49 protein-coding genes (2 of these 49 running past the window's edge) are annotated in these 57,069 nt (G+C 63.9%); 25 read left to right on the top strand and 24 right to left on the bottom strand.

Annotated features, from left to right (window positions below):
- The 4 genes from ACXAEK_RS00755 to ACXAEK_RS00740 form a co-directional block, all read right to left on the bottom strand.
- A protein-coding gene (locus ACXAEK_RS00755; RefSeq protein ID WP_475039171.1) for a branched-chain amino acid ABC transporter permease crosses the window boundary here: on the bottom strand, nt 1-590 show its 5' portion. 400 nt of this gene lie to the left of the window's left edge; 590 of the gene's 990 nt are visible here — the first part of the coding sequence; it begins with the start codon at nt 588-590; its stop codon lies beyond the left edge, outside the window.
- Nucleotides 587-1,507 carry a branched-chain amino acid ABC transporter permease gene (locus ACXAEK_RS00750; protein ID WP_475039170.1) on the bottom strand — a complete coding sequence of 307 codons (921 nt, stop codon included), beginning with the start codon at nt 1,505-1,507 and terminating at the stop codon, nt 587-589. The genes ACXAEK_RS00755 and ACXAEK_RS00750 overlap by 4 nt, the downstream gene beginning before the upstream one ends.
- Before the next feature lie 68 nt (nt 1,508-1,575).
- Entirely contained in the window at nt 1,576-2,712 is a 1,137-nt protein-coding gene (locus ACXAEK_RS00745; protein WP_475039168.1) for an ABC transporter substrate-binding protein, read from the bottom strand.
- 305 nt (nt 2,713-3,017) lie between these two features.
- The gene (locus tag ACXAEK_RS00740) at nt 3,018-3,914 is read right to left on the bottom strand and encodes a LysR family transcriptional regulator (RefSeq protein WP_475039166.1); all 897 of its coding nucleotides are present in this window, start codon (nt 3,912-3,914) and stop codon (nt 3,018-3,020) included.
- Between the two features lie 141 nt (nt 3,915-4,055).
- Here ACXAEK_RS00740 and ACXAEK_RS00735 point away from each other — a divergent pair, with 141 nt between their 5' ends.
- From ACXAEK_RS00735 to ACXAEK_RS00715, 5 genes are all read left to right on the top strand, one after another.
- Nucleotides 4,056-4,676: a glutathione S-transferase family protein gene (locus tag ACXAEK_RS00735; protein WP_475039164.1), complete on the top strand. Its 621-nt coding sequence runs from the start codon at nt 4,056-4,058 to the stop codon at nt 4,674-4,676.
- Nucleotides 4,677-4,735: 59 nt separating this feature from the next.
- The gene (locus ACXAEK_RS00730) at nt 4,736-5,722 is read left to right on the top strand and encodes a pyridoxamine 5'-phosphate oxidase family protein (RefSeq protein WP_475039163.1); all 987 of its coding nucleotides are present in this window, start codon (nt 4,736-4,738) and stop codon (nt 5,720-5,722) included.
- 137 nt (nt 5,723-5,859) lie between these two features.
- Nucleotides 5,860-8,265 carry a GcvT family protein gene (locus ACXAEK_RS00725; protein ID WP_475039161.1) on the top strand — a complete coding sequence of 802 codons (2,406 nt, stop codon included), beginning with the start codon at nt 5,860-5,862 and terminating at the stop codon, nt 8,263-8,265.
- Between the two features lie 4 nt (nt 8,266-8,269).
- Entirely contained in the window at nt 8,270-9,826 is a 1,557-nt protein-coding gene (locus ACXAEK_RS00720) for a trimethylamine methyltransferase family protein (protein WP_475039159.1), read from the top strand.
- 1 nt (nt 9,827) lies between these two features.
- Nucleotides 9,828-10,499 (top strand): TetR/AcrR family transcriptional regulator, encoded by a 672-nt coding sequence (locus tag ACXAEK_RS00715; protein WP_475039157.1) that lies wholly within the window; start codon nt 9,828-9,830, stop codon nt 10,497-10,499.
- Nucleotides 10,500-10,574: 75 nt separating this feature from the next.
- Here the strand turns inward: ACXAEK_RS00715 and ACXAEK_RS00710 are convergent, their stop codons facing one another.
- Complete coding sequence (locus tag ACXAEK_RS00710; protein WP_475039155.1) at nt 10,575-11,444, bottom strand: LysR family transcriptional regulator; 870 nt, start codon at nt 11,442-11,444, stop codon at nt 10,575-10,577.
- A 113-nt stretch (nt 11,445-11,557) separates the two neighbouring features.
- On the opposite strand from ACXAEK_RS00710, the gene ACXAEK_RS00705 reads away from it, so the two are divergent.
- The 6 genes from ACXAEK_RS00705 to ACXAEK_RS00680 all read left to right on the top strand — a co-directional run bounded on the left by ACXAEK_RS00705 (nt 11,558) and on the right by ACXAEK_RS00680 (nt 18,871).
- On the top strand, nt 11,558-12,394 hold the full coding sequence (locus ACXAEK_RS00705; RefSeq protein ID WP_475039153.1) for a 3-methyl-2-oxobutanoate hydroxymethyltransferase: 837 nt from the start codon (nt 11,558-11,560) through the stop codon (nt 12,392-12,394).
- Nucleotides 12,395-12,426: 32 nt separating this feature from the next.
- Nucleotides 12,427-13,467 (top strand): sterol desaturase family protein, encoded by a 1,041-nt coding sequence (locus ACXAEK_RS00700; RefSeq protein WP_475039151.1) that lies wholly within the window; start codon nt 12,427-12,429, stop codon nt 13,465-13,467.
- 147 nt (nt 13,468-13,614) lie between these two features.
- Nucleotides 13,615-14,154 carry a hypothetical protein gene (locus ACXAEK_RS00695; RefSeq protein ID WP_475039149.1) on the top strand — a complete coding sequence of 180 codons (540 nt, stop codon included), beginning with the start codon at nt 13,615-13,617 and terminating at the stop codon, nt 14,152-14,154.
- A gap of 108 nt (nt 14,155-14,262) precedes the next feature.
- On the top strand, nt 14,263-15,771 hold the full coding sequence (locus ACXAEK_RS00690; RefSeq protein WP_475039147.1) for an FMN-binding glutamate synthase family protein: 1,509 nt from the start codon (nt 14,263-14,265) through the stop codon (nt 15,769-15,771).
- Nucleotides 15,772-15,818: 47 nt separating this feature from the next.
- Entirely contained in the window at nt 15,819-17,489 is a 1,671-nt protein-coding gene (locus tag ACXAEK_RS00685; protein ID WP_475039145.1) for an acetolactate synthase large subunit, read from the top strand.
- Complete coding sequence (locus ACXAEK_RS00680) at nt 17,486-18,871, top strand: aldehyde dehydrogenase family protein (protein WP_475039143.1); 1,386 nt, start codon at nt 17,486-17,488, stop codon at nt 18,869-18,871. Before ACXAEK_RS00685 ends, ACXAEK_RS00680 begins: the two co-directional genes overlap by 4 nt.
- Before the next feature lie 20 nt (nt 18,872-18,891).
- Here ACXAEK_RS00680 and ACXAEK_RS00675 read toward each other — a convergent pair whose 3' ends face one another.
- Nucleotides 18,892-19,818: a LysR substrate-binding domain-containing protein gene (locus tag ACXAEK_RS00675; protein WP_475039142.1), complete on the bottom strand. Its 927-nt coding sequence runs from the start codon at nt 19,816-19,818 to the stop codon at nt 18,892-18,894.
- A 145-nt stretch (nt 19,819-19,963) separates the two neighbouring features.
- On the opposite strand from ACXAEK_RS00675, the gene ACXAEK_RS00670 reads away from it, so the two are divergent.
- The 7 genes from ACXAEK_RS00670 to ACXAEK_RS00640 all read left to right on the top strand — a co-directional run bounded on the left by ACXAEK_RS00670 (nt 19,964) and on the right by ACXAEK_RS00640 (nt 26,047).
- Nucleotides 19,964-20,446 carry a TRAP transporter small permease gene (locus ACXAEK_RS00670; protein ID WP_475039140.1) on the top strand — a complete coding sequence of 161 codons (483 nt, stop codon included), beginning with the start codon at nt 19,964-19,966 and terminating at the stop codon, nt 20,444-20,446.
- Nucleotide 20,447: 1 nt separating this feature from the next.
- Nucleotides 20,448-21,746, top strand: a complete 1,299-nt coding sequence (locus ACXAEK_RS00665; RefSeq protein WP_475039139.1) for a TRAP transporter large permease — start codon at nt 20,448-20,450, stop codon at nt 21,744-21,746.
- Between the two features lie 49 nt (nt 21,747-21,795).
- Nucleotides 21,796-22,788 (top strand): TRAP transporter substrate-binding protein DctP, encoded by a 993-nt coding sequence (gene dctP / locus ACXAEK_RS00660; RefSeq protein WP_475039137.1) that lies wholly within the window; start codon nt 21,796-21,798, stop codon nt 22,786-22,788.
- A gap of 77 nt (nt 22,789-22,865) precedes the next feature.
- Nucleotides 22,866-23,177 carry a (2Fe-2S)-binding protein gene (locus tag ACXAEK_RS00655; protein ID WP_475039136.1) on the top strand — a complete coding sequence of 104 codons (312 nt, stop codon included), beginning with the start codon at nt 22,866-22,868 and terminating at the stop codon, nt 23,175-23,177.
- Nucleotides 23,164-24,573, top strand: a complete 1,410-nt coding sequence (locus tag ACXAEK_RS00650) for an FAD/NAD(P)-dependent oxidoreductase (protein WP_475039134.1) — start codon at nt 23,164-23,166, stop codon at nt 24,571-24,573. The genes ACXAEK_RS00655 and ACXAEK_RS00650 overlap by 14 nt, the downstream gene beginning before the upstream one ends.
- On the top strand, nt 24,570-25,685 hold the full coding sequence (locus ACXAEK_RS00645; RefSeq protein ID WP_475039132.1) for an NAD(P)/FAD-dependent oxidoreductase: 1,116 nt from the start codon (nt 24,570-24,572) through the stop codon (nt 25,683-25,685). Before ACXAEK_RS00650 ends, ACXAEK_RS00645 begins: the two co-directional genes overlap by 4 nt.
- A gap of 17 nt (nt 25,686-25,702) precedes the next feature.
- Nucleotides 25,703-26,047 (top strand): RidA family protein, encoded by a 345-nt coding sequence (locus tag ACXAEK_RS00640; RefSeq protein ID WP_475039130.1) that lies wholly within the window; start codon nt 25,703-25,705, stop codon nt 26,045-26,047.
- Between the two features lie 192 nt (nt 26,048-26,239).
- On the opposite strand, the gene ACXAEK_RS00635 is transcribed toward ACXAEK_RS00640, so the two are convergent.
- Nucleotides 26,240-27,136: an AraC family transcriptional regulator gene (locus ACXAEK_RS00635; RefSeq protein ID WP_475039129.1), complete on the bottom strand. Its 897-nt coding sequence runs from the start codon at nt 27,134-27,136 to the stop codon at nt 26,240-26,242.
- 163 nt (nt 27,137-27,299) lie between these two features.
- Here ACXAEK_RS00635 and ACXAEK_RS00630 point away from each other — a divergent pair, with 163 nt between their 5' ends.
- The 4 genes from ACXAEK_RS00630 to ACXAEK_RS00615 are packed head-to-tail and all read left to right on the top strand — an operon-like array spanning nt 27,300 to nt 31,669.
- Nucleotides 27,300-28,115 carry an SDR family oxidoreductase gene (locus ACXAEK_RS00630; RefSeq protein ID WP_475039127.1) on the top strand — a complete coding sequence of 272 codons (816 nt, stop codon included), beginning with the start codon at nt 27,300-27,302 and terminating at the stop codon, nt 28,113-28,115.
- Nucleotides 28,116-28,153: 38 nt separating this feature from the next.
- Nucleotides 28,154-28,993, top strand: a complete 840-nt coding sequence (locus tag ACXAEK_RS00625; protein ID WP_475039126.1) for an SDR family NAD(P)-dependent oxidoreductase — start codon at nt 28,154-28,156, stop codon at nt 28,991-28,993.
- 35 nt (nt 28,994-29,028) lie between these two features.
- Nucleotides 29,029-29,490: a (2Fe-2S)-binding protein gene (locus tag ACXAEK_RS00620; RefSeq protein ID WP_475039124.1), complete on the top strand. Its 462-nt coding sequence runs from the start codon at nt 29,029-29,031 to the stop codon at nt 29,488-29,490.
- A gap of 1 nt (nt 29,491) precedes the next feature.
- Nucleotides 29,492-31,669: a xanthine dehydrogenase family protein molybdopterin-binding subunit gene (locus ACXAEK_RS00615; protein ID WP_475039123.1), complete on the top strand. Its 2,178-nt coding sequence runs from the start codon at nt 29,492-29,494 to the stop codon at nt 31,667-31,669.
- A 45-nt stretch (nt 31,670-31,714) separates the two neighbouring features.
- Here ACXAEK_RS00615 and ACXAEK_RS00610 read toward each other — a convergent pair whose 3' ends face one another.
- The 3 genes from ACXAEK_RS00610 to ACXAEK_RS00600 all read right to left on the bottom strand — a co-directional run bounded on the left by ACXAEK_RS00610 (nt 31,715) and on the right by ACXAEK_RS00600 (nt 37,539).
- A complete protein-coding gene (locus ACXAEK_RS00610) occupies nt 31,715-32,614 on the bottom strand; it encodes a complex I NDUFA9 subunit family protein (RefSeq protein WP_475039121.1) in 900 nt (299 codons plus the stop codon).
- Between the two features lie 126 nt (nt 32,615-32,740).
- A complete protein-coding gene (locus ACXAEK_RS00605; protein ID WP_475039119.1) occupies nt 32,741-35,155 on the bottom strand; it encodes a GcvT family protein in 2,415 nt (804 codons plus the stop codon).
- Nucleotides 35,152-37,539 carry a GcvT family protein gene (locus ACXAEK_RS00600; protein WP_475039118.1) on the bottom strand — a complete coding sequence of 796 codons (2,388 nt, stop codon included), beginning with the start codon at nt 37,537-37,539 and terminating at the stop codon, nt 35,152-35,154. The genes ACXAEK_RS00605 and ACXAEK_RS00600 overlap by 4 nt, the downstream gene beginning before the upstream one ends.
- A 100-nt stretch (nt 37,540-37,639) precedes the next feature.
- On the opposite strand from ACXAEK_RS00600, the gene ACXAEK_RS00595 reads away from it, so the two are divergent.
- The 3 genes from ACXAEK_RS00595 to ACXAEK_RS00585 all read left to right on the top strand — a co-directional run bounded on the left by ACXAEK_RS00595 (nt 37,640) and on the right by ACXAEK_RS00585 (nt 41,549).
- Entirely contained in the window at nt 37,640-38,605 is a 966-nt protein-coding gene (locus ACXAEK_RS00595) for a LysR family transcriptional regulator (RefSeq protein WP_475039116.1), read from the top strand.
- Between the two features lie 101 nt (nt 38,606-38,706).
- Complete coding sequence (locus ACXAEK_RS00590) at nt 38,707-40,239, top strand: trimethylamine methyltransferase family protein (RefSeq protein WP_475039114.1); 1,533 nt, start codon at nt 38,707-38,709, stop codon at nt 40,237-40,239.
- On the top strand, nt 40,236-41,549 hold the full coding sequence (locus ACXAEK_RS00585) for an aspartate aminotransferase family protein (protein WP_475039113.1): 1,314 nt from the start codon (nt 40,236-40,238) through the stop codon (nt 41,547-41,549). Before ACXAEK_RS00590 ends, ACXAEK_RS00585 begins: the two co-directional genes overlap by 4 nt.
- Nucleotides 41,550-41,639: 90 nt before the next feature.
- On the opposite strand, the gene ACXAEK_RS00580 is transcribed toward ACXAEK_RS00585, so the two are convergent.
- From ACXAEK_RS00580 to ACXAEK_RS00515, 14 genes are all read right to left on the bottom strand, one after another.
- Nucleotides 41,640-42,677, bottom strand: coding sequence for an extracellular solute-binding protein (locus ACXAEK_RS00580; RefSeq protein WP_475039111.1), 1,038 nt, complete (start codon nt 42,675-42,677; stop codon nt 41,640-41,642).
- A 20-nt stretch (nt 42,678-42,697) separates the two neighbouring features.
- Nucleotides 42,698-43,507 (bottom strand): ABC transporter permease, encoded by an 810-nt coding sequence (locus ACXAEK_RS00575; RefSeq protein WP_475039110.1) that lies wholly within the window; start codon nt 43,505-43,507, stop codon nt 42,698-42,700.
- Between the two features lie 3 nt (nt 43,508-43,510).
- Entirely contained in the window at nt 43,511-44,440 is a 930-nt protein-coding gene (locus ACXAEK_RS00570) for an ABC transporter permease (RefSeq protein WP_475039108.1), read from the bottom strand.
- The gene (locus tag ACXAEK_RS00565) at nt 44,440-45,570 is read right to left on the bottom strand and encodes an ABC transporter ATP-binding protein (protein ID WP_475039107.1); all 1,131 of its coding nucleotides are present in this window, start codon (nt 45,568-45,570) and stop codon (nt 44,440-44,442) included. The genes ACXAEK_RS00570 and ACXAEK_RS00565 overlap by 1 nt, the downstream gene beginning before the upstream one ends.
- Nucleotides 45,571-45,834: 264 nt before the next feature.
- A complete protein-coding gene (argE, locus tag ACXAEK_RS00560; protein WP_475039105.1) occupies nt 45,835-46,974 on the bottom strand; it encodes an acetylornithine deacetylase in 1,140 nt (379 codons plus the stop codon).
- A 2-nt stretch (nt 46,975-46,976) separates the two neighbouring features.
- Entirely contained in the window at nt 46,977-49,046 is a 2,070-nt protein-coding gene (locus ACXAEK_RS00555; protein WP_475039104.1) for an oxidoreductase, read from the bottom strand.
- A gap of 92 nt (nt 49,047-49,138) precedes the next feature.
- Nucleotides 49,139-50,074 carry a LysR family transcriptional regulator gene (locus ACXAEK_RS00550; RefSeq protein ID WP_475039102.1) on the bottom strand — a complete coding sequence of 312 codons (936 nt, stop codon included), beginning with the start codon at nt 50,072-50,074 and terminating at the stop codon, nt 49,139-49,141.
- 33 nt (nt 50,075-50,107) lie between these two features.
- Nucleotides 50,108-51,604: an aldehyde dehydrogenase gene (locus tag ACXAEK_RS00545; RefSeq protein ID WP_475039101.1), complete on the bottom strand. Its 1,497-nt coding sequence runs from the start codon at nt 51,602-51,604 to the stop codon at nt 50,108-50,110.
- Nucleotides 51,605-51,618: 14 nt separating this feature from the next.
- A complete protein-coding gene (locus tag ACXAEK_RS00540) occupies nt 51,619-52,293 on the bottom strand; it encodes a DUF1028 domain-containing protein (protein WP_475039099.1) in 675 nt (224 codons plus the stop codon).
- 107 nt (nt 52,294-52,400) lie between these two features.
- The gene (locus ACXAEK_RS00535) at nt 52,401-52,817 is read right to left on the bottom strand and encodes a RidA family protein (protein WP_475039098.1); all 417 of its coding nucleotides are present in this window, start codon (nt 52,815-52,817) and stop codon (nt 52,401-52,403) included.
- 135 nt (nt 52,818-52,952) lie between these two features.
- The gene (locus ACXAEK_RS00530; RefSeq protein ID WP_475039097.1) at nt 52,953-54,227 is read right to left on the bottom strand and encodes a flavin-containing monooxygenase; all 1,275 of its coding nucleotides are present in this window, start codon (nt 54,225-54,227) and stop codon (nt 52,953-52,955) included.
- Nucleotides 54,228-54,475: 248 nt separating this feature from the next.
- Entirely contained in the window at nt 54,476-55,939 is a 1,464-nt protein-coding gene (locus ACXAEK_RS00525; protein ID WP_475039095.1) for an aldehyde dehydrogenase, read from the bottom strand.
- 12 nt (nt 55,940-55,951) lie between these two features.
- Nucleotides 55,952-56,989: an LLM class flavin-dependent oxidoreductase gene (locus ACXAEK_RS00520; RefSeq protein WP_475039094.1), complete on the bottom strand. Its 1,038-nt coding sequence runs from the start codon at nt 56,987-56,989 to the stop codon at nt 55,952-55,954.
- Nucleotides 56,986-57,069, bottom strand: partial view of a flavin reductase gene (locus ACXAEK_RS00515; RefSeq protein WP_475039093.1) — the final stretch only. Its footprint extends 843 nt past the window's final position; only the last 84 of its 927 coding nucleotides appear in the window; its start codon lies beyond the right edge, outside the window; it ends in the stop codon at nt 56,986-56,988. The genes ACXAEK_RS00520 and ACXAEK_RS00515 overlap by 4 nt, the downstream gene beginning before the upstream one ends.

Raw genomic sequence — 57,069 nt, 5'->3', positions numbered from 1 at the left:
GAGCGCGCCAGCCGCGCCGCGAAAACCAGCGCCAGGCAGAGGATGACATAGGCAATGGCAAAGAATTGGATCGGATCCAGCGTGTTGAGGCCGGGGAATTCATTCCGCACCCAGATCGACAGCCCGTCCTCGCCGCCATAAGCGCTCCAGCTGATCGCGAAGTAATACAGCATCTGCCCGAACGCCAAGGTGATCATGATGAAATAGACGCCGGAAGTGCGTAAGCTCAGCGCGCCGATTACCAGCGCCGCAAGCGCGCTGAAAACAACTGCCACCAGCCAGATCAGCGGCATCTGGTTGCTGCCCTCAAACAGGAACGGCCATTCGAACAGCGGCTCATAGTTCTGGGCATGGGCGGCCAGGATGCCCATGGCATAGCCGCCGATCCCGAAAAACGCCGCATGGCCAAGGCTGATCAGCCCGCCAAGGCCGAGGGCGATGTTCAGCCCCACCCCGGCCAGCGCCAGAATCGCCGCCTTGGTCGCCAGCGTGATGATAAAGGGCTCGTCCAGGCTCCAGGCCGCCAGCGGCACGATCAGCAGCGCCGCAATCATCGCCCAGTTGAGAAGGCTTTCACGGGTCAGCATCATGCGCTCCCTCCATACAGGCCAGAGGGGCGCACCAAGAGGATTGCCGCCATCAGAATGTAGATCAGCATCGAGGCCAGCGACGCCCCGGCAGAGGCCGCGCTGGCCGGGTCCATGAAGACTGCAAACAGCTGCGGCAGGAACACACCGCCCAGCGTGTCGGTTATCCCCACCAGAAGCGCCCCGGCCAAAGCACCCTTGATGGAGCCGATGCCGCCGATGACGATCACCACAAAGGCCAGGATCAGCACCGGCTCGCCCATGCCGACCTGCACCGACTGGATCGCGCCCACCAGCGCGCCTGCCAGCCCGGCCAGCGCCGCGCCCAGGGCAAATACCAGCGTGTAGAGCTTGGAAATATCAACGCCAAGCGCGGCAATCATCTCCCGGTCGGCCTCGCCCGCCCGGATCTGAATACCGATGCGCGTGCGTGCAATCAGTAGGAACAGCCCGGCAGCGATGGCCAAGCCAATCAGGATGATCGTCAGCCGGTACAGCGGGTACTGAATGCCCCCCGGCAGGCTGACCGGCCCCGACAGGTAGGACGGCACGTCCAGGAACAGCGGGAAGGAGCCGAACAGCCAGCGGGTGCCTTCGGAAAAGATCAGGATCAGCGCAAAGGTTGCCAGCACCTGGTCCAGATGGTCGCGCCGGTACAGCCGCCGGATCACGACCAGCTCCATCAGCGCGCCCGCGGCGGCAGCGGCGCCTAGGCTTGCGATCAGCGCCAGCAGGAAGGATCCGGTCCAGCCCGCCACCGCCGCGGCGGCAAAGGCGCCAACCATATAGAGCGAGCCGTGGGCCAAGTTAATCAGCCCCATCACCCCAAACACCAGCGTCAGGCCAGCCGCCATCAGGAACAGCATGATGCCAAGCTGCAGCCCGTTCAGGATCTGCTCCAGAACTAGAATATACGTCATTTGATTTTCCGAAGGGGAAGTCTTGCCGTGTGCGGGGGCACCTCAGGCGCCCCCGTCCGAGTCAGGTCTTACATCTTGCACTCGCCGGCATAGGCGTCGGCGTGGTCGCTCAGCCCAGTGGCGATGATCTTGTTGGTAAAGACATCGCCTTCCTTGATCACCTCACGCACATAAATGTCCTGCACCGGATGGTGATTGTCGCCGAACTTGAAATCGCCGCGGACCGAGTCGAATTCAGCCGCCTTCAGCGCCGCCCGGAAGGCATCCGCGTCCGAAGCCTCCGCCTTGTCCAGCGCGCTCAGGATCAGGTTGGCGGTGTCGAACCCCTGGCTTGCATACAGCGACGGCAGGCGGCCGTACTTCTGCTGAAAGGACGCGACAAATTCGGCGTTAGCCTCATTTTCAATGTCCTTGTTCCACTGCGAGGTGTTCTTCACCCCCAGCGCGGCGTCACCCACCGCCTGCAGGATGCCCTGATCGAATGAGAACGCCGGTCCGACCACCGGCAGGTCCACACCGCTGCCCGCATATTGCTTGAGGAAGGAAATCCCCATGCCACCGGGCAGGAAGAAATAGACCGAGTCGGCGCCGGACGCGCGGATCTGCGCGATTTCGGCGGCATAGTCAGTCTGGCCCAGCTTGGTGTAGATCTCACCGGCCAGTTCGCCGCCGTACATCCGTTTGTAGCCCGTCAGCGCGTCCTTGCCCGCCGGGTAGTTGGGCGCCAGGATAAAGCTGTTCTTCAGCCCCGCCTCATTGGCATAGGCGCCCGCGGCCTCGTGCAGGTTGTCGTTCTGCCAGGCGACGTTGAAGTAATTCGGATGGCAGCGCTTGCCCGCCAGCGCCGAGGGGCCGGCGTTCGGAGACAGATAGAATACGTTCTGCGCGGTTGCCGCAGGCACCACCGCCATCGCCAGGTTCGACCAGATAATTCCGGTCATGATGTCCACCTTCTCGGACTGGATCATCCGGTCGGCGATCTGCACCGCCACGTCGGGCTTGCGTTGATCGTCCTCGATCACCACTTCGACACCCTCGCGGCCGTCCTGTTCGATCGCCAGCATGAAGCCGTCGCGCACATCCACGCCCAGCCCCGCGCCGCCGCCGGACAAGGTGGTGATCATACCGATCTTGGTATCCGCCTGGGCTGCAACAGCCAGCGCCGGAATCGCAGCCGCCATTGCAAGCATCCGAATGGTCTTCATTACGTCTTTCCTCCCAGAATGTGACCGGCCCTTGGGGCCTGGGTTCTTGATCAAATGCTTGCGACTTTAACGCCGCCCCGGCAGAAGCCAAGACCTGCCGCAGCCGGCACCGTTTCGGCTGGTCTTGCGCCAGCCCTCGGGATCAGCCTACGCAGGCTAGTATATATATTTCAAGCATAAAATATATAGGGCAATATTGTTGCCCGAATTGCTGCAACTGCATGGCAATGGCCCTGCAACCGATGCGAGGGGCCAACCCCTCGCGCTCCCCGGGGTATTGGTCACCAGAAAGAAGCAGCAGGTTTTCAGGCTGGAAAGCCTAGTCCGAAACAGTCCGCCAAGTGATCAATCAAGGCGCGGATCCGGGCCGTCAGATGGCGGCTGGACGGGTAGACAGCATAAAGCGTCGCCGGGTCAGTTTCCTGTTGTTCGAAAAGCACTTGCAGCCTGCTGTCGCGCAGAAACGGCAGCGCGGTGTAATGCGGGCAGCGGGCAATGCCCAGACCGCTGGCAGCCATATGCGCCACCGCCCGGGGAGAGTTGGCGCGGAAGCTGCCGCCGACGGTGACGGTCCGTTGCGCCGCGCCCTTGCCAAAGACCCAGGCGTCGGGCTGCGGCGAGGTCATCTGCAGCAGGCAATTGTGAGTGGCCAGCGCCTCCGGCTCGGCCGGTTCGCCGTGCGTGGCCAGATAACCGGGCGCGGCCACCACCACCAGCCGCATGTCGCAGAGCTTGCGCGCCACCAGCGTCGAATCCTTCAGGGCGCCGAAGCGCACCGCCAGATCCACACCCTCCTCCAGCATCGGCAAGTGGCGGTCGGACAGCACCAGCTCGACCGACACCTTGGGATGCGCCTGCTGGAACGGCTGCAGTGCCTCCACCAGCTCACGGCTGCCGAAACCAGTAGGCGCGGTGATGCGGATGGGGCCTGCCAGCTCCTGCTGGCGCAACTGCACCACGTCCTCCAGCTCGTCGAACTGGTCCAAGAGCCGCAGGCAGCGCTCCAGATAGGCGCGGCCGGTATCGGTCAGCGTCACCTTGCGGGTGGTGCGGTTCAAGAGCTGCGCCCCCAGCTGCTCCTCCAGCCGAGCGACATATTTGCTGGCCAGCTTGGTGCTGATCCCCAGCTGCCGCGCACCGGAAGTAAAGGAGCTTTGCGCCGCCACGGCAGCAAAGGCGCGCATGCAGTCCAGCTTGTCCATCCCAGAGCCTCCAGCATCAATTGTGAACGAAACATACATAATATTTCCATAACTTGGAATATTATCGCCATCCGCAACGCGGCGTATCTTCCGGGTGTCTTCTCAAACCAGCGGCCGATGCCGCAGCAAAGGACCCCAGACATGGCACATCAGATCCGCATCCACAGCTTCCCCCTCTCCGGCCACGCCCACCGGGTGGAACTGTTTGCCAGCCTCACCGGCATCGCCCATGAGGTGGTGAACGTTGATCTCGCCGGTGGCGAGCACAAACGGCCGCCTTTCCTGGCGTTGAACCCGGCAGGCCAGGTGCCGGTGATCGAGGACGGCGGCACCGTCATCAGCGATTCCAACGCGATCCTGGTCTACCTCGCCCGCAAATACGCGCCGGCGTGGCTGCCCTCCGATCCGGTGCAAGAGGCCGAGGTGCAGAAGTTCCTGACCCTTGCGGCGGGCGAAATAGCCTTCGGCCCGGCGGCGGCGCGGCTGATCAACGTCTTCAATGCGCCGCTGGATGCAGAGTTCTGCGCCACCGTCGCGGCCCGCGTGCTGGGCAAGATCGACGCCCATATGGAGGGCCGCCGCTTCCTGGTCGGCGACGCGCCCACAATCGCGGACGTAGCGGTCTATTCCTATATCGCCCACGCGCCGGAGGGTGGCATTTCGCTGGATCCCTACCCCAATGTCCGTGCCTTGCTGGCCAACATTGAAGCTTTGAAAGGCTTCAAGCCTATGCCTGCCACCAAGGCCGGCCTCGCAGCCTGATCCCGCTGGCGGCGGTCCACCGGGCCGCCGCAGCATTTCTCCAGCCATAGGAGGTTCCCATGCCCCATGACGCAGACAGCCCCTCGCCTTTCCACGCGGGCGAACAGGAAATGCAGCGCCGCGCGGGCAAGCGCGACATGGCAGAAACCCTGGGCCGCCGGATGATCCGCCCCTTCATGCCCGACGAGCACCGGGAGTTCTTCGCCCAGCTGCCGTTCCTGGCCGCCGGTGCCGTGGACGCGGACGGCTGGCCCTGGGCCAGCTTGCTCAGCGGTGCGCCCGGATTTGCCGTCTCGCCCGACCCGGAACACCTGCAAGTAACGCTGAACGGAACTGCGGGGGATCCGGTCCACGCTGCCATCCGCGAGGACGCTCCACTGGGGCTGTTGGGGATTGAGCTGCACAGCCGCCGCCGCAACCGGCTGAACGGGCGGATCATTTCAGCAGGCCAGGAAGGTTTCACCCTGCGGGTGGACCAGTCCTTTGGCAATTGCCCGCAGTATATTCAGGAGCGCGATCTGATCCCCGCCGGTGACTTGCCTCCCGCGCCCCCGCAGGCCTTTACCGGACTGACGCAGGAGCACAGCGCGCGGATCGCACAGGCCGACACCTTCTTTGTCGCCAGCCACATCCCCGCCGCCGCAAACCCGGAACGCGAGGGCGTGGATGTCTCCCACCGCGGCGGGCGGCCCGGCTTTGTCCGGGTGGACCGCAACACCCTCACCATCCCGGATTTCCGCGGCAACAACCATTTCAACACGCTGGGGAATTTCCTGCTGAACCCGCGCGCAGGCTTGGTCTTTCCGGATTTTGCGACCGGCAGCCTGCTGCTGCTGACCGGCACGGTAGAGCTGCTGGCGGAAGACCACCCGGACGTGACCGCCTTTGAACGGGCACAGCGCGGCTGGCGCTTCACCTTGCACAAAGGTCAGTGGCTGGAAGCCGCCCTGCCCTGGCGTGCCAGACCGGGCAGTTTTGCGCCGCAAACCCTGCGCACAGGCACCTGGACAGAAGCCAAAGCCCGCACCGCTGTACCGGGTGACTAACACGGCTTATGCACTGCCCCTAAGTTTTTTCTGGACAAGACTGTCCAGGATCGCCGATGAATTGGACAGAAATGTCCAAAGGGTGGATTTGGGGAGACTTCCCCAAAGCCCCGAGGCAGCTGACAGGGAGCAAGGCCATGAAGTCGCACTATCGTGCTGTTGTCATCGGGGGCGGCGTTGTCGGCGCCTCCGTCCTCTATCACCTGGCGAAATTCGGCTGGTCCGATGTCTGCCTGATCGAACGCTCGGTACTGACAGCGGGTTCCAGCTGGCACGCGGCCGGGGGCTTTCACGCATTGAACGCAGACCCCAACATCGCCAGCTTGCAGGCCTATACCATCGACCTCCTGTCCGAGATCGAACAGGAATCCGGCCAATCCGTCGGCATGCATATGACCGGCGGCATGACGCTGGCAGGCACCCCGGACCGCTGGGAATGGCTGCAGTCGGCCTACCGCACCTTCCAGTCCATCGGAATCGACGATTGCCGCCTGATTTCCCCGCAAGAAGCTGGCGAGCTGTGTCCGATCATGTCCACCGAGGGCATCCTCGGCGGCATGTGGGCCGACCGCGAGGGTTATGTCGACACCACCGGCACCGTCCACGCCTATGCCGGCGCCGCCAAGAAACGCGGCGCCGAGGTGATCGAGCACAACCGGGTACTGGAACTGCACCAGGTGGAGGGCGGCTGGCAGGTGGTGACCGAAAAGGGTACCATCCACGCTGAACATGTGGTCAACGCCGCCGGCCTCTGGGCCAAGCAGGTGGGCCGCATGGCGGGGATCGAGCTGCCGGTCTCACCGCTCAACCACCACTATCTGATTTCCGACACCATCCCGGAGCTGGAACAGCTCGACTTCGAGGTTCCGATGACCGTCGACCTCGAAGGTTTCACCTACATGCGCCAGGATCAGAAGGGCATCCTGCTGGGCATCTACGAGATCGACCATGAGCACTGGATGATGGACGGAGCTCCTTGGGAATACGGGTTCGAGCTGCAGCAGGAAGACCCGGACCGGATCGAGCGTGAACTGACCCTCGGTTTCGAACGCTACCCGGCGCTGCAAACCACCGGCGTCAAGACTTGGGTCAACGGTGCTTTCACTTTTGCCCCCGATGGCAACCCGCTGGTCGGCCCGGTGCGCGGCAAGCCTGGATACTGGTGCGCCTGCGGTGTGATGGCCGGTTTCCTGCAGGGCGGCGGCGTCGGCAAGTCGCTGGCCGAATGGATGATCCACGGCGAGCCGGAGGCGGATGTCTTTGGAATGGATGTGGCGCGTTTCGGCGACTACGCCCAGAACAAGCGCTTCATCAAGGAAACCACCGGCCAGTTCTACACCCGCCGCTTCGTGATGACCTACCCGAACGAGCAGCTGCCTGCAGGCCGTCCGCTGAAGAAGGCGCCGGCCTATGACGGCATGAGTGCCGCAGGCTGCCGCTGGGGCGCCAGCTACGGGCTGGAGATCCCGCTCTATTTTGCCCCGTCGGACGACTTCACCGAAACCCCGACCCTGAAACGCTCCAACGCCTTTGATATCGTCGCGGACGAATGCAAGGCTGTGCGCGAGTCAGTGGGCCTGCTGGATATTTCCGCCTTCTCCCGGTTCGAGATCACGGGCGCCGGCGCCGAGGCCTGGCTTGACCGCATCATGGCCTCGAAACTGCCAAAACCGGGCCGTGCCAAACTGGCGCCGATGCTGTCACCCGAAGGCCGGCTCAAGGGCGACCTCACGGTCTTTAACTGGGGGGACGGCAGCTGGTGGCTCATGGGCAGCTACTACCTGCGCGAATGGCACATGCGCTGGTTCCAGGACCACATGGATGAGGACGTCGAAGTCCGTGACGTGACCGATGCCGTAACCGGCTTCAGCCTCTCCGGCCCGAACAGCCGCAAGGTGCTGGAAAAGCTGACGGACGGCCCCATCGCAGACCTGCCCTTCATGGGCTGCGGCACCTTCGACATCGGCATGCTACGCCTCAAGGTGGGCCGCCTCTCGGTTGCGGGTGAGCTGGGCTTTGAACTCCATTGCTCGGCCGCCGAGCACATCACGCTGCGCGAAACCCTGCTGGAGGCCGGTTCGGACCTCGGCATCCGCGAAACAGGCTTCAACACGCTGCTGAGCCTGCGGCTGGAGAAAAGCTTCGGCATCTGGAGCGCCGAATTCACCCAAGGGTATACAGCGGCGCAAACCGGCATGGACCGCTGGATCGACTGGGATAAGGACTTCATTGGCCGCGCCGCCGCATTGAAGGAACGCGATGCGGGCGGCCCGGCGCAGGTTGTTGTAACCTTGGAAGTGGACGCAACAGACGCCGACGCCAGCGGCTACGAACCCGTCTGGCAGGGCGAAACCCGCGTCGGCTTTGTCACCTCCGGCGGCTATGGCCACACCACGGGCAAATCGCTGGCGATGGCGATGGTGGACCGGGCGGCAGCTGTGGAAGGCACGGACCTGAGCCTGCATATCGTGGGTCAGAAACGCCCCGCCCGCGTCATTGCCCCCTCACCCTATGATCCCTCCGGCAAAGCGATGAGAGGCTAAGGCTATGACGATCGAGAACACCAGCGCCGCCCGCGGACGCAGGCGGCGGGGGCGCGGAGGCGACGCCGCCCCTGCCCCTCAGCGCAACGTGAACTACCGCCAGCTGAAAAACCCCTTCCCGCTGATGGAGGTCTTCCCGGCGCATCAGATCGCGGACATGCATGAAACCGCGCTGAAAATGCTGGAAGAGCTGGGCATGAAAGTACTGCTGCCCGAAGCACGCCGGATCTATGCCAAGGGCGGCGCCCGTGTCGATGAAGACAGCGAAATGGTCTACATCGGCCGTGACATGGTGGAGGCGGCGCTGGCCACCGCCCCCCGCTCGATCACCTGCCGGGCAGGTGCCCGGCACCGCGATATCACCTTGGAGCTGGGCAGCCTTGTCTTTCAGGCCGGCGCCGGCGCACCCAATGCCACCGATCTGGAACGGGGCCGCCGCCCCGGCTCGGCCCAGGATTACCTGGAATACCTCAAGCTCACCCACCACTTCGACGTCTTCCACATGATCTCCCCCCAGGTGGAGCCGCAGGACGTCCCCACCCATCTGCGCCATTACTTCACGACTGAGGCCCAGATGACCCAAACGGACAAGTTCCCCTTCATCTTCTCGCGCGGGACGCCGCAGGTGATGGACTGCTTTGAGATGATCCGCGATTTCCGCGGGGTCTCCGACGCAGAGTTCCAGGCCGCACCGCATTGCTACACCATCATCAACACCAACAGCCCGCGCACCCTGGACATCCCGATGGCGCAAGGGCTGATCGATTTTGCCCGCCACGGCCAGGCCTCGATCATCACTCCCTTCACCCTGATGGGCGCAATGGCACCGATTACCGTTGCGGGCGCCATCACCCTCAGCCATGCCGAAGTGCTGGCGGCGCTGACCCTCACCCAGCTCACCAGGCCCGGCGCGCCGGTTTGCTACGGCACCTTCACCTCCAACGTCGACATGAAATCCGGCGCCCCTGCCTTTGGCACACCTGCGCATTTCCAGGCTTCGCTGGCAGCTGGCCAACTGGCCCGTTTCCTTGGCCTGCCCTGGCGCTCGGCGGCCGGCTCCGCGTCCAACAGCAACGACGTGCAGGCGGCCAATGAAAACCAGATGGGTCTTTGGGGCTGCCTGATGGCCGGGGCAACGGTGGTCATTCACTCCGCCGGCTGGCTGGAAGGCGGATTGTCAGTGTCCTATGAGAAACTGATCACCGACGCCGAAGTGCTGAACATGATTGCCGAGCTTTGCGCGGGCCCCCAGGCCGGACCTGACGAGATCGGCTATGAAACCGCCCTGAAGGAAGTCGAGCCCAGCGGCCATTTCTTTGCCTCCAGCCAAACCATGGCGCGCTATAACACCGAGTTCTACGAGCCGGTGGTGCATGACTATGCCAATTTCGGCACCTGGACCGAACGCGGGGGCCTGGATGCAAACCAGCGCGCCACACAGGTCTGGAAGGACATCCTCGCCCATGATAACCGCCCCGCAACCGACGAAACCCGCGTTGAAGCGCTGCAAAGCTTCATCGCCAAACGCACCGCAGAGGGCGGCGCCCCGCCGGAGAGCTGACATGGCCAAACGCGCCGCCCCCTTGCTGCACCGGGACAATCCCGACAAGGAACCTCTCAGCGGCCATGTAAAGGTCACGCCGGAAGACTGGCTGAACGTGGCCCGCGACCTTCTGGTCAGCGAAGGGGTGGCCGGGGTCAAGGTGCTGGCGATCGGCGAACGGCTCGGGGTCTCGCGCTCCAGCTTCTACTGGTACTTCAAAAGCCGCAAACACCTGCTGGAGGCGCTGCTGGACGACTGGGAGGCGCGCAACACCGCGCCCATCCTCGACCACTGCGACCTGCCCGCCGCCAACATAAGCTGGGCAGTCTGCAATTTCTTCCGCTGTTTTGTCGACCCGGACCTGTTCGACGCCAGCCTCGACTTCGCGGTCCGCGAATGGTCGCGCCGCGACGGCAAAGTGCGCAACCGGATCGACGCGGCGGATGCGCAGCGCCTCGCCGCGGTGACGGCGATGTTCGAACGCCACGGCTATTCCGCCTATGAGGCAGAGGCCCGCGCCCGGATCCTCTATTTCATGCAATGCGGCTATCACGCGCTGGAAGTGCGCGAGCCGATGCAAGCCCGCACCGCCCGGCTGGAGGGTTACCTGCTGGGCTTCACCGGGGTTGAGCCCGACCCGGAGACCGTGGCCGCCGCCCGGATCTTTGCCGAAGGCAAAATGCCCGCCTGAACCCTTCCCGATTGCGGGGGCGGCAGGCTGCGGCACGAGAATGGCCCGGCACAGAGGCAAACACGCCGGGGCGGTCTATTGAAAGATCTCTTCCAGCCACGCCTCAAACAGCTGTTTGGCGGCCTCATGCTCAGCCGGAGCGGCCACCCCCAGCAGGTAATGGGCTTGATCGACCGGTACCGGGCCGCCGGCAATTTCAACCCGCTTGCCGGTTTCGATTGCCGTCTGCGCAAAGCGTTCCAGAACCACCGCATAACCGCCCCCGGCGGCCACGATTTCCAGTGCAGCCACGGTGGTATCCACCGCATACCGTGCCGTTTCGCGGGGCGGGGTCAGGCCATGCGCGTTCAAGTAGCGCAGCAGCATGTCCTCAAACCCCAGAATCTGCACCAGCGGCCCCTGCCGCAACTGCTCCGGGCTCAGCCAGCCGCCGCCCGCCGCCCGGACCGGCACCAGGCGCTCGCTGGAGATCTTGCGGGTCGCCACACCGTCCCAGCCGCCGGTGCCGAACCGCAGTTCCACATCGACATTCTCAGGCACCTCCGACTTGGCCCAGATATTGGACACGAGCCGCACCGAAATGCCCGGGTGCCGCGACGCGAACTCCGGCAGCCGCTGCGCCAGCCACAACCCGGCGGTGGACATCTGCACCCGCACCGTCAGCATCTGCTCTGCCCCGGCCCCAAACAGGCTGGCAGTGGAAAACGCCATATCCCCCAAAGCCTGGCGCAGCGAATAAGCATAGGCTTTGCCCATTTCCGTCAGCGTTAGCCTGCGTGCCGCCCGATTGAACAGCTTACAGCCCAGCTCTGCCTCCAGTGAGCGCACATGCAGGCTGACCGCGGTCTGGGTCAGACCCAGTTCCTGCGCTGCCTCGGTGAAACTCAGATGCTGAGCCGCACTTTCAAAGGAGCGCAGCCAGGCCAGATTGGGGAGTTTCCGCATTTATCACCAAATTTTCTTTGTGATTTTGCTTCGTATTACTCGTTTTACTTTGCGCATACCACACTCTTATCTCTTTGCATGAACGATCGCTGCGGCAGGGAGGCCGCTGAGCCATGAAACGCATCTACACATTTGGCGGCTTTCCGGCGTTGCGCAATCTGACTGTCGCCGAAATTGCGGCCGGCAAAGGCAAGCGCAAATTCGTCCAGACCACCGCCACCAACCGGATCGAGGCCGCCGCGGCAGAGGCCGCTGGCATCGACCATCTGTCCATCGTCGACCACGACATTGCCGAAGTCCGCGCAGGCGCCCCCAATACCTTTACCACCGCCGCGCTGATGGCCAGCGACTATGCCTGCCACGACGAAATCCTGCGCGCAGGCATAAATGCGGCCGCCGCAGGGGCGGACGCCGTTTATACCCTGCGCAGTTTCAAAGCGGTGGAGAAACTTGCGGATGAGGGTCTGGCCGTGCAGGGCCACCTTGGCCTGGTGCCGCGGCTGTCAACCCGGATCGGCGGCCTGCGCGCCTATGGCCGCACCGCCGAAGAGGCGATGAAACTGGCCGAGGACCTGCGCCGCCTGGAAGACGCCGGCGCCTACGCGGTGGAACTGGAATGCGTTGCGGACGAGGCCATCGCCGAGATCAGCCCCCGCACCGGGCTGATCACCCATTCGATCGGCTCCGGCGGGGCCGCAGATGTGATCTTCCTGTTTCAAGAGGACGCCTGCGGCGACACCCCGAACCCGCCGCGCCATGCCAAGGCCTTTGCGGATATGGCCAGCCTCCGCAGCCGGCTGGAGGCTGAGCGGCTGAAGGGCCTGCAAGCCTACCGCGCCGCGGTACTGGACGGCTCTTATCCCGATGCCGCAACCAGCATCGCGATGAACCCTGGTGAACACGAAAAACTGCGCGAGGCGCTGGACAAGCGCACACCCTTCCACCGCTGACCCCGCAGCGCCTTCAGAACAGGACCGCCGACATGACCACCACTGATGTCAATACCGCCGCCCCGCAGGCCGAAGGCAGCGAACCCGGCCCGATGAGCCGCGAATGGCACTGGCACCCCGAACTGCCGGTCAAACACGCGCCCTACTGGCACTGGCCGCCCAGGCCCCGCACGCTGGCCAAATGGCTGTGGCAGAACTGGCTGCAGGTCTCCGACCGCTCGATCTACCTGGCGCTGGCTTTTGCGGTGGCCTACTGGCTGCAGCCGGTCACCGCGGCGCAAGCGGAATTCGCCCTGAGCTGGATGGCCTGGGTTTTCCTGCGTAACTGGATGCTGCTGCTGATCGTGGCCGGCGGGCTGCACCTGTGGTTCTACGGCATCGACGGCCAGGGCAAGCTGCTGAAATACGACCCGCGCCCCTATGCCAAGCGCAAGAACGCGCTTTACAAATTCGGCTACCAGACCTGGGATAACATCTATTACTCCATGGTCTTTGGCGCGACCTTCCTGTCGCTGCTCGAATGCGCCCTGCGCTGGACCTACGCCAACGGCTTTACCGGCACCCTCAGCTTCACAGCACACCCGGTGTGGTTCATCGCCCTGTTCCCGGTGCTGGCCATCTGGCAGAGTTTCCACTTCTACGTGGTGCATCTGTTCCTGCATCAGCCCTTCATCTACCGCCATGTGCACGCGGTCCATCACCGCAACGTGAACACCGGCCCCTGGTCCGGCATGTCGATGCACCCGGTCGAGGCGTTCGGATACCTCAGCGCCATCCTGATCGTGCTGGTGCTGCCCAGCCACCCGGTCCACATGACCTTCCTCGGCTACTGGCTGATGCTGGGCGCCGCCTCCTCGCACTCCGGATACGAGGCGATCTGGGCCCGCGACCGCCAGGCCCTGCTGATCGGCGCCTTCTTCCACCAGCTGCATCACCGCTACTACGAATGCAACTACGGCAACGCGGAAATGCCCTGGGACAAGTGGTTCGGCACCTACCACGACGGATCAGAGGAGGCGACCCGCCGCACCCGCGACCGCAAACGGCAGATGCACGCACAGGGCAAGGGCTGACGCCGCTCTGGCCACACGGTTATACATTCCATAGCCCTTTGGCATGGGGAACTCCCCTAGCTTCCTTGGCAACAGAAAAGACCACCCTGCAGGGCGCGCCGCTGGACACGGCGCGCCTTTGCAGTCCGGCAGCCAAGGAGCTACCTCATGCGCCAGACCAATGCCCTGCCGGCAGCCGCCCTATGCACGCCGCAGCCCTGGCTTTTCCGCAGCCGCTCCGTGATACGCGGCGGCCTGATGACCGCAGCCATCCTTGGGCTTGGCCTGCTGCCGGCGACCGCCGCAATGGCCGGCCCGGACCGGCTCCTGCTACTGCTCGGCTCGCGGCATTTCTCGGACGAGGAGTTCGAGGAGTTCAATCCGGGGATTTTTCTGTCCTGGCTGACACCCGGCCGCGACCTGACCCTGGGCGCCTTCCGCAACAGCTATGGGGATCTGTCGGTTTCGGCCACGGCCGGCTGGCGGGTAAACCCGAACTGGACTTTGTTTGCCGGGGTCGCGCATTATCGCAATGCGGATCAGGTGTTCCGCTACCACGCCGGCACGCTGGCCCCCATTGCCGGCGTGCAATACCTGCGCGGCAACCTGTTCGTGAAATACGTGCCGGGCGTCATTGGCGCAGGCCTGGCATGGCCGCTCAATCAAACATGCTGCGCGGCGCGCCGCGCGCGGCTCCGCAGGATGTGATCTATGCGTGAATGCATTCTGCGGTGCAAAGACGCATTCTCTAAGTGACAAAAAACCAGGCCTGCGGACACAACCGCACCGCCAAGCCCCCAAAGGAGCGATGGAAACATGTCCCAGATATCCAGCACCGTCCTGGCGCTGCTCGAATTCCTGTCCTACACGTTTATCTTTGCCGCCGGCGCCGGTGTTTTGTGGCTGGCCGTGCTGTACATCCGCGACAAAACCCAAACCGAAAGCACCCTGCGCCGCAACTATCCTGTAGTGGCCCGTTTCCGTTATTTCTTTGAACATATGGGCGAATTCTTCCGCCAGTATTTCTTTGCGCTGGACCGCGAAGAAATGCCGTTCAACCGCGCCGAACGCTCTTGGGTCTACCGGGCGGCCAAGAATGTGGACTCCACCGTTGCCTTCGGCTCCACCCGCGACTTGCGTCCGGCCGGCACGGTCTATTTTGCCAACTGCCCCTTTCCGACGCTGGAACAGGACGCCAAGGATCCGTCTGCCGTCACCATCGGCCCCTTCGCGCGCCATCCTTACACCACCGACTCGATCTTCAACATTTCCGGCATGAGCTACGGCGCAATCTCGGTGCCGGCCGTGCGCGCGCTGTCGCAAGGGGCCAAGGCTGCGGGCATCTGGATCAATACCGGCGAGGGCGGCCTGTCGCCCTATCACCTGGAAAGCGGTGCCGACATCGTGTTTCAGATCGGCACCGGAAAATTCGGCGTGCGCAAGCCCGAGGGCGGCTTTGACGAGGACAAGCTGCGCAAGGTCGCGGCCTATGAAAGCGTCCGCATGTTCGAACTGAAGCTCAGCCAGGGCGCCAAACCCGGCAAGGGCGGCATCCTGCCCGGCGCCAAGGTGACAGAGGAGATCGCCGAAATCCGCGGCTTGACCCCGGGCGAGGACGCCATCAGCCCCAACCGGCATCCGGAAATCAACAGCACCGGCGACCTGCTGGACATGATCGCCTATGTCCGCGAGGTGACCGGCAAGCCGGTGGGCTTCAAGGCAGTGATCGGCGCCTATGGTTTCATCGAAAGCCTGTGCCAGGAAATTCTGTCCCGCGGGCCGGAAAGCGCCCCGGATTTCATCACCATCGACAGCGCCGACGGCGGCACCGGCGCCGCCCCGATGAGCTTGATCGACAACATGGGAATGCCCCTGCGCGAAAGCCTGCCGCTGACCGTCGACATTCTCACCCGCTATGGCCTGCGGGACCGGATTAAGGTCTGCGCCAGCGGCAAGCTGATCAACCCCTCGGAAGTCGCCTGGGCGTTCTGCGCCGGCGCAGATTTTGTCAACTCCGCCCGCGGCTTCATGTTCGCCTTGGGCTGCATCCAGGCCCTGCAATGCAACAAGAACACCTGCCCCACCGGCATCACCACCCATAACCCCAAGCTGCAGTTCGGCCTTGACCCGGCCAGCAAGGCTGAGCGGGTGGCCTATTACGCCAAGAACATGAAGAAGGAAGTCGGCATTCTCGCTCACAGCTGCGGCGTGCCTGAACCCCGGCTGCTGAAACGCTACCACGCACGGATCGTTCTGGATAACGGGCGCTCCGTCTCGATGGAGGAGCTCTATCCGGTGCCCGCGCAAAAGCAGGCGGCGGAATAGCCCGCCGGACCTCTTCCCTGACCGATTATCAAAGAACAGGAGCCCCCATGCCTGACTCTCATTCCGTGCCTGCCGCCACCAAAGCCTCGGACCTTCTCGTCGCCGCGCTTGAGGCGGAAGGCGTCGACTACATCTTTGCCGTGCCCGGCGAGGAGAACCTCGACGTGCTGGAATCCCTGCGCACCTCTAGCATCGAACTGGTGCTGACCCGCCACGAACAGGGCGCGGCCTTCATGGCGGCCACCTATGGCCGCCTCACCGGCAAGGCCGGGGTCTGCATGGCCACGCTCGGGCCCGGTGCCACCAACTTCGCCACGCCTGCGGCCTATGCGCATCTGGGCGGTATGCCCCTGATCATGATCACCGGGCAAAAGCCGATCAAGAAATCGAAACAGGGCCAGTTCCAGATCATCGACGTGGTGGGGCTGTTCGATCCGATCTGCAAGATGTCCAAGCAGATCGTGCACGGCAACACCATCCCTGCCCTGATCCGGGAGGCCTTCCGCACCGCAGAGGAGGAACGCCCCGGCGCGGTCCTCTTGGAACTGCCAGAAGATATCGCCGCAGAGGACACCGATACATCCGTCCTGCAGCCCCACCCGCGCCACTACGCGGTGGCCGGCGGCACAGTGCTGAACCAAGCGGCGGATATGATCCGGGCAGCCAAAATGCCCTTGCTGCTCTTGGGCGCCGGGGCCAACCGGCGCAAGGCACGCTCCGCACTGTGCGATTTCGCCGATCTGACGCAAATCCCCTTCTTCAACACCCAAATGGGCAAGGGCGTTATTGACGAACGCTCTGACTTGTTCCTAGGCACCGCCGCCCTGTCGGACGGCGATTATCTGCACTGCGCCATCGAACGCGCCGACCTGATCATTAACGTCGGCCACGACGTGGTCGAAAAACCGCCCTTCTTCATGGCCGAAGGCGGCACCAAGGTGATCCATGTGAACTACAAGGCCGCTCAGGTTGATCAGGTCTACTTCCCGCAAGTCGAGGTGGTCGGCGATCTGGCCCAATCGATCACCCGCCTGGGGGAAATCCTCGGCGGGCCGCTGGAGTTCGACCGCGGCTATTTCCAGCGCATCAAGGCGGAAACAGATCATCACATCGCAGAAGGCGCCGATGATCCGCGCTTCCCGGTGATCCCGCAGCGGCTGGTGGCAGATACCCGCAAGGTGATGGGCGACTGCGATATCATCGCGCTCGACAATGGCATCTACAAGATCTGGTACGCCCGCAATTACAAGGCTTACCAGCCAAACACCGTCCTTCTGGACAATGCGCTGGCGACCATGGGTGCCGGGCTGCCCTCGGCGATGATGGCGGCGCAGCTGAACCCTAACCGCCGGGTGATGGCGATCTGCGGCGACGGCGGCTTTATGATGAACAGCCAGGAGCTGGAAACCGCAGTGCGCCTCGGCCTCAACCTGGTGGTCACGGTGCTGAATGACAGCTCTTACGGCATGATCCGCTGGAAGCAGTCGCACGCAGGCTTTGGCGACTGGGGGTTGGAGTTCAATAACCCTGATTTCGTGCAGTATGCCAATAGCTATGGTGCCACGGGGCATCGGATCGAGCGGACAGAAGACCTCGCCCCAACCTTCGAGAAAGCCTTTGCCGCAGGCGGTGTGCATCTGATTGATGTCCCCGTCGATTACAGCGAAAATCAGCGCGTCCTGATTGATGAACTGGCAGCAAAGGTGTGCCTGATATGACCGGAACCGTGGACGTCGTGAATCCCTACAGCCTGGAACGCATCGGCACTGTCGAAACCAGCAGCTGGGACCAGATCGACGCAATGCTGGACACCGCACATGGACTCTACCGCCAGCGCGGCAGCTGGCTGCCTGCCTATCAGCGCATTGATATCCTTAAGAAAACCACCCGCCTGATGGAGACCCGCTTTGACGAGCTTGCGCTGCTGATCGCCAGCGAAGGCGGCAAGCCGCTGGTCGACGCCCGCGTCGAGGTCAAACGCGCCATCGACGGGGTCGGCCTTTGCGTGCATGAGATCGGCCAGATGGCGGGCAAGGAAATCCCGATGGACCTGACCGCCGCGGGTGCCGACCGGATCGCCTTTACCCAGCGCGAGCCGATCGGCGTGGTGGTGGCCGCCAGCGCCTTCAACCACCCGCTGAACCTGATTGTGCATCAGGTGGCGCCCGCGGTGGCCACTGGCTGCCCGGTGATTGTGAAGCCCGCAATGGATACGCCGCTGTCGTGCCAAGCCTTTGTTGCCATGCTGCATGAGGCCGGCCTGCCGCAGGACTGGTGCCGCCCGGTGGTCTGCAGCAATGAAGTGGCCGAGCAGATGATCACCGACGCCCGCGTCGGCTTCTTCTCCTTCATCGGCTCGGCCCGCGTCGGCTGGATGCTGCGGTCCAAACTCGCCCCCGGCACCCGCTGCGCGCTGGAACACGGCGGTGCAGCCCCGGTTATCGTTGGCGAGGATGCCGACATTGACGCCATGATCCCGGCGCTCGCCAAGGGCGGTTTCTACCACTCCGGCCAGGTCTGCGTCTCGGTCCAGCGGGTCTTTGCCCCCGCCGCCAAGGCCGACGAGATCGCGCAAAAACTGGGCCAAGCGGCACAAGCGCTGAAGGTCGGCGACGCCACTGATCCTGCAATCGACTGCGGTCCGCTGATCCGCCCTGGCGAGGTTGACCGGGTCGAGCAATGGGTGAACGAGGCCGTCAGCGGCGGCGCCAAGCTGCTGGCAGGCGGCAAACGCCTGGGCGAAACCACCTATGCCCCCACCGTGCTGCTGGACCCGCCCGCGGACGCCCGCGTTTCGCAGCTGGAAATCTTCGGCCCGGTAATCTGCGTCTACAGCACCGCCAGCATCGCAGAAGCCTTTGAAACCGCAAACAATCTGCCCTTCGCCTTCCAGGCCGCGGTCTTCACCCAAAGCTTGGACACCGCCATGCAGGCCGTGCGCCAGCTTGATGCCACCGCTGTGATGGTCAACGACCACACCGCCTTCCGCGTCGACTGGATGCCCTTCGCCGGCCGCCGCCAGTCCGGCTACAACACCGGTGGCATCGGCTACACCATGCATGACATGACCCAGGACAAGATGGCGGTGATCAAGCTCTGATCCTGCCGCGCCGGGGCGCCTCATGCCCCGGCGCGAAACATCCCGTTGATCCCTTCCAGGGCCGACCCCAAGAGCTTGGCAAACTCACTCGCCAATGCCGAGGGCGGCCGGTGCGCAGGCTGCATTACCGAGACCTCCAGCGCCACGCCCGGCCGGAACGGGCGGAACACCACCGGACGCGGATCGGGGCGCATATTTACATAACCGGCCGCTGTGATCGGATCGCACACACAATAGCACAGCCCCTTCTCCACCAGCGTCAGCGCCGGGTGAAAGGTCCTCAGCTCAAACCGGTGCTCGAACTGAGCCTTCTGCGCCTCGAACGCACGCAGGGTAGCAATCAGGTTCGGATGCCCCTCCTGCAACGCCGCCATCGGCTTGCCCGACAGATGCCGTGCTTCCACGGCCTTCAATTCTGCCAGCGGATCGCCCGCAGGGATCGCGCAGACGCAGTCCATCTGGAAATCCACCGTCTCAATCGCTGCTGAAGGCTTTGGTGTTTCACCCAGCCCGATGTCATACTGCTGCGAGGCCACCCATTCCTCGATCACCGGCGAGGCCCGCATCATCAGGGAGGCCCGCACCTCCGGCTTGTCCTGCAGGAACTCTCCCAGCAGCTGAGGCATCAGCAGGCTTGCCGCCGCAGGCATACAGGCGATGTTCAGCCGCCCCTTCGCCAGTGCCCCGATCTCGCGCATGGTGCGGGTCGACAGCGCCAGCCGGTCCAGGATTGCCTCCGCCTCGCCCAGGAAGTACTGCGCCTCGGGCGTGGGGGCCATTTTCCCGCGCTGACGACGGAACAGGCTAATCCCCAGTTCCGTTTCCAGGTTGGCAATCAGCGCCGAGACCGCAGGCTGCGTCCGCCCCAGAATTCGCGCCGCATCGGACACCGATCCGGTCCGCATCACCTCCCGGAAGGCCTGCAACTGGCGAAAGCTCAAATTCATGATGATTGATTTCCTTCATCTTTTTCAAAAGTCATAAAGCAACCCTATTCCTCAATCAATTTAATCGCTTTGACTTAATACCCCCCGCCCGCAAGTTTCCCTGCCACGGATGCACCGCCTGTATCCGCCCAAAAGGGAGGGGAACATGACACGCGCCTTCAGTGTGCTGCTGACAGTGCTGATCTGCCTGGTGGCGCTCGGCCAATTCGTCCAGGTGATCACCCGCTACGTGCTGGAAATCCCGGTGATGGGGCTGGAGGAGAGCCTGCTGTATCCAACGCTCTGGCTCTACATGCTGGGCGCCGTGAACGCCTCGCGCGAGAACACCCATATCCGCGCCAATGTGCTGGAAATCTTCCTGTCCACCGAGCGCCAGCATCAGGTGCTGGCCATCATCGGCGAGGCGATCAGCCTGGCTGTCGGCCTCTGGCTCACCTCCTGGGCCTGGGACTTCTGGAAGTATTCTCAGCGGGTCTGGCGCGAAAGTCCGACGCTCTACCTGCCGACTTTCTACGTCGATGCCGCCCTGTTCATCGGCATGGTCCTGATGATGGCTTTCACCGCCTGGCACCTGGCCCTGCACATCCGCGCCCTGTTCACCCCCCTTCCGGCGCAAAAGGAAGCCTGAGATGATCGAGATTGCCCTCCTTGCCGTTCTGGTCCTGGTTCTCTTGCTGACTCTGGGCGTGCCGCTCCCCTACTGCTTCGGCGCCGGTCTGATGGTGATGTATTTCGCCGGCGACGTGGTGATGAAAGGCAACATGCTCTGGGGCTTCCAGCAGCTCGGCAACCCGGTGCTGCTGGCGATCCCGCTGTTTGTCCTGGCCGGCACGATCATGAGCGTCTCCGGCATCGCCGCATCGCTCCTGAATTTCGTCAATATCTTCATCGGCCACCTGCGCGGCGGGCTGGGCGTGGTTGCCACCGTCTCCTGCGCCCTCATTGGCGCAATCTCCGGCTCCGGCCTCACCGGCGTGGCCGCCATCGGCCCGCTGCTGATCCCCGAGATGGAAAAACAGGGCTACCCCCGCGAATATGCCACAGCCCTCATCGCCAATGCCTCGCTGCTGGGCCTCTTGATCCCGCCCTCGGTCACCATGATCGTCTACGGCTGGGTCACCGATACCTCGATCCTGGCCTGCTTCCTGGCCACCCTCGGCCCTGGCCTCTTGATCATGTCGAGCTTTTCCGTCGTCAACATCCGCATGGCCCGCAAGTTCCCGCTGCAGCTGGCTGAGCCGCCCAATGGCGCCGCCTTTGTAGCGGAAGCCACAACCCGCGGGCTCAAGGCCACCCCGGCGCTCTTGATGCCGGTGATCATCCTCGGCGGCATCTACGGCGGCATCATGACCCCGACCGAGGCCGCCGCCGTTGCCGTGATCTACGCAGTGCCGGTCGGCTTCCTGATCTACAAGGGCCTCGACATCCGCACCTTCCTCGGCGCCGGGCGCGAGGCGGCAACCTCTGTCGGGGCGATCATGCTGATGATCCTGTTCTCGATGATCCTCAGCCAGATGTTCGTGCTGGAAAGCGTGCCGCAAGCAATTGTCGAGGGCATCTTCTCGATCACCGAGAACAAAGCGCTGCTCTTGGTCCTGATCAACATCCTGTTGTTCCTGGTCGGCATGGTGGTCAACGACGTAACCGCCATCATCCTGATTGCGCCGCTGCTGCTGCCCCTGATGCAGGCCATCGGCGTCAGCCCGATCCAGTTCGCTGCGATCATGGGCGTCAACACCGCGATGGGCGGCGTCACCCCGCCCTATGCCTCGATCCTCTACCTCGGCGCCCGCGTCGGCCAGGTGCCGGTCACCCGCGTGATCCGCCCGGCCATGACCCTGATCCTGCTCGGCTACCTGCCGGTGGTGTTCCTGACCAGCTTCTGGCCGGACCTGTCGCTCTGGCTGCCCCGCGTCTTCGGCTACTGACCCGGCCCCCCCAAAAAAATTTCATCATCACTCACGGAGGAGAAAACCCATGATGACATTCCTGAAATCCACCTGCATGGCCGCCGCCCTGGCCGCCACCGCCGGCATGGCCGCCGCGGACACGCTGAAGCTCAGCCACATCCGCCCGCAAGGCGCCACCATCGACAACGAGCTGCGCGCCTTTGCCCAAGGCCTGTCCGGCGCCACCAGCGGATCGCTGGAGCTGAACCTGTTCCCGGCTTCGGCGCTCGGTGACTACACTTCGGTGCAGGAACGCATTTCCGTCGGCGCAATCGACATGGCCGTGCAGCCCGCCGCCACCGCCGTCGACCGCCGGATGCAGATCTCGGCCTTCCCCTATGTCGCCTCCAACTGGGCCGAGGCCAAGAAAATCTACGGCCCCGGCGGCGCCATCTATGACGCGATGAAAGAGCTTTACGCCAAGCAGGACATCACCATGCTGGCCGCCTATCCGGTTTATTTCGGCGGCGTGGCGCTGAACACTGATGCGGTTGACCCCGGCAATCCTTCCGCGGCCAAAGGCATCAAGGTCCGCGTCCCCGGCATCAAAAGCTTCCAGCTGACCGCCGACGCGCTTGGCTACATCTCCTCGCCGATCCCCTTCTCCGAAGCCTTCACCGCGGTGCAAACCGGCGTGGTTGACGGCGTCGTGGGTTCCGGCGCGGAAGGCTATTATGCTTCCTTCCGTGATGTGACCTCCACCTATGTGCCGGTGAACACCCACTTCGAAGTCTGGTACATGATCATCAACTCCGGCACCTTGGCAGAGCTGAACGATGAGGACCGCGCCGCCCTAGAGCATGCCGCCGTGGAATTCGAAGCCAAACGCTGGGAAACCGCCGAGGCCGACCAGGGCGCATTCGAGCAGAAGCTCGCGGACAATGGCGCCAAGATCGTCTCGCTGAGCGACGCCGAGCTCTCCGCCACCGCAGAACACGTGCGCGCCCAGGTCTGGCCGCAGGTGCTTGAGGACGTGGGTGCCGATTGGGGCCAGGCCATCCTTGACAAGATCGCCGAGTAAGCCAGTCCCGCACTTGGGAAAGGCGCGCCCTCCCCGCCGCCTTTCCCTTTTTCCCAATCCCCGACGGAGACCCGCCGATGTTCCGATCCCTGCGTTCAGACAGCGCGCCCAAGGTCACGCTGACAATCAACGGCCAGGCCGTGACCGCCGCCGCCGGGCAATCCGTCTGGTCCGCCATGGCGCTTTGCGGCCAGCCTGTGACCCGCCGTGCCGCGCTGTCCGGCAAGGACCGCAGCGCCTATTGCGCCATGGGCGTTTGCTTCGAATGCATGGTGGACATTGACGGGGTCCCCAATCAGCAGGCCTGTCTGCGCCGGGTGGCCGAGGGCATGATCATCACCACCCAAACCATCGCCGAAGACAGCGAGGCACCCGATGCAGGCCTTTGACTGCGCTATCCTCGGCGCCGGGCCTACCGGCATGGCCGCCGCCATCGCGCTATCCAAGGGCGGCGCCAATGTTGCCGTGCTGGACCGCGGCACCCGCGCCGGCGGCCAGATTTACCGCGCCGCCGCTTCCAACCCGCTGCCGGACGCCAGCGTGCTGGGGCCGGATTACACTGCCGGCGCCGCCCTGATTGCCGAATTCAACCGCGCCGAGATCACCCGTTTCACCGGCGCCGACGCTTGGCACCTGGGCGATGACGGCCGCGTCCTGTTCTCGCATTTCGGCGACACCCATGAACTGCACTGCCGCGAAATGCTGCTCTGCCCCGGCGCGATGGAGCGCCCGATGCCGATCCCCGGCTGGACTCTGCCCGGAGTGATGACCGCCGGCGCCGCCCAGGTGATGCTGAAATCCGATGCCACTGTGGCCGATGGCGCCGTCTTCGCAGGCTCCGGCCCGCTGCTCTATCTGATCGTGGCGCAGTACCTGCGCCTTGGCGTGCCCGTCGCCGCCCTGGTCGACACCACCCCGCGGCAGAACTACCTGAACGCGGCCCCGCTGCTGCCCGGCGCCCTGCGCCAGGCCGGGCAGCTGAGGAAAGGCCTCGCCCTCCTGCGTGAGATCCGCGCCTCGGGCGTTCGGCAGTACCGTTTTGCCGAAAACCTGGAAGTGCTGGGAGAGGACAAAGCCGAGGGCCTGCGTTTCACATCAGGCGGCCAAACTCATGAGATCGCCGCAGAAACCGTCTTCCTGCACCATGGCGTCCAGCCCAATCTCAACATGACGCGGGCCATGGATCTGGCCCACCGCTGGAACCCGCAACAGCTCTGCTGGCAGGTCGAGACCAGCGAATACGGCCAGACCTCCGTGCCCCATGTCTCTGCCGCAGGCGACGGCGCCGGGATCATCGGCGCGGACGGCGCCCGCATCGCAGGCCATCTTGCCGCGCTCAACATCCTGCACCGCCTTGGTTCCTTGAGCGAGGCAGAGCGCAACCGCCAGGCCGCCCCCGGCCTTGCGAAACTCGCCGCCATGGCCCCGTTCCGCGCCTTCATCGACCGCCTGTACCGCCCGGCTGACGCGCTGCGCCTGCCGCAAAACCCGGACACTTTGGTTTGCCGCTGCGAGGAGCAGACGCTGGCGGACCTCCGCGCAGGCTTTGATCAAGGTGCCCGCGACCCCAATGCGCTGAAATCCCTCACCCGCTGCGGCATGGGCCCCTGCCAGGGCCGCCAATGCGGCCATATGGTGGCGGCCCTGCTCAGCCAGTGGCGCAATGAGCCGCCCGAGCCTGTCGGTTACTACCGCCTGCGCAGCCCCCAGCGCCTGCTGACGCTGGATGAGCTGAGCCGCTTCCAGGCCGTGCCCGCCCCCGCGCATGCGGAGGCCGCGGAATGAAGGCCGACGTCCTGATCATCGGCGGCGGCATCCAGGGCTGCGCCACCGCCTATCACCTGGCCCGCCGGGGCGCCTCGGTGATCCTGCTGGAGAAAGACTATGCCAGCCGCCATGCCTCTGGCGTCAACGCGGGCGGCGTGCGCCTCCTGGGCCGCGACATGGCCGAGGTGCCGCTTTCGAAGGCCTCGATGGAACTGTGGCAAACCCTGGACCAGGAGCTGGGCCATGAGACCGGCTTCCGCCGCCAGGGCGTCATCAACATCGCCGTGGACGCCGCCGACATGGCCACCCTGCGCGCCCGCGAGGAGCGGATGCACGCCGCAGGCTACACCCACGAGCGTATCCTCAGCCGCGATGACCTGCTCGACCGCCTGCCGCATGTAAACCCGGACTGCGCCGGCGGCGCCATATCGGAGCAGGACGGCTACGCCATCCCCTACAAAGCCACCAGCGCCTTTCGCCTGGCCGCCGAACGCCACGGCGCGCAAGTCATGGAAGGCGAAGAACTTCTCAGCCTGCGCCGGATCGGCCCCGCCTGGCTCGCCCAGGGGGGCAAGGACCGCTACGAGGCAGAGACCGTCGTCAACTGCGCAGGCGCCTGGGCCGACCGCATCGCGCTGATGATTGGCGACAACGTGCCGCTCAGCCACGCCGCGCCGATGCTGATGATCACTGCCCGGATGCCGCAGTTCGCCGCCCCCGTGGTCGGCGCCGTCAGCCGCCAGCTCAGCTTCAAGCAATTCGAAAACGGCACCGTTCTGATTGGCGGCGGCGCCAAGGGCTTTGCCGACCGCGCAAATAACCGCACACGGCTGGATTACGCGAAACTCGCCTCTGCCGCCCGCACCACGGCAGAGTTCTTTCCGATCATGCGCCGCGCCGCCATCAACCGCATGTGGGCGGGGCTCGAGGCCTATATGCCCGACAACCTGCCGGTGATCGGCCCGGCTGCAAACGCAGACCGTGCCTTCCACGCCTTCGGCTTTTCCGCTCATGGTTTCCAGATGGGACCCATCATCGGCCAGGTGATGGCCGATCTGGTGCTGAGCGGCCAAAGCCGTTTCAACCTTTCCCCCTTCCGCATCAACCGCTATGACCGCAAGGTTCTTTGACCAGAGGAAACTTTCCCATGACCATCACCCGTATCGGCACCACAGCCCGCGCCAGCAAAATCGTCAAGCATAACGGTGTCGTCTACCTCAGCGGCCAGGTGTCCGAAGCCGAAACCGCCGCCGAACAGACCCGCGAGATCCTGGCCAAGGTCGACGCCCTGCTGGCAGAGGCCGGCAGCGACAAGACCCGCCTGCTGCAGACCGTGATCTGGCTGTCCGATATGTCCTATTTTGCCGAACTGAACGAGGTCTGGAACGCTTGGGTCCCCGAAGGCCACGCCCCGGCCCGCGCCTGCGGCGAAGCCAAGCTGGCGCGCGAGATCCTGAAAGTCGAGATCATCGTCACCGCCGCCTGCGACTGAAAAATTGTCAGCTGACAATTTATGCGTGTGCCGGACCTGCCCAAGGCCCGGCACTTTTCAAGGCGTCCTCCGCCGCCCCGGCCGACCACGGCACAGATGATCAGCGCACGCCCGTTCCTGGCAAGGGGAAAATTTTGCCCCCTGGTCAGCCGGCACGCTCTTCAGGAGGTGCGAACACAGCACCAGTGCCGATTAAGACACCGCCGCCGCAGCTGGCTTTTCATCCCGGGGCGGAATGCCAAATTTGCGCGCATATTCCCGGCTGAACTGGGTCGGGCTTTCATATCCGACGTCATAGGCCGCAGAGGCCACCGATTTGCCGCCTCCCATCAGCAGGCGACGCGCTTCCATCAGCCGCAGCTCCTTTTGGTATTGCAGCGGCGTGGTCGAGGTCAGGGCCTTGAAGTGCTCATGGAAAGTCGATTGGCTCATCCCGGCCGCCGCCGCCAGATCCGCCACCGGCAAGGCAGACCTGAAACCCTCGCGGATCAAGGCAATCGCCTTGGAAATCCGGCTGGCCGGACTTTCGTGCAGCAGCAGCTGGCGCAGCATCCCGCCGTGCCGGGCGCGCAGCAGCCGGAAATGGATCTCCTTCAGCACCAGCGGCGCCAGCGCCTGCACCTCTACCGGATCCTGCGCCAGCCGGAACAGACGTGCCATGGCATCAAACAATGCCGCATCGCCATCTGCCACGCTCATGGAATGGGACGCCCGCTCCTGATCCTGGTCCTGCAGGGTGCCGGTCTCCTCATACAGGCTGCGCACCATGGCCAGGTCCAGCTGTAAGGCCAGCGAGACATAGGGCCGTTCGGGAGCGGCGTCGATCACCCCGGCCGTCACCGGCAGCGCGTGGCTGACAATCAGCGACTTCCCCGCGCCATAGCGGACAGTGCGGTCCTCCAGATGCGCCTCCTTGGCGCCCTGCAGGACCAGGCACATGACCGGCTCATAGATCATTGCCTGGAATTCGGTCCGGGTCTCGCTGCAGAATGCAAACAGCCCGCTCACTCCGGTTTCGCAACCGGTCTCAAGCGCGCCCCGCTCACGGACAAAGGCAGAGACATCGGAAATCAGCGTCTGCGGCACCATCGGCAGTCCTCCTGTTCTGTCAGACTATAGGCGCGCGTGGTTTGGTAAAGAACCGCGAAACCCACCATCCCGGAGGATCAGGCAGATCATCCGGAGGATCGGGCAAGGGGATCGGCCTGGCAGGCTCTACCTTGGTGCCATCAAGATTGCAGGAGCCAGGACTATGCCGCAAGCCATTCTGATCACCGGTGCTTCCTCAGGGATCGGCAAGGCCGCCGCCCGCCTGTTCGCCGGGGAAGGCTGGAACGTTGTTGCGACCATGCGCAATCCGGCTGATGCAGGGGTCCTGGCGGATCACGGTAATATCCTGATCGCGGCGCTGGATGTGACCAAGTCCGGAACCATTGCAAATGCGGTGGATCAGGCGCTCAGCACCTTTGGCCGGATCGACGTGCTGCTGAACAATGCAGGCTACGGCGCCTATGGACCGCTGGAAGCCTTTTCCATGGATCGGATCGAACGCCAGTTCGATACCAATGTGATCGGGCTCTTGGCCGTCACCAAGGCAGTGCTGCCTCACATGCGGGCGCAAAAGTCCGGGACCATCGTCAATATCTCCTCAATCGGCGGCCAGATGACTTTCCCGCTGGGCACGCTGTACCATGGCACCAAGTTTGCCGTCGAAGGCCTGTCCGAAGCCCTGCATTACGAGCTGGAAGCCTGCGGTATTCAGGTCAAGATCGTCGAGCCGGGCATGATCAACACCGATTTCGGCGGCCGGTCGTTCGACTTTGCAGTGGATGAGGGCATGCCCGAATACATGCCCGTCGTGGCAGGCATGCAGGCAGCTATGGGTGCTTTCGGCGCGCAGGCGTCTGAGCCGGAGCTGGTGGCAGAGGTAATCAAAACCGCCGTGACGGACGGCACATCCCGGCTGCGCTACCGCGCGGGGGCGGATGCTGAGGCACTGCTGAGCGCCCGCAAGGCGCAGGATGACGAAACATTCATCGGCGGCATCAAGGCGGGCATGGGGCTGTAAGGCAGCTCGTTCCCGCACAACAACAGGGAGGAAAAGCCATGTACGGACAAGCACTTGCAGCAGGCGGACTGGCGGTTGTCACGGGCGGCGCCAGCGGCGTTGGACTGGCGGCGGCAGAACGCTTTGCCAAGGCCGGGCTGGGTGTGGTTCTGGCCGATCTGCCGGGCGAGGCGCTGGATCAGGCCGCGGAGAAGCTGCGCGGCCAGGTTCAGCCAGGCACGCAGGTTATGGCGGTTCCCACCGATGTCAGCGACGCAAAGGCGGTTCAAGCTCTAGCAGATGCGGCCTTTGATGCCGGCGAGGTGGCGGTGCTGATGAACAACGCAGGCATCGCCCGTCCTTCCGGCAGCTGGGAGGAGCCAGACGCCTGGCGTGCAATGATCGAGGTGAACCTGTTTGGCGTTTTGAACGGGGTGCAGGCCTTCCTGCCCCGGATGATCGCTGCCGCGCGCCCTGCGGTGGTGGTCAACTCCGGATCCAAACAGGGTATCACCACGCCGCCAGGCAACCCGGGCTACAACGTCTCCAAGGCCGGCGTTAAGGTTCTGACCGAGATGCTGGCCCATGACCTGCGGCAGGCAGAGGCGCCTGTCTCTGCGCATCTGTTTGTGCCGGGCTTCACTTATACCGGCATGATCGCGCGCTTCATGCCTGAAAAGCCCGCCTCGGCCTGGACCTCAGATCAGACCGTCGATCACCTGCTCACCCGGATGGAGGCCGGCGATTTCTATATTCTTTGCCCGGACAACGACGTGACACCCGAACGCGACAGGCGCCGGGTGGCCTGGGCCCTGGGCGACATCCTGGAAAACCGCCCGGCCCTGTCGCGCTGGCATCCCGATCACGCCGATGCCTTCGCCAAATTCGAACAATCCTGAACCAGAACTTCCAGCCAAGGGGAGGCCCCACAGCCATGGCAATTTCACTGAAACTCAACGGCCAGACGCATGAGGTCGAGGCCGAACCCGGAACCCCGCTTTTGTGGGTGATCCGGGATGAACTGAAACTGACCGGCACCAAGTTCGGCTGCGGTGTTGCCGCCTGCGGCGCCTGTACCGTGCATCTGGACGGGGAGCCCGTGCGCTCCTGCCAGACCTATGTGGAGGACGCCGAAGGGTCCGAAATCACCACTATCGAAGGCTTGAACTCCAAGGCCGCGCAGGCGGTGCAGGCCGCTTGGGTGGAGCTGGACGTGGTGCAATGCGGCTATTGCCAGTCGGGCCAGATCATGTCCGCCGTCGGGCTGCTCAGCGAGAACCCCAAGCCGACGGTCGAGGAGATCGACGATTACATGAACGGCAACGCCTGCCGCTGCGCCACCTACCAGCGCATCCGTGCCGCGATCCTGCATGCATCCGACATGATGGAGGCCTGATATGACCCTGAACACCTCCCGCCGCGGTTTCCTGAAAACCGCTGCCGCCGCCGCTGCCGTTCTCTATGTCGGCGCCCGTCCGGATGGCGCCTTGGCCGCGGGTTCCGCACCGGCGCAGCTGAACCCCTTTGTGAAGATCGACGCCGGCGGCACCGTCACCGCCATCGTCAAACACTTCGAGAAGGGCCAGGGCCCGGCCACCGGCCTCACCACCCTGATCGCCGAGGAATTGGGTGTCTCGATGGAGGACATCCAGTACGAATTCGCCCCCTCCGACCCGTCGCGCTATGCCAACCTGGCGTTTGGGCAGTTCCAGGGCACCGGCGGCTCCACCGCGATGGCCAATTCCTATCTGCAGTACCGCCAGGCCGGCGCCGCCGCCCGCGAGATGCTGATCAAGGCCGCGGCAGAGACCTGGGGCGCGGATACCTCTGCATTGTCCATCGAAGACGGCATCATCAAGGGTGCGGGTCAGCAGGCGCCAATTGCGGACTTCGTAGGGGCCGCTGCACAGATGGAGGCCCCGGCAGAGCCGCGGCTGAAAGATCCCAGCGAATTCCGGCTGATCGGCAACGCCAAGGTCAAGCGCAAGGACTCGCCTGCAAAAACCAACGGCACCGCACAATACGCGATGGACCTGCACCTGCCGGGCCAGATGGTGGCAGTCATTGCCCGCAGCCCCCGTATGGGCGGACTGGCGACCGGGTTTGACGATGCGGACGCTAAGGAGGTCAAAGGCTACATCCGCGCCGCCGTGCTGCCCAACAAGGCGGGCGTTGCGGTCTATGCCGAAAACACCTGGGCCGCGTTCCAGGCGCGCGAGGCGATCAGCGTGGACTGGGATTTCTCTGCCGCTGAAAATCGCAGCTCGGATCAGATCCGCGAGCAACTGCTGGCCGCGGTGAACGCAGACCCGGAATACAACGTCAATGGTGCCGACCAGGCGGCAACCGCCGCCCTGATCGACGGCGCGGACAAGGTGGTCGAACAAACCTTCTACTTCCCGCTGCTGGCACATGCGCCGATGGAGCCGCTCACCTGCACCATCGAGGCCGATGAGGATGGCGGCATCATTCTGCATGACGGTGCCCAAATGCCAACCGGCCCGCATTTCGCAATGGCCGAGATCTTTCAGCTGCCAATGGAAAAGATCCGCATCAACACGATGCTGGCCGGCGGCTCCTTTGGCCGCCGCGCCACGCCGACCGCGGATTACCAGGTGGAGGCGGCACTGGCCTTTGCCCTGACCGACCGCAGCCGCCCCGTGAAACTGGTCTGGTCGCGAGAGGATGACATCACCGGCGGCTATTACCGCCCGGCAGTGGCGCATAAGGTGCGCGTGGGACTGGACCCGGATGGCAATATCGCCGGCTGGGAGCACCGCATCGCAGCGCAGTCGATCATGAAAGGCACCGCCTTTGAAAGCATGATCGTGCACAACGGCGTCGATCACAGCTCAGTCGAGGGCGTGACCCAGAACCCTTATCAGATCCCCGGCCAGTTCATCGGCCTCAGCGATGTGGCCAAGGCGACCTCGGTTCTGTGGTGGCGTTCTGTCGGCCATACTCACACGGCCTATGTGATGGAAACCATGATGGATGAGGCCGCCCGGGCTGCCGGCCGCGATCCGGTGGAATTCCGCCTGGCGCTGCTGCAAGGTGGCGGCGCGGATCAGCAGCGTCTGGCAGGCGTGCTGAAGCTGGCCGCTGAAAAGGGCAACTGGGGCCAGGCGCCTGAGGGCCGCAGCCAGGGCATCGCAGTCCACAAGAGCTTTGGCAGCTATGTGGCAGAGGTGGTGGAAATCTCCGGCACCGCCGATGACGGGGTGCAGATCGAAAAGGTCACATGCGCGGTGGACTGCGGCCTGGCCGTCAACCCGGATGTGGTCAAGGCGCAGATGGAAGGCGGCATCGGCTATGGCATCGGCCATGTGATGCGGGACGAGATCACCCTGACCGAAGGCATGGTAGACCAGTCCAATTTCCCGGACTATGAACCGCTGCGGATTGGCGACATCAACGCAATCGAGGTCCACATCGTGCCCTCCGCCGAGGCGCCTTCCGGCGTGGGCGAGCCCGGCACACCGCCCTCGGCCCCGGCCCTGGCCAACGCGATTGCGGCCACAGGCCTGCGGGTTACGGAACTGCCGATGAACCTGAACGGCGTCAGCTTCGCCTGACCCGCAGCCCGCGCCAGGCAGGATTGCCTGGCGCGGGCCTGCAGATCACACCAGCCCCATCGCCACCGCCGATTTCGGCTCGATCCCAAGTTCCGCAAACCCGGCGACATTGGCATGGGGGATATTGTCCTGCTGCATCAGCGCAATCTGCGCCTGCGTCACCGGCGGATGCGGCAGCGGGGAAAGCAAGGCCGCCCCGATCCGCCATAGTGCAAAGGGCACCGGCAGCAGCAAGCGGCGGCGCCCGCTGCGCGCAATCAGCCGCTGCAGGATCTCGCGGTAGGCAAAGATGTCGGGTCCGCCCAGCTCCAGCACATTCCGCCCGGCCCGGCCGCCTTCGGCAATGCGGCAGACCGCTTCGGCAACATCCCCGGCCCAAACCGGCTGCAGCCGGGTGCGCCCGGCGGCGAACATCGGAATGACAGGCAGCCGCTCAACGATCCTTTGCAAGTCCCCGAAAAACGCGCCGCTGCGGCTGAACATGACGCTGGGGCGCAGAATGACCGCGCCGGGGCAGGCGCTGCGTACTGCTGCCTCGCCCTCTGCGCGGGCCCGGACATAAGCCGAAGGCGATCTCAGGCTGGCCCCGATGCCGGAGATGTGGATCAGCCGCTGCCCGCTGTTCTGCCTGACCAGCCGGGCAATTCTGCGGGCTGCCTCAGTGTGGATATCCTGAAAGCTCTCACCGCCGGTTTCGCTGTAATATCCGATGCAATTGACCACCGCGCTGCATCCCGCCACGGCCTGCGCCAGCGCATCCTGGCTGCTGAGGTCTGTCTGCACCGGGCGGATGCCGCTGTCCTGAAACCCACTGCAGGCAGCGGCTTTGCCGGGGCTGCGGGTCCCGGCCCGGACGGTGCAGCCGCGCTGTCTCAGACGGCGGACCAGCCGCCGCCCCAGAAATCCGGTGCTGCCAAGCACAATCACGGTCCGGGCGTTGGTCAACAAGAAAGACGCTCCGCTGCAAGGAACCGCAGGCTGCCCGGTTCCGCACAGTGCGCGGACCGGGCTGAAACAACCCGCAGCTGCGCCACCACATAGCGCGCCAGCCAAGCCAGGCCACCAGGTGCGCTATCCTTTCAGCCGCAGATTGCCCGGATCAAATGGCGCGTCTTCCAGCACCCGGGCCGTCAGCTGCTTGCCCAGCACCTCCACCGACAGCCCGCCGCGCGCCGACCGGTCCCGCAAATACGCCAGCGCCAGCGTTTTGCCGGTCCGGTGGCCATGGGCAGCAGAGGTGACGATGCCCACCACCCGATCCCCCTGCAGCACGCCATGGGCATAGAAGGGATCGACCGCCCCGGTCTCAACCTCCAGCAGCACCATGTCCCAGCGGCCGTCTGCTTCCATCCGCTGCGCCAGGGCGTCCTTGCCGGTGAATTCATGGTCCATCTTGATCATGACACCCGCACCGGTTTCCGCAGGCGTGCGTTCGGTGGTGAAGTCAGCGCCCCAGGCGCGATAGCCCTTCTCCAGCCGCATGGAGTTCATCGCATAGGCGCCGAACAAGCACAGCCCGTACGGCTGGCCAGCAGCCTCCAGCGCCAGAAACAATTCCGGCATCCGGTCAGCCGCCACATGCAGTTCCCAGCCCAGTTCCCCCACGTAAGAGACACGAAGCGCCCGCACCGGAATGCCTGCCACGGTGATCTCGCGCACCGACAGCCAGGGAAAACCAGCGCCAAGATCCGCCTCTGTCAGACCGGCCAGCACATCGCGCGATTTCGGCCCCATCAGGCCCAGCACGCCGAAATCTTCGGTGACGTTGGCAATAGAGACCTCAAACCCTTCTGAGCGCGCCTGCAGCAGATCCGCGTCCATCTCTTCAGCGGCCGCTGCGCAGGTCAGGTAGATATGGTCCTCCGACAGCACTGAAACAGTGAACTCGGACTGGGTACCCCCTGCAGGGGTCAGCGCGTGAGTCAGTCCGATGCGCCCAGTTTTTGGCGCCCGATTGGCGCCAAAGGAGTTGACGAATGCACGGGCCTCCGGGCCTGTGACGTCGAATTTCGAGAACACCGACAGATCCGCCAGACCGACGGCCTCTGTCACCGTCCGGCATTCCTGCGCCACCGGCTCGAACCAGTTGGAACGGCGGAAACTGGGCACCGCTTCATCCCCAGCCTTATCCGAGAACCAGTTGGGGCGTTCCCAGCCATAGGCCGCGCCCATAACTGCGCCTCGTTCAACCATCAGACCGTGGATCGGCGACAGCCGCTTGCCGCGGGCGGCGGGGCGTTCCTCATGCGGATAATGCACGCCGAACTGCAGACCAAAGCACTCGATGGCCTTTTCCACCCGGTAATCCCGGTCCGCCCAGCTGCCGAACCGGCGGCTGTCCACCGCCAGCGCATCCATCGGCGGTGCGCCGTGGGTCATCCAATGAGCCAGGAACCAGCCCGCGCCGCCGCCTTCCATCACGCCCATGGAGGAGCCGGTCAGCAGCCAGGCGTTTTCCAGCCCATGCGCCGGGCCGATCAAGGGGTTGGCATCGGGGGTGAATGTAATCGGGCCGTTCACAACCGATTTCACCCCGCCCGTTTCCAACGCTGGAATACGCTCCATCGCGGCCATGATGATGTGCTCCACCCGGTCCAGGTCCGGCGGCATCAGGTCGGCGCCGAAATCTGGCGGGCAGCCGTCGATCGACCAGGGCTGGGCGTCTTTTTCATAAGGACCAAGGATCAGCCCGTCGCGCTCCTGCCGCACGTACCAGCTTTCTTCCGGATCGCGGATCATCGGCAGCTCGGGCAGGCCCTTGGCAATGCGCTCAGCCACCGCGGGCACCGTATCCGTCACCAGATACTGGTGCAGCACCGGGACAGAAGGGATGTTCAGCCCCATCATATGCCCCACTTCCCAGCCCCAAGTGCCGGCCGCATTGACCAAGTGCCTGGCGCGGATAGTGGTTTTCTCCGTCTCCACCACCCAGACGCCATCTTCGCGCCGGATCGAGGACACCGTGTTATAGCGCAGGATGGTGGCACCATTGGCCCGTGCCGCCTTGGCCATCGCATTGGTCGCCAGCGAGGGGTCCACATGGCCGTCATCCGGTTCATAAATGCCGCCAAGGATGCCTTCGGTACGGGCCAGCGGGTGCAGACGCTCCACGTCATCCGGTGTCAGCATCTGCAGGTCATAACCGGTAAAGCGGCTGAGGCCCGCGACATGGGCAAATTCATCCATCCGGTCCGGGTTCGAGGTGATCCGCATCGCGCCGGAACGGTGGAAACCGCAAGTGTCGCCGGTCTCTTCCGGCAGGATGTCGCGATAAAGCCGCACCGAAGTTGCCCGTAGCTCCTGAATGGTGGGGTTATGGGCAAAATGGGTGCACAGCCCCGCCGCGTGCCAGGTGGAGCCGTGGGTCAGGTCGTTCTTCTCGGTCAGCACCACATCGGTCCAGCCTGCCTTGGCCAGGTGGTACATCAGCGACACCCCCATGGCGCCGCCGCCGATGATCAGGACATTTGCGTTTGTGGTGGTCATGCTTTCATCCGTTCGCCAGAGGGGTCAAAGGGCGGGCGCCTGAGCGCCTCTGCGGCGTAGCGCTGCCCTGCGATGTCTATTTCAAAGACCCGCGCACAGGTCTGGGCCGGGGTCTCGCCCGGCTGCACCTCGACCAGCGCCAGCGCCAGGGTGAGGCCGGTGCGTGCCCCGCGCCCGCCCGAGGTGGTGAAACCCACGATGCGGCCATTTTCCAGAACCGGCTCGTCATGCAGCACCAGCGGGTGGCCGGGCAGACTGAACAGAACCATCCGGCGGCTGAGGCCCGTTTCCCGCTGCGCAGCCAGAACAGGTTTGCCGAGAAAGTCCTTGGACCAGTCGATGGTGAAGCCCAGTCCGGCCTCCAGCGGCGTGATCTCCGGCCCCAGATCATGGCCCCACGCGCGGAACCCTTTCTCGATCCGGCAAGCTTCCAACGCGAAATGGCCCATCGGCCGTACTCCAGCCACGCGCAGTGCATCAAACACCGCACCGGCCCCAGCAACAGGGACCGACAGCTCCCAGCCCAATTCGCCAACAAAGCTCACCCTTGTGGCCCGAACCGCCTGCCCCGCTACTGTTACGTCGCGGGCGGTGGAGAAGGGAAAGGCCGACCAATCATCACGGCCCAAGCCCTCCATCACCGCCCGCGCGCCGGCGCCCATGACGCCGATCACACATTCCTGTTCCGTCACATCCGTGACTTGCACATCCCGGCCAGCGGCATGGCGGCGCAGCCAGGCCAGGTCTTTGCGCCGGGTGGCCGCGCCGGAGGTCATCCGGAAGTGATCTACCGCCAGACGGGTAACAGTGACATCCGCCTCGATCCCGCCCTTTGCATTCAGCATCGGCGTATAGACCGCGCGGCCAGGTTCCACATCCACGTTGCCCGCCGCCAAATACTGCATCAGCGCCAGCGCCTCCGCCCCTAGCACGTCAAACTTGCCAAAGGGGGAGAGGTCTAGCATCACCGCGCCTTCGCGCATCGCCGCCGCCTCGCGGGCTGCAATCGGATACCAGGGCTGATCGCCTACCGAGTAGGGCAGGTTGCGCTCGCTATCGTCCCGCGCGTACCAAAGCCCGCGCTCCCAGCCCGCAGTCAGGCCGAAATGCGCCCCCGCCGCAGCCCAGCGGTCATGCAAGGCCGATGTGCGCAGTCCACGGCCCGCCTTTGGCTGCTTGAACGGCCAATGCAGGGCAAAGGCATCGCTGACCGCCTCTTCCATCCGGGTCTCGATATGCGCCTGCCCGGCGGCTAACGGATCAACACGGGCAATGTCCACTTCCCACAGATCCATCGGCGGCTCATCCGCCAGCATCCAATCCGCCAGCACCCGGCCCACCCCGGCGGAGGACATTATGCCCACCGAGTTCATCCCCGCAGCCACATACAGCCCATCCACCTCTGGCGTCTGGCCAATCAGCGGGCGGGTATCGGAAGTGAAACTTTCCGGCCCGTTCATGAAATGCTGAATGCCGGCGCTTTGCAGCCCCGGAACCAAGGCCAGCGCCGCCTCCATAAAGGGCATGAACTGGTCCCAATCCTCAGGCATCTCCAGGAACGGGCGGTCGCCTTCCGGCCCGAAGGCATCCCAAACCTTGGCCCACGGCTCAAAGCCGCCAAAGACCAGCTTGCCCGCGTCGCCCTTCACGTAAATTCCGCAGTCCAGGTCGCGCAGCACCGGGTAGGGATTGGGCAGGCCCGCCATCGGTTCCGTCACCACATACATGTGTTCAACCGCCTGCAAGGGCAGCGCCACCCCGGCGGCATCGGCCAGCCGTTTCGACCAGGCCCCGGCACAGAGCGCGACCTGATCGGCCAGCAATTCCGCACCATCGCCAAGGCGCACCCCCTTGCAGGTGCCGTTCTCCACCAGCAGCGCCTCCACCTGCACGCCCTCGCGGATCACCGCGCCCTTAGCGCGCGCTGCCTTGGCGTAGGCCATGCACAGGTCGACCGGGTTCACATTGGCGTCTTCCTCAACCCGCAAGGCGCCGACGACCCCTTGCAAGTCCAACCCCTGCACATCAATCCCTTCCGCCCCGACGATAGAGGGCGTCAATCCGAAATGCCGCCCCAGCGCGGCGATCCGGTGCAGCTCATCCATCCGCGCCTCTTCGCGGGCAATCCAGTAGCCGCCGGTCTGGCGGTAGCCCGTGGAGAGCCCCGCTTCCTCCTCCAGCCTGGGGAACAATTCACCCGCATACATCGCCAGCCTGGTCATGTTCGGCGTCGCCCGCAGCGGCCCGACGATGCCCGCGGCGTGCCAGCTGGTACCGCTGGTCAGCTGGTTGCGCTCCAGCACGGTGACCTCGGCCCGCCCGGCCAGGTGATAGGCCAGCCCCAGCCCGATCGCGCCGCCGCCAATGATGATGATCCGCGCCATAACCGGCACTCCCTGATGTTTGACGCAGGATTGACTTGGCCGCAGGCGCAGCACAAGAATTTGCTCCGACAATTAGAAAGACTAATGAAAGCCAGAAATAATGAAGAAAACGCAGGCGGAATCGGACGTTAACCTGCTGCGCGCGCTGGAAGTCTTTATGGCCGTCGCCGATTCCCGCCATGTGACGGCGGCTGCGGCGGCCCTGGGGATGACCCAGTCGGCGGTGTCCCAGCAGCTGAAGAAACTGGAATGGGCGCTGGATGCACCGCTGTTCAACCGCGCCCGCCGCCCGCTGGAGCTGACCCACGCAGGCGACATCCTGCGCCGCCGCGCCTTCCGGATCCTCAGCGAGGTAGAGGACCTGCGATCAGAGCTGCGCCATGTGCAGTCCAGCTCGATCCCGATCCTGCGGGTGGCCTTACTGGCCTCAATTGCCACCACGCTCACCCCCGGCCTGCTGGACATGGTGCGGGGCGGGCTGGGCATCCCCGAGCTCAGCCTGTCGGCGGGGTTGGCCACCGATCACCAGGCCGCGCTGAACGCCCGCAGCATCGACATCGCTATCACCTCCGACCCGCAGTTCGACCTGACGGACTACACCTGCACACCCGTGCTGGAAGAACCGTTTTTCCTCGTTCTGCCAACGGATTACAATGGCCCCACGGATGACATTCACGCACTGTCGGAACACCTGTCCCTGGTCCGTTTCAGCGCCGATGCTCCGGTCGGGCGGCGCACCGACCAGCACCTGCAGCGCTGCCGCCTGGACCTGCCGCGCTCGATGGAGGCAGACCGCGCTTCGATGGTGGTGGCGGGGGTGATCACCGGCAAATGCTTTGCCATCCTGACGCCCTCGCTGCTGATCGACGCAATCGCAGAGGGCATGGCACTGCGGATCGAACCCTTGCCCTTTGCCGGCTTCAAACGTTCTATCGTGGCAATCCACCGCACTGGCGAGCTGGGCGGGATCCCAACCCAGGTTGCGCAGGAAAGCCGCCGCCTGCTGCAGCACAGCTTCGAGCGGCTGCTGCCCCGCGCAGCGGACCGTGTTATCTACCCCGCCTAATCCGCATCATTAATGAAACTAATGCTGCGTGGTTTTGCTGTGCAGGCCACGGCTTCCTTGCCATGTCTAATGCCAGACACGACCGCAACGGAGGCCCCTCAATGGCCCGCACAACCACCCGCCGCGCCGGACGGCAAGAGCGCATGGCCGCCCGCGCCGCGCAAAACACGCTGGCGGCGCCTTATACGATCCGAAAAACCGGCCTGGTCAGCCTGATCAGCGGCGAGGCGGTGGCGATCATCGAACGCAACGCCGACCGCATCCTGGACGAGATCGGCATGGACTTCCGCGGCGACCCGGAAACGCTGGAGCTGTTCCGCAAACATGGCGCCCGGGTCGACGGCGAGCGTGTGCGGTTCGACCCCGGCTGGTGCCGCGACAAGATCAAGACCGCGCCCCGCGTCTTCACCCAGCACGCCCGCAACCCGGCCCGTTCAGTGCAGATCGGCGGCGATGCGCAGGTCTATGCCCCCAGTTTCGGCCCGCCTTTCGTGCATGACATGGAAAAGGGCCGCCGCTATGCGACGCTGGAAGATTTCAAGAATATCACCAAGCTGCACCACAGCCTGGGCGCAGTGAACCATTCCGGCGGGGTGGTGGTGGAGCCGGTCGATGTGCCGGTCGATTTGCGCCACCTGCATATGGCGCACACGCATCTGACCATGAACGACAAGCCCTTCATGGGGGCTGTCACTGCGCCTGAACGTGCCCGCGACACCATTGAAATGTGCCGCATCGCCATGGGGAGGGAATTTGTCGACAACAACTGCGTGCTCTATTCTGTGGTCAATACCAATGCACCGCTGGTGATGGATGAAACCATGCTGTGGGCGCTGAAGGAATACGCGCAGGCCGGCCAGTGCACCGTGGTTTCGCCATTCGTGCTGGGCGGAGCGATGTCGCCGGTTTCTGTCGCGGCAACGCTGGCGCAGGTTCTGGCCGAGGTGATGGCCTCCGTCGCGCTGATCCAGCTGATCCGCCCCGGCGCGCCGGCGGCCTTTGGCACTTTCTTCTCGCCGATCAGCCTGAAAACCGGCGCACCCACATTCGGCACCCCCGAAGGTACCCAGTTCCAGATGTGCGCCAAGACCCTGGCCGACCGGCTCGGCCTGCCCTTCCACTCGGTCGGCGGGCTGACCGCGGCCAAGGTGCCGGACGCGCAGGCCGGCTACGAAAGCCAAGCCCAGCTGATGGGCGCAGCACTGGCCGGCGTCAACTTCATCATCCACGCCACCGGCTGCCTGGAGGGGCTGTTGACAACCGGCTACGAGAAAATCGTGATGGACGCCGACCGCTGCTCGGCCATGCAGCGCTTTATCAAGGGTGTTGATTTCTCCGAAGCAGCGCAGGCAATGGATGCGTTTTTCGAGGTGGAGCCGGGGGGCCATTTCCTCGGCGCCCAGCACACCCAGGACAACTATCAGACCGCCTTCTGGATGGGCGACATGTCCGACAACGGCACTTACGAGCAATGGGCCGCCGAAGGCGCCGCCTGGCAGCACGAGCGTGCCAGCGCCCGGGTGAAACAGCTGCTCACCGACTACGAACAACCATCAATGGACAGCGGAACACGCGCGGCGCTGGACGATTTTGTCGCCCGCCGCACCAAGGAGATCGAGGGAGGAAAGACATGACCCTGCACACGGATTGGACCCTGACAGAGACCGCCGAACGGCGCGACAATTACTACGCCGCCAGCCAGCGTAAATTCATCCCCTTCAAGGACCCGATGGTCTTCAAGAAGGGATCGATGCAGTACCTGTGGGACGTCGAGGGCCGCAAATACACCGACCTTCTGGGCATGAACGTCTGCATCTCGGTCGGCCACAGCCACCCCAAGGTGGTCGCCGCCGCGATGGAGCAGGCGCAGGAGCTGACCCATTGCACCACCATGTTCTACCATCCCGTCCCTGCGCATTTTGCGGAGGAACTGGCGGCCACCATGCCGAACCCCAATGGCGATATCGAATGGGTGGTGCATTTCACCAACTCCGGCTCCGAGGCTGTGGACCTCGCCATGACCATGGCGCGCAGCTATACCGGCAACCTGGATCTGCTGGCGCTGCGCTCCGCCTACCACGGGCCCACAGCGGCGGCGCAGTCGATCACCGGCATCTCCGGCTGGCGCCATCCCGGCATGCCCGGCAATGTGGCCTTTGTCGCCGAACCGCACCAGTACCGCGGCATCTTTGGCGAAAACGCCGGCGCCCAGCCCTACCTCGACGAGATTGAGCGCACCATCCACACCGGCACCTCCGGCCGGGTTGCAGGCATGTTCATCGAAAGCGTGCAGGGCTACGGCGGTATCGTCGAGATGCCCAAGGGCTACATGACCGGCGCCGCCGAGCGGGTGCGCGCAGCGGGCGGGCTGCTGATCGCGGATGAGGTGCAGGCCGGTTTCGGGCGCACCGGCGATCACATGTGGGGGTTCGAGGCCGATGGCGTCATTCCCGACATCGTGGTGATGGCTAAGGGCATCGGCAACGGTTTCCCCTTGGGCGCAGTGGTGGCGCGCAAGGAAATCGCCGCGCCGATGGCAGAAAAGTTCATGTTCCACACCTACGGCGCCAACCCAACCTCCTGCGCCGCAGGCCGCGCGGTGCTGCAGGTTCTGAAAGAGGACAAGGTGCAGGAGAACGCCCGCACCGTCGGCGCCGCGCTCTTGGAACGGCTGCACGCGCTCAAGGAGAAATACCCGGCCATCGGCGATGTTCGCGGCCGCGGGCTGATGCTGGCAATCGAGATGGTCAAGGACCGCAAGACCAAGGAACCCGACCCGCAAACCACCGCCGCGGTGTTTGAGGCCACGCGGGAAAGCGGCATTATCCTCTCAAAATCAGGCGCCTACCAGTCCTGCCTGCGCATGGTGCCGCCGATGTGCCTGTCGCTGGCGGATGTGGATCATGTCCACGACGGCCTCGACCGCGCCTTTGCCAGCCTCTGACCTCTCCGCAAGCACAGGATCCGGTCTTCATCTGGCCAAAAATATCCTCGGGGGAGCGCGAGGGGGCAGACAGCCCCCTCGTATCCACGATCACTTCTTGAGGTTGGTCCAGATCTGGTCATAGACCGCCTGGGTCTGCTGATCGCAAACCTCGATGAACACCCCATCGCCAGCGCCGGCATGGGGGTTCTTCTCCGGCTGCGCTGCCAGCGCCGGGTCCAGATACTCTGCAACCCCGCTTACCCCCGCATTATACTGCGCATAGTTGGTAACCGCCGCGATGTTTTCCGGCTCCAGCAGGAAGTCCATGAATTTCAGCGCGTTCGCCCGGTTCGGCGCGTCCTTCAGCAGCACCACATTGTCCATCCAGGCGACATAGCCCTGGGTGGGATAAGCGTATTCCACATTGGCGCCTTCCTCACGCGCCTTGGCGGCAAAGCCGTCATAGATCTGCCCGACAGCCGCATCACCCGACACCAGAACCTCCTTGGCGGTGTCCGAATTGAAGGATGCCCAATGCTGCTTGGCCGCCTGCAGCATCGCGTTCAGCGCCTTCAGCTGTTCCCGGTCGGTGGAACACTGCGGGATGCCCATATGCAAGGAGGCCATTGCGATCACCTCGCCCTGGCTGTCCAGCATGTTGATTTTGCCAGAGAGTTCCGCCGGCGGCTCAAACAGGATGGCGGTGGTCTGAATATCGCCGCCATAAGCATCCCGGTTCACTGCAAAAGACGTGGAGCCCCACTGGTAAGGGATCGAGGACGCGCGGCCTGGATCGAAACTGGGGTCGGCCCATTCCGGGGCGATATTGCCTTTGTTCGCCAGCTCCCCCTCGGCAATGGTGTCCAGCAGCCCCTCGCCTGCCATGATACTGACCATGTAATCACCCGGCACCGCCAGGTCATAGGTGCCCATGCCGCCTGCCTTCAGCGTCGCCAGCATGGATTCATTGGAATCATAGGTGTCCATGGTCACCTCGATACCGGTTTCGGCGGTGAACTTCTCCAGCACCTCCTGCGGCATGTATTCAAACCAGTGATAAAGGACCAGCTTGCCCTCGGCGGTGGCGGCAGTGGCAACGGCACTCAGCGCAAGGGCCGCAGCGCTGGATTTCAGCAGGTTTTTCATGTTGTTTCTCCCGTGTTGGATCATTTTGTATTGTCGGATTTGCTGACGAAGTAGCTGATGGTGACCATCACGATGGAAACGCTCAGCAGCATGGTCGAGATCGCCATGATGTTGGGTTTGATGCCCTGCTTGACTGAGCCGAAGATCGCCGTCGGCAGGGTTTCCACACCGGCGCCCTTGACGAAATTGGTGATGATGAAGTCATCCAGGCTCACGATGAAGGCCAACAGGAAGCCGGAGATGATGCCCGGCGCCATCAGCGGCATCAGGATCTTGGTGAAGGCCTGCCTACGGGTCGCATAAAGGTCCATCGCCGCCTGTTCAAAGCTGTCCTCGATCCCCTGCATCCGGGCCGAAATCGGCAGGTAGGCGAAGGGGATGCAAAAGGCGATATGGGCCACCAGAATGGTCATGTAGCCGCGGGTAAAGCCGATCGCATTGAAGAAGATCAGCGTGGCAACGGCGGTCACGATTTCCGGCACCATCAGCGGCAGGCTGATCAGGCCAAAGGACACGGTGCGCAGTTTGAAGTTGCCGCCGCGCACCATTGCGGTTGCCGCCAAGGTGGCAATTGCGGTGCTGGCAGTGGCCGCCATGATGGCGATGGTAAAGCTGTTGAAGGCCGCTGCCTTGAACTTGTCGCTTTCCGGCCCGGTGAACACATCGGCGTACCAGCGGAACGACAGCCCTTCCCAGTTGGTGATGGATTGGGACGCATTGAAGCTGTAGATGGTGACGATCACCAATGGCGCATAAAGCACTACCAGGCACAACAGGGTGATCGCGCGGAAGCCTTTGTAGGCTTTGATGTTTTCATTCACATGCGCCATGGTTCAGCCCCCCGCCTTGTCTGCTTTGGCCTGCTGGCGGGCAGAGAACATCAGGATGATCAGCACCATTGTCAGCAGCACCATGGAGGCTGCGGCACCGAACGGCCAGTTGCCGGCGTTGCCCTTGAACTGCTCCTCAATCAGCGAGCCGATCATGAAGTTCTTGGCGCCGCCCAGAAGATCCGGCGCCAGAAAAGAACCCATCGAGGGAACGAACACCAGGATGCAGCCCGCCACCACGCCCGGTTTCACCGCCGGCAGCACAATGCGGCGCAGGGTGGTCCATTTGCTGGCGTAAAGATCCGCCGCGGCCTCAGACAGTGAAAAGTTGTAGCGCTCCACCGCCGCATAGACCGGCAGCACCATGAACGGCAGGTAGGAGTAGAACAGCCCCAGCTGCACCGCAAAGTTGGTGTTGACGATGTGAATGGGGCTGTCGATCAGCCCGGTGCCGATCAGGAAATCGTTCAGCGGGCCCTGGTCGCGCAGCAGGAACTTCATCGAAACGGTGCGGATCAGCAGGTTCACCCAATAGGGAATGGTGATCAGGAACACCCAGACGGGCCGCACGTTTTCTGGCCGGGTGGCAATGAAATAGGCGGTCGGGAAGCCGATCAGAAGGCTGAGCAGCGTCGCCGCCCCCGCCTGCCAGATCGAGCGCCAGAAGATGGTGATATAGGTCCATTCTAGCTTGGGCGGTTCATCGCCGAACAGCCCGCGGTCAAAGAAGAATTGATCGTAGGCGGCCAGGGAAGGCTCCCAGATTACCCCGCCGCGGAATTCCTTGGTCAGGAAGGAATAGATCAGCATCATGCAGACGGGTCCCAGCACAAAGATGCCGAGCACCGCCCAGGACGGCAGCAGCAGCCAGCCGCGGGCGTCCTTGTATGTATCTGCGCGGGCTGAGCCGCCGCTTGCTGCGCCTGCTGCCATCAGTCCATCAGGAGGCGCCCGGCCCCCAGCTCCATATTGACGAAAATCTCGCTGCCCGGCTCAAAGATCCGTTTATTGCCGCGGTCGGAATTGGAGGTGCGCACGATGAACTGCGGGCCCTCGGCCAAATCGACCAGCGTGCTGATGTCGGTGCCCACGAATATGTTTTCAGCAACCCGGCCCTTCAGGCTCTCGGCCTCGACCGGCGCGTCGGACATGAACAGGCGTTCGGGCCGCACCGACATATGCACCTTGGCGCCCGCGCCAATACCGTCAACCGAGTTGCAAGTCAGCGCGTGGCCGCCGCCCAGATGGCAGGTCGCACGGCCATTGCGGACCTCATCGACAGACACCTCCAGCAGGTTGGTTTCACCGATGAAATCAGCCACAAACATGTTGCGCGGCTGTTCATAGATCTCGGTCGGGGTGCCCAGCTGCTGCATCTCGCCCGCCGACATCACCGCGATGCGGTCGGACATGGTCAGCGCTTCCTCCTGATCGTGGGTCACAAAGATGAAGGTGATCCCGGTTTCCCGCTGCAGATGCTTCAGCTCCAGCTGCATCTGTTTGCGCAACTTCAGGTCCAGCGCCGACAGCGGTTCATCCAGCAGCAGAACTTTTGGCTGTGGCGCCAGCGCACGCGCCAGCGCCACACGCTGCTGCTGGCCGCCTGAGAGCTGGGACGGCTTGCGGGCAGCGAATTGCGACAATTGCACCAGCTCCAGCATCTCGCCCGCACGTTTGCGGGCGGCATCCTTGGATTTGCCGCGCATTTCCAGGCCAAAGGCCACGTTGTCCAGAATGGTCATATGCGGGAACAGCGCGTAGTTCTGGAACACCGTGTTCACCGGGCGCTGATGCGGCGGCAGGCTTTCGATTTCGTCGCCATAGAGCAGGATTTCGCCCTCGGTCACATCCTCGAACCCGGCGATCATCCGCAACAGCGTGGTCTTGCCGCAGCCCGACGGGCCCAGAAGGGTGAAAAACTCGTTGTCCTTGATGGTGAGAGATATCCGCTTGAGGGCGGTGAAATCCCCATAGCGTTTGACCGCGTTGCGCACATCAATCGCATCTGTGTTGGTACCGGGCACTTGCGCCTCCCCTCTGCCGCGTGTCGTTTGATCCAGCATAAGAAGGCCAGGGGTCTGCTTTAAGAATTGACTCCCTCAGCAAATGTTAGTCTTTGCCTAAGCTTTGAAACCCTTGCTAAAGCAACGCCTTACCAGCTGCTCAATGGGCAGCGCCAAGCCCATTGAATTGCCACCGGGCAGGATAGAACGGGAAAGCCTGCAACAGACAGCAGCGGGCGGGGCAAAAAAATTGTCAGCTGGCAATTCCGGTAAAATTCTAAGTAATGCGCCAGCCAAGCCGCGGCGATAAGACCAGGGCTGCCGTCAGGCCGTCAGCTGCTGCAGGATCCGGTCCATCATCGCATCGCAGGCGTTTAGCTGGCTCAGGTCCAGATATTCGTCGGGCTTATGCCCCTGCCCCTCCATCGAGCCCGGGCCACAGACCACGGTGGGCACCCCCAGCTGGTCAAAGAACCCGGCCTCGGTGCCAAAGGCGACCTTGGTGGTTCCATTGCTTTGGGCGAGTTTCTGGGCAAAGGGGACAACCGCGCTGTCCGCCGGCACATCCAGGCCGGGATAGGCGTTGTATTGCTCCACCTCGATGCGTGCGTCGGCCGGGTACAGGTTGCTGACCCGCTCTGCCGCAGCCTGAATGCGGGCCAGGATGTCCGGGCCGCGATCCGCCGCCAGATGCCGGTATTCAAAGGTCAGCTCGGCCCGGTCCGGCACGATGTTCAGCGCGGTGCCGCCGTTCATCTTGCCGGCGTGCACTGTGGAGTAAGGCACCGCATAGGCCGCATCCCGGGCGCCATTGGCGGCGAATTCCGCCTGCAGTGCGCGCAGTTCGCCCAGGAAATCCCCGGCCAAGTGCAAGGCGTTGGTGAAATTCGGCGCCAGGGCCGAATGGCCGGCTTCGCCATGGCAGACCGCGCGCAAGGCGGCCTTGCCCTTGTGGCCGATGGCAACCTGCATTTCGGTCGGCTCCCCGACGAAACAGGCACGCGGCTGGCCGATCAGCGGTGCCAGACGCTCCAGCATCTCCTGGATGCCGACGCAGCCGATTTCCTCGTCATAAGACAGCGCGATTTTCAGCGGCTCCTTCAGATCCGCCGTCGCCGCCCGGTCCACCAAAGCCAAGGCACTGGCGACGTAACCCTTCATATCGGTTGTGCCGCGGCCATAGACACGGTCTCCGTCCCGGGTCAGCCGGAAGGAATCGCGGGTCCAGTCCTGCCCATCCACCGGCACCACGTCGGTATGGGCGGACAATAGTATCCCCTGCCCCGCAGGACCTTTTTCGGCGTAAAGCCCGGCCTTGCGACCATCCGGCGAGGGCAGCCGGGTCACGGCAAAACCGCGTTCGGTCAGGAAGCCCTCGACATAGGAAGCCAGCGCCAGGTTCGAATTGCGGCTGACCGTGTCGAAGGCGATCAGCCGCTCCAGTATGTCCAGCGTTGCTGTCATCGTCAGTCCACGGACAGCTCGGTAATCTCGCGGCGGAAAGGCAGCGCATCGCCGATGTCCGGCCCGTCCAACTCGCGGGCATAACGGTGGCCCGCATAGGTCGCCCAGGCAATCGGCCCCGGCGCACTGGCGTCGCCGATGATCTTGACCGACTTGATGCCGGCATCAGCCCATTCCGCCTCGCGGGCGCGCAGCTCTTCGTAGAGGCTGTCATTGCCAATGCGCGAGGCAACCATGACCACGGCATCCGCCTCGATATTCCAGGTGCGGTCCGTGTAGGTGCAATTGCTGACCACGTGGCCCGCGTGAATTTCCGCCACCCCGCGGTTCAGCACGATCTCTACCCCGGCCTCGACCAGACGCGGGTGGATTGCCACCTGCTCCAGTGTGTTGTTGGTCCAGTCGCTGACAAAGGCCGAGGGCGTGACCAGCGTCACCTGCGCGCCTTTGGAGGCCAGCAGCTCGGCCAGAACCCCGCCCATGTAGTAATGATCGTCGTCATAAACCACCACACGGCCCTCGGGAAGGGTGCCATCCATCAAGTCATCGGGGGTATAGATCTTGGCGCCCTCAGCAATAGGCATCGGCACCACATGCTGGCGCGAGACCCCGTCCCGGCGCCAGGCAGAGCCGGTGGCGATGCAGACGTTTTCAAAGCCGAACTCAAGGATACTGTCTGCATCCAGCGGGCTTTCACGATAGATTTCCACATTCGGGCGCTGGCTCAGCTGGTAGCCGCGGTAATCCACCACCCGGCCCCAGGCATTCAGGCCTGGCAACTGGCGCTCGCGGGTCACCCGCCCGCCGATCACGTCCTTCGCCTCAGCCACTGCCACATCGTAACCGCGGCGGCAGAGCGCCCAGGCAGCCTCCAAGCCCGCGGGGCCGGAGCCCACCACCAGCACATTGGAACTATCGCCCTTGGTGTTCATCGTCTCCGGATGCCAGCCCTTGCGCCATTCCTCCATGAATGTCGGGTTCTGGGTGCAGCGGCTGATCGACATGGTCATGTCGCCGGTGATGCAGATGTTGCAGCCGATGCATTCGCGGATGTCCTCGATCCGGCCCTCCTCGATCTTTTTCGGCAGGAAGGGATCGGCAATCGACGGGCGCGCGCAGCCGATGAAGTCCAGCGTGCCGGATTTCACCATCTTCGCCATCACGTCCGGGCTGGTGAAACGGCCGACACCGACGATGGGCTTGTCCGTCAGCTCATGAATGCCGCGCACGAGCTGCTCCTGTGCGGCTTCTTCCTTGAAACGCGAAGGGCCGGAGCAGTCTTCCCATGTGCCCTGCGCCAGGTCCCACAGGTCCGGCAGGTCCTTGTTCATCTCGATGTAGTCACGCACTTCTGCATTGGAAAAGCCCAACTCGCCGATGGTTTCGTCCAGCGAAACCCGCAGGGTGATTGCCATGGTGTCGCCCACGGCATCGCGCATATCCGCGATAACTTCCTGACTGAACCGCGCACGGTTCTCCAAGGAGCCGCCGTATTCATCCGAGCGCTGGTTGGTGGCGCGGCTCAGGAAGTGCTGGAAGATGCCGAACCCATGCGCGCCATAAAGGCAAATCAGGTCAAAGCCTGCCTCCTTAGACCGTTTCGCAGCATTCACAAACCAGCGGCGCAGGTCCTTGATGTCCTGCTTGTCCAGCGCCCGGGCCTGCACGGGGTCGTTGGTAAAGGTACGGATTGGCAGCGCCGAGGGCGCCAGCGGCACCTCCTTGGTATAGAGATTCGGGCCATTGATACCGGAATAGGCCAGCTGGATGCCGGCCAGCGCGCCGTGGGTCTTCATCCGCTCCGACATCTTCCTGAGCTGCGGGATGTCCTTGTCCTCCCATAGGCGCAGCTCGATGAAGGGGGTGATCTCGCTGGTGTGATGCATCTCGCACTGTTCAGTGAAGATGACACCCCAGCCGCCCTCGGCCTTGATACCGCGCATCTCTGCCGCGGCAGAGGGGTCGCGATAGCCGCCGCCATTGCAATGGGGCACCTGATAAAAGCGGTTCTTGGCTGTGAGCGGGCCAATCTGCATTGGCTCGAACAGAATGTCATAGCGGGGATCGCGCAATTTTCCTCTCCTTCGGTGCAAGAGCCCTCAAAGGGTACAGGACCGCGCCAAAGGCGAAAGTTGCGCTTGCGGAACCATTGATTAGCCGCCGCCTAACCGCTGCCGATGCGGATGCCGGGAACAGTGCCGTCCGTGATCCGTTCCTGGCAGTAGCTGATAAAGGTCTTGACCGTCAGCACATTCTCCGCACCCTCAGCGGTCAGCAGCCCCATCCGCATCGGGCGCAGCTTGCCCTCGATCGGCACGAATTTCAGTTTGCGCCCGTCCGGCGCCATGTCGGTCACCGGGCGGATATTGGCGATGGAATAGCCGAACCCGTTCGCCACCAGCCCGCGCATCACCGCCATATCACGGGTGCGTTCGGCAATTTGCGGGGTTACGCCGGCATCCTCAAAGAACGACAGGAAATATTCGGCGCTCAGCGGCAGGTCCAGCAGCACCATCGGATGCGGCGCCAGCTCTGCCACCGTGACGCTGCCGCGGTCCGCCAGCGGGTGGTCCCCGCTCAGCAGCGCATAGGGCGGCAATTCAGCCAGCGCGTTGAATTGCAGATCCGCCGGAATATTCAGGTCATATGTCAGCGCCACGTCAATCCGGGCCTGGCGGATCAGATCGATCAGCCCGGCCTGATCCCGCTCCAATTGGCTGATGGTCACCGCCGGATACAGCGCCTCGAACTGGCGGCGCAGGCCCGGCACAATCAGCTGGGCAAATGTCAGCAGGCAGCCGACCGACAAGGGCCCCTGCACAAAGCCCGAGATATTATCCGCCAAACGGCTGAGCGCACCCGCCTCATAGAGAACCGCGCGCGCCTGATCCATGAACTGATGGCCCGCCTGGGTCAGCGACAGGCCCTGCGCGTGCTTGCGCACGAACAGCTGCAGGCCGAACTCATTCTCCAGCTGCGACACCGCCGCCGAAATCGACGGCGAGGACACATTCACCTTCTCCGAGGCCAGGGCAATGGACCCGGCCTCGCCGACGGCGACGAAATATTCCAGCTGGCGCAGGGTGAAACGCAAAGGCATGTCAGCGACTATGACCGAGTCGTCCCATGCCCATCAAGCCCGGTATTTGATCCAAGTGGTTTTCAGCGCGGTATATTTTTCCAAGCTGTGCAGCGACAGGTCGCGCCCGAAGCCCGACTGTTTCATGCCGCCAAAGGGCGTCTGCGCCGACAGCGCGTCCACTGTGTTCACCGAAACGGTGCCCACTTGCAGCTTGTCCGCCACCCGGCAGGCGCGGCTGAGGTTATCGGTCCAGACCGACGCCGCCAGCCCGTAGATCGAGTCATTGGCCATGGCGACGGCCTCCTCCTCGCTGTCAAACGGGATCACCGACAGGACGGGGCCAAAAATCTCATCCTGCGCCAGCGGATCACCGTGGCTCACCTCGTCAAAGATTGTCGGTTGCACGAAACAACCCTTGCCGCCGACGGTCACGCGTTCGCCGCCCGCCACCAGATTGGCAGAAGTCTTACCCGCCTCGACAAAGCGCATGATGCCTTCGGTCTGCTTCTCATCCACGATGGCCCCCATTTTCGAGGCCGGATCCAGCGGATCCCCCGGCTGGGTGGCCTCGGCCCGGGCAATCAGCTTTTCGACAAAGGCATCCTTGATCGAGCGTTCGACATAAAGCCGCGAGTTGGCCGAACAGACCTCGCCCTGGTTGAAGAAGATCCCGAACGCCGCCATGTCCGCAGCCGCATCCAGATCCTCGCAGTCGGCAAAGACCAGGTTGGGGCTCTTGCCGCCGGTTTCCGGCCAGACCTGTTTCAGGTTCGACTGGCCCGAGTACTGCATGAACATCTTGCCGATGGCAGTGGAGCCGGTGAAGGCGAGGCAATCCACATCCATATGCAGACCCAGCGCCTTGCCCGCAGTGACGCCATAACCCGGCACCACGTTAAAGACCCCATCGGGCACCCCCGCCTCTGCTGCCAACTCAGCCAGGCGCAGCGCCGACAAGGGCGACTGCTCCGCTGGTTTCAGCACCACGGAGTTGCCCGCCGCGAGCGCCGCCGCCGCTTTCCAGGTCGCCATGTCCAGCGGGAAATTCCAGGGCGTCACCGCGCCGACAACCCCCAAAGGCACGCGGCTGACCAGCGCCAGATCGCCCGGCCCGGTCGGCGCCACTTCGTCATAAACCTTGTCGATCGCTTCCGCGTACCACTGGAAGAAATGCGCGGACCCCGGAGCGTCCACCGTGGCGGCATCGGTCACCAGCTTGCCCATGTCCAGGCTGTCCAGCAGCGCCATCTCTTCCAGGTTGTCCCGGATCAGATCCGCCAGTTTCAACAGAACCGCCTTGCGGTCCCCCGGCGCCATCCGCGACCAGCGCCCGTCCTCAAAGGCTCGGCGCCCGGCGGCCACAGCCCGGTTCACGTCTTCCGCATCGCACTCGGCGACTTGCGCCAGCACCTCACCCGTTGCCGGGTTCACGCTGGCAAATGTCCTGCCCGAAGCCGCATCCCTGAACCGGCCGTCAATGAAGGCCTGCCCCCGGAACGAGAGAGCTGCCGCCCGGGATTTCCAGTCGTCCAATGTATAGTCCTGCATCGTCTCTCTCCTGTTCATTCGTCCCCGGGCACGCCGTAAGACGGTGCCTCGCGCGGGTCGAGCGCGCGCTGGACATAGGCCTCCAGCTGCGGCTTGTAGATTTCCCAAGCGGTGGCGACGGCCTCGACCGGGCAGTCCTCCGTCCAGTCGCAGCGCAGATCCGCCACTGGCCAGCTCACCCTATCGACCAGTTTCATGCCTGCCGAATGCACCGGCCCCGCCTCGCCGCCTGCCGCCAGCCCGGCCCGCATCGCAGCAATCAGCCGGTCGCCCAGATGCCCCGAAGACGCCGCAAACCCGTCCACGATGGCCTGGCAGACACCGTCATTGGCCAGCAGGTTGCCGCCCGAGGCCACATCCTTGCCTTCCGCCTGGGTCCAGATGCCCAAGGAATTCGGCCCCGAATGAATGGCCGTGCCGCCAATGCTGTCCACCGCCAGCACCTGGCGGTATTCGATAAACCGGCCGATCTCGCGCACCTTGGCCACTGCCGCGGCGGCGGTCATGCCCTGCTCCATCAAGTCCAAAGCCAACGGCCCCAGGCTGGGGTCGGTCACATTCTGGCTCGCCACCGCGCCAACGCCGGCCCGCGCAAAAGAACAGCGCGCCGCCACCGCAGGCGAAGACGAGGATATCGCAATCCCGAACATCCCGGTCTCCGCGCACCGCGCCACAAGCGAAAAGGTCATGATCCAGCCCCCTGCTGCTTCTTTCTGGTCAAAAATACTCCCCGGGGGAGCGCGAGGGGGCAGGCAGCCCCCTCGTTCCCGCCCTCAATCCCGGACGCAATCTGCTGTTAGTCCGGAATAACCGCCGTGCCGTCGATCTCCACCAGCCACTCCGGCCGCGCCAGCGCCTGCACCACCAGCCCGGTGGACACCGGATGCACCCCTTTGATGTACTCGCCCATGGTGCGGTAGACCGCCTCGCGGTGGCGCACATCGGTGATATAGACCACTACCTTGACCAGATGCTCCATCGAACCGCCCGCTTCCTCAATCAGCTGCTTGATGTTCTGCATCACCTTATGGGTCTGCTCGACCGGATCATGGCTGTCGATGTTCTTGGCATCGTCCAGGTTCTGCGGGCATTGGCCGCGCAGGTAAACGGTCTTGCCGCCGGTGGTCACCACCGCCTGGCACAGGTCGTTGTCCAGGTTCTGTTCCGGGTAGGTGTCTGACGTGTTGAACTTGCGGATGCGGGTATGGGCCATGAAATCCTCCTGATGTGACGGGATGGCGGGGCTGGCGGGCCGGACCGGGACTTTGGCGGCAAAACTGCCATGCCCGGCAGGGCTGCCAAAGCACCGTCTGGCTATCCCTTGCTTCGGCTGCGGCTAAGCCAGCGCTCACAGTGCGTCCGCACGGGCCGCACCGGGACCGCGGTAGGCTTCGTAGTGGCGCTGGATGGCAATCTGGTCAGCCACATATTTGGCATCGTGCCAGACGCCCCAGATAAAGGTCGAACCGCGCCGCGACTGCCAGGGCAGGCCCAGAAAGTAGATCCCCGGCTCTGCCGACACCCCGCGCTGATGCTGCGGGCGGCCCCGGGCGTCAAAGGCATCCACCTGCATCCAGGTGAAGTCCTGGCGGAAACCGGTGGCCCAAAGGATCGTCGTGATGCCTTCCTTTGCCAGATCCAGCGTGCGGAGCGGATGGGTCAGGCTGTCCGGATCCGGGAAGGCCTTGCGCGCTTGCGGCTCCTCCGGCAGATCAATCCCGGTGCGCGCCACATAGGCGTCGGCCAGATCCAGCATCTTCAAGTAATCGGCATCCCCCGCCGCGATGTTCTCCTGCAGGTCGCCTGCAAAGCGCATGGTGCCGCCCTCATAGGCCTCTGTCAGGCCCAGCAGTGTCACGCCCTCGCCTGCCAGCCGGCGGAAATCCATGGTCTGGCCGCCATAGGCGCCGCTGACAGAAATCGTCACATGCTCTTTGCCCGGCTCCAGCGCCGCCTGGTCCCACAGGCCCAGCACCCCCAGCCACCAGACAAAATCGCGGCCGCGGTACATGCGCGGCGGGCGGTCGTGCGGGCCAACCGAGAGATAGACCTTGCGGCCCGCCCGGTTCAGCTCATCAGCGATTTGCGCACCGGAGGACCCTGCGCCAACAACCAGCACCGCACCCGCAGGCAGCTGATCCGGGTTGCGATAGTGGAAGGAGTGCAGCTGGTGCACCGCTGCCCCTTCCGGCACCAGCGGCGGGATCACCGGCTGCTGAAAGGCGCCGGTGGCCGCCACGATCCGCTGCGCCTCAATCACCCCGTCAGAGGTTTCAACCCGGAAACCGCCAGCGCCTTCGATACGTTCAGCCCGTTTCACCTCAACCCCGGTGCGGATCGGCGCGTTGAAGCGTTCGGCGTATTCCACAAAGTAATCTGCGATCCGCTCCTTTCCGGCAAAGGCTTCGGGATCGGTGCCGGTAAACTCCAAGTTCGGAAACCGGTCATGCCAGGCCGGACCGTTGGCCACCAGCGAATCCCAGCGGCCCGTCCGCCAGGCCTCGGCAATGCGGTTCTTTTCCAGCACCAGATGCGGCACGCCGTGGCTTGTCAGATGCTCGCTCATGGCCACACCGGCCTGGCCTGCACCGACAACCAGCGTGTCTGTCTTTTCAATCGCCATCTCCAAACCCTCTCCTGACACTTCAGCGCGGGCGGCATCCCCGCCGGTCTTCCTCAACAGGAATTCCACAGCCCCGGGTCAGGAAAAAGAAATCTATGGCTTACCTCTGGTTCGCGTGGAGCTAAGCAGGGTGGTTCCGTTTGGTTTCAGCGCGTTAACGAGGGGGCTGTCTGCCCCCTCGCGCTCCCCCGAGGATATTTTAGCCAGATGAAGAGCGGATCAGTTGCTTGCGTCCGGCGGGAAGAGGGTTAGCGCATCACAAAGGGATCCGGAATCGGATCGTCGCTGGTGCGCAGCCAGACCGCCTTGACCTTGGTGTAGTCCAGCGCCGCCTGCAGCCCGCCCTCGCGCCCGTGGCCGGACAGGCCGTGGCCCCCAAAAGGCGCAATCGGGCTGACGGCGCGATAGGTGTTGACCCAGACGATGCCCGCGCGGATGCCCCGGATCATCCGGTGCGCGCGGGTGAGGCTCTGGGTGAACACGCCCGAAGCCAGGCCAAAGGCGGTATTGTTGGCGATCTCCATCGCCTCTGCCTCGGTCTCGAATTCGACCACCGACAGGACGGGACCAAAGAACTCAGTCGACAGGCAGGGCGCCTCTGGCGCATCCGAACAGTCCAGCACCGTCGGCGGGAAATAGAACCCCTCCCCTTCCGGAACGGTGCCGCCGGTGATCAGCTTGGCCCCGGCCTCAACCGAGGCCTCTATCAGCAGCAGGGCATGCTCACGCTGCTTCAGGGTGCAGAGCGGCCCCACTTCGGTTGCCATGTCGTCCGGCGCACCGATCACCACCGCTTCGGCTTTCTCCTTCAGCCGGGCCAGGAAGGCATCCTTGATCCCCTTCTGGATCACCAGGCGGGAGCCTGCGACGCAGCTTTGCCCGGTGGCAGCAAATATCCCCGACACCTGCGCGTTCACCGCGCTTTCCAAATCGGCGTCATCAAACACGATGAAGGGCGATTTGCCACCCAGCTCCAGCGAGGTGGAGGCGAGGTTTTCTGCCGAATTGCGCACGATATGGCGCGCGGTTTCCGGCCCGCCGGTAAAGGCCACATGGGCGACCTTGCCATGGCTGGTGAGCGCCGCGCCCGCCTCCGGCCCGCCGGTGATGACGTTGAAGACACCAGGCGGGAAGCCTGCCTGATCAAAAATCCGGGCAAATTCCAGCATCGGCGCCGGGCCTTCCTCCGACGCCTTCAAGACCACCGTGCAGCCCGCCGCCAGCGCCGGACCGATTTTGACAGCGGACAGGAACAGCTGCGAGTTCCACGGCACGATGGCGGCCACCACCCCCACCGGCTCGCGCCGCAGCCAGACCTCCATGTCCGGTTTATCAATCGGCAGATGCGCGCCCTCGATCTTGTCCGCCAGCCCTGCGTAGTAGCGGTAGTATTCCGCCACATAGGCGATCTGGGCCGAGGTCTCGCGGATGATCTTGCCTGTGTCGCGGGTTTCCAGCTCGGCCAGCCGGGGGGCGTGTTCCGCCACCAGATCGGCCAGCCGCATCAGCAGCTTGCCACGCTGGGTGGCCGTCATCCCGGCCCATTCTGGCGAGAAGAACGCAGCCTCCGCAGCCCGCACCGCCCTGTCCACATCAGACGCCGAAGCGGCAGGCATCTGCGCCCAGGGTTTGCCGGTGGCCGGATCGAGGCTCTCGAAAGTTTCCCCTGCGTCCTCAAACGCGCCGCCAATGTACTGCTGGAAGGTCTGCATTCTCAGGCTCCCTTACTGAAACGCGGGCATGACTTCGGTGATGAACCGCTCAAGCGAGGCTTTCTTGCGCTCGAAGCTCATGCTGCTGTCGATCCAGAACGAGTATTCATCATACCCCAGCGCCTCATAGTTTTTCAGCCGCTCGATCACCGCTGCGGGTTCGCCGATCACCAGATCGCGCTCCATCGCCTCGGGCGAGTAGAACGGATGCGCGGCGATCTCCTCGTCGCTCAGCGGATCAATCAAGCCCTGGCTGACGTCGCGCTTGTTCATGAACCAGGCCCCGAAGTAGTTGTAAAACCGGTTCAGCTCCTCCGCCCCGCGTTTCACATCCTCGGCGCTGTCGGCCACATAGGTGTGCTGCAGCAGCATGATCTTGGGCCGCGGCACATCACTGTGCTTAGCGCAGGCATCGTTGAACTTGCCCATCAGATCGGCGATTTCCTCGTCGCCCTTCCACAGCGGCGTCACCTGCACGTTGCAGCCATTGGCCACCGCGAATTCATGGCTGTTCGGGTCGCGCGCCGCCACCCAGATCGGCGGACCGTCCTGCTGCAGCGGCTTCGGCGAGGATGTGGTTTCCGGGAAGGAATGAAACTCCCCCTCCTGCGCGTAGTCGCCCTGCCACAGGCCCTGCACAGCCGGGATCAGCTCCCGCATCCGCTGGCCGGCCTCCCAGGCATCCATGCCGGGCATCATGCGTTCGTATTCATACGAATAGGCCCCGCGCGCGATGCCCAGGTCGAGGCGGCCCTCGGTGATGATATCGGTCATCGCCGCCTCGCCCGCCAGCCGGATCGGATGCCAGAACGGCGCAATCACCGTCCCCGTGCCCAGCCGCACGTTCTTGGTGTGCCGCGCCACGTCGATGAGGTTCAGGAACGGGTTCGGCGAAATGGTGAAGTTCATCCCGTGATGCTCACCCGTCCAGACCGCATGCATACCGCCGTCATCGGCAATTTTGCACAGCTGGATGAACTCGTCATAAAGCCGCTTTTGATCGTCTGCCGCGGAAATCCGCTCCATATGCGCAAAGAGGGAAAATTTCATGCGCCCTTGCTCCCTGTCGCCACGGGGCGGACCTGCCCGGTGGTCTGATTGCCATAATACACCCCGAAATTGCCCATCCG

It is taken from the genome of Leisingera sp. ABM4_101 (assembly GCF_056158725.1).
This window is presented reverse-complemented; position numbering and strand designations above follow the sequence as displayed.

Bases quoted from the DNA above. Each gene is read 5' to 3' on its own strand.
- ACXAEK_RS00750 (WP_475039170.1), bottom strand. From the start codon at position 1,507: ATGACGTATATTCTAGTTCTGGAGCAGATCCTGAACGGGCTGCAGCTT.
- ACXAEK_RS00745 (WP_475039168.1), bottom strand. From the start codon at position 2,712: ATGAAGACCATTCGGATGCTTGCAATGGCGGCTGCGATTCCGGCGCTG.
- ACXAEK_RS00740 (WP_475039166.1), bottom strand. From the start codon at position 3,914: ATGGACAAGCTGGACTGCATGCGCGCCTTTGCTGCCGTGGCGGCGCAA.
- ACXAEK_RS00735 (WP_475039164.1), top strand. From the start codon at position 4,056: ATGGCACATCAGATCCGCATCCACAGCTTCCCCCTCTCCGGCCACGCC.
- ACXAEK_RS00730 (WP_475039163.1), top strand. From the start codon at position 4,736: ATGCCCCATGACGCAGACAGCCCCTCGCCTTTCCACGCGGGCGAACAG.
- ACXAEK_RS00725 (WP_475039161.1), top strand. From the start codon at position 5,860: ATGAAGTCGCACTATCGTGCTGTTGTCATCGGGGGCGGCGTTGTCGGC.
- ACXAEK_RS00720 (WP_475039159.1), top strand. From the start codon at position 8,270: ATGACGATCGAGAACACCAGCGCCGCCCGCGGACGCAGGCGGCGGGGG.
- ACXAEK_RS00715 (WP_475039157.1), top strand. From the start codon at position 9,828: ATGGCCAAACGCGCCGCCCCCTTGCTGCACCGGGACAATCCCGACAAG.
- ACXAEK_RS00710 (WP_475039155.1), bottom strand. From the start codon at position 11,444: ATGCGGAAACTCCCCAATCTGGCCTGGCTGCGCTCCTTTGAAAGTGCG.
- ACXAEK_RS00705 (WP_475039153.1), top strand. From the start codon at position 11,558: ATGAAACGCATCTACACATTTGGCGGCTTTCCGGCGTTGCGCAATCTG.
- ACXAEK_RS00700 (WP_475039151.1), top strand. From the start codon at position 12,427: ATGACCACCACTGATGTCAATACCGCCGCCCCGCAGGCCGAAGGCAGC.
- ACXAEK_RS00695 (WP_475039149.1), top strand. From the start codon at position 13,615: ATGCGCCAGACCAATGCCCTGCCGGCAGCCGCCCTATGCACGCCGCAG.
- ACXAEK_RS00690 (WP_475039147.1), top strand. From the start codon at position 14,263: ATGTCCCAGATATCCAGCACCGTCCTGGCGCTGCTCGAATTCCTGTCC.
- ACXAEK_RS00685 (WP_475039145.1), top strand. From the start codon at position 15,819: ATGCCTGACTCTCATTCCGTGCCTGCCGCCACCAAAGCCTCGGACCTT.
- ACXAEK_RS00680 (WP_475039143.1), top strand. From the start codon at position 17,486: ATGACCGGAACCGTGGACGTCGTGAATCCCTACAGCCTGGAACGCATC.
- ACXAEK_RS00675 (WP_475039142.1), bottom strand. From the start codon at position 19,818: ATGAATTTGAGCTTTCGCCAGTTGCAGGCCTTCCGGGAGGTGATGCGG.
- ACXAEK_RS00670 (WP_475039140.1), top strand. From the start codon at position 19,964: ATGACACGCGCCTTCAGTGTGCTGCTGACAGTGCTGATCTGCCTGGTG.
- ACXAEK_RS00665 (WP_475039139.1), top strand. From the start codon at position 20,448: ATGATCGAGATTGCCCTCCTTGCCGTTCTGGTCCTGGTTCTCTTGCTG.
- dctP (WP_475039137.1), top strand. From the start codon at position 21,796: ATGATGACATTCCTGAAATCCACCTGCATGGCCGCCGCCCTGGCCGCC.
- ACXAEK_RS00655 (WP_475039136.1), top strand. From the start codon at position 22,866: ATGTTCCGATCCCTGCGTTCAGACAGCGCGCCCAAGGTCACGCTGACA.
- ACXAEK_RS00650 (WP_475039134.1), top strand. From the start codon at position 23,164: ATGCAGGCCTTTGACTGCGCTATCCTCGGCGCCGGGCCTACCGGCATG.
- ACXAEK_RS00645 (WP_475039132.1), top strand. From the start codon at position 24,570: ATGAAGGCCGACGTCCTGATCATCGGCGGCGGCATCCAGGGCTGCGCC.
- ACXAEK_RS00640 (WP_475039130.1), top strand. From the start codon at position 25,703: ATGACCATCACCCGTATCGGCACCACAGCCCGCGCCAGCAAAATCGTC.
- ACXAEK_RS00635 (WP_475039129.1), bottom strand. From the start codon at position 27,136: ATGGTGCCGCAGACGCTGATTTCCGATGTCTCTGCCTTTGTCCGTGAG.
- ACXAEK_RS00630 (WP_475039127.1), top strand. From the start codon at position 27,300: ATGCCGCAAGCCATTCTGATCACCGGTGCTTCCTCAGGGATCGGCAAG.
- ACXAEK_RS00625 (WP_475039126.1), top strand. From the start codon at position 28,154: ATGTACGGACAAGCACTTGCAGCAGGCGGACTGGCGGTTGTCACGGGC.
- ACXAEK_RS00620 (WP_475039124.1), top strand. From the start codon at position 29,029: ATGGCAATTTCACTGAAACTCAACGGCCAGACGCATGAGGTCGAGGCC.
- ACXAEK_RS00615 (WP_475039123.1), top strand. From the start codon at position 29,492: ATGACCCTGAACACCTCCCGCCGCGGTTTCCTGAAAACCGCTGCCGCC.
- ACXAEK_RS00605 (WP_475039119.1), bottom strand. From the start codon at position 35,155: ATGACCACCACAAACGCAAATGTCCTGATCATCGGCGGCGGCGCCATG.
- ACXAEK_RS00600 (WP_475039118.1), bottom strand. From the start codon at position 37,539: ATGGCGCGGATCATCATCATTGGCGGCGGCGCGATCGGGCTGGGGCTG.
- ACXAEK_RS00595 (WP_475039116.1), top strand. From the start codon at position 37,640: ATGAAGAAAACGCAGGCGGAATCGGACGTTAACCTGCTGCGCGCGCTG.
- ACXAEK_RS00590 (WP_475039114.1), top strand. From the start codon at position 38,707: ATGGCCCGCACAACCACCCGCCGCGCCGGACGGCAAGAGCGCATGGCC.
- ACXAEK_RS00585 (WP_475039113.1), top strand. From the start codon at position 40,236: ATGACCCTGCACACGGATTGGACCCTGACAGAGACCGCCGAACGGCGC.
- ACXAEK_RS00580 (WP_475039111.1), bottom strand. From the start codon at position 42,677: ATGAAAAACCTGCTGAAATCCAGCGCTGCGGCCCTTGCGCTGAGTGCC.
- ACXAEK_RS00575 (WP_475039110.1), bottom strand. From the start codon at position 43,507: ATGGCGCATGTGAATGAAAACATCAAAGCCTACAAAGGCTTCCGCGCG.
- ACXAEK_RS00570 (WP_475039108.1), bottom strand. From the start codon at position 44,440: ATGGCAGCAGGCGCAGCAAGCGGCGGCTCAGCCCGCGCAGATACATAC.
- ACXAEK_RS00565 (WP_475039107.1), bottom strand. From the start codon at position 45,570: ATGCTGGATCAAACGACACGCGGCAGAGGGGAGGCGCAAGTGCCCGGT.
- argE (WP_475039105.1), bottom strand. From the start codon at position 46,974: ATGACAGCAACGCTGGACATACTGGAGCGGCTGATCGCCTTCGACACG.
- ACXAEK_RS00550 (WP_475039102.1), bottom strand. From the start codon at position 50,074: ATGCCTTTGCGTTTCACCCTGCGCCAGCTGGAATATTTCGTCGCCGTC.
- ACXAEK_RS00545 (WP_475039101.1), bottom strand. From the start codon at position 51,604: ATGCAGGACTATACATTGGACGACTGGAAATCCCGGGCGGCAGCTCTC.
- ACXAEK_RS00540 (WP_475039099.1), bottom strand. From the start codon at position 52,293: ATGACCTTTTCGCTTGTGGCGCGGTGCGCGGAGACCGGGATGTTCGGG.
- ACXAEK_RS00535 (WP_475039098.1), bottom strand. From the start codon at position 52,817: ATGGCCCATACCCGCATCCGCAAGTTCAACACGTCAGACACCTACCCG.
- ACXAEK_RS00530 (WP_475039097.1), bottom strand. From the start codon at position 54,227: ATGGCGATTGAAAAGACAGACACGCTGGTTGTCGGTGCAGGCCAGGCC.
- ACXAEK_RS00525 (WP_475039095.1), bottom strand. From the start codon at position 55,939: ATGCAGACCTTCCAGCAGTACATTGGCGGCGCGTTTGAGGACGCAGGG.
- ACXAEK_RS00520 (WP_475039094.1), bottom strand. From the start codon at position 56,989: ATGAAATTTTCCCTCTTTGCGCATATGGAGCGGATTTCCGCGGCAGAC.